The sequence below is a fragment of the Algibacillus agarilyticus genome (assembly GCF_003286125.1).
Lineage (GTDB): Bacteria > Pseudomonadota > Gammaproteobacteria > Enterobacterales > Alteromonadaceae > Algibacillus > Algibacillus agarilyticus.
In genome coordinates this window covers 1-57,671 of sequence record NZ_QMED01000018.1, presented here as the reverse complement: position 1 = coordinate 57,671, position 57,671 = coordinate 1, and the positions used below count along the sequence as shown (strand labels likewise).

Below are 57,671 nucleotides of genomic sequence, written 5' to 3'. Positions count from 1 at the left end.
CTATTATGTCTACACAAAATTTATCTCTAATTAAATTAGAAAACTGGGGAGCGATCCAGCTCTCAGGTACGGATAGTAAAACCTATTTGAATAGCCAAGTGACAGCTCACATTAGTGGGTTAGCCGATAACACCGCCACTTTTGGTGCACATTGCGATGCTAAAGGAAAAAGCTGGAGTCATTTTTATTTTGTGCCTACAGGCTCAACGTTTCAATTATTTCAACGTAAAAACACGCTGGCAAAATCATTAGCTGAATTAAGTAAATATGCCGTATTTTCAAAAACGGATATCACCGACAGCAGCGACAACTTAACATGGTATGCATTACTTGGTGAGCAATCAGCAGAGCAACACCGTGTTATCGGTATCGAAAACACTTATCAGGTCAGTGTGAGTAATACATTAACCTTAATTGCCTGTGAAGGTGATTTACCCAAAGAGCTCGCTAATTTAAATCAAGCCGATGAAGCCTTATTTGAAAAAGCGCTAGTCGAGCAAGGTATCGTATTTATGCATGATGTACATCAAAGTGAATACGTACCTCAAATGCTAAACTTACAAGCAATAAACGGTATTAGCTTTACTAAAGGCTGTTACATGGGCCAAGAAACCGTCGCTCGAATGCGCTACCTAGGCAAAAATAAACGAGCAGCATTTCCATTTAGTGGTCAAGCAAACGAGCTAAAAATAAACGATACATTAGAAATTCAAAATGGTGAAAACTGGCGTCGAGCGGGAACAATTGTTACCCTAGTCAAAGTTGAGCAAACCTATTATGGTATTGCCGTTTGTGCAGCCGATATTGATATTGCACAAACCTTAAGAGCGAAACAAGACGAACAAAGTACATTTACATTATCACCATTACCTTACTCACTAGAATACAAGGCTACAAAATGAAAATAGCAAACGACACTGTTGTTACCATGCATTATTTAGTAAAAGACAGCGAAGGAACCGACATTGATAGTTCATTTGATGGCGAGCCATTAAATTTTTTACAAGGAAAAGGTTTCTTAATTAAAGGCCTTGAAGACCAATTGAACGATCACCAAGCAGGTGATAAATTTTCTTGTAAAGTTGATGCTGAAAACGCTTATGGTCAACGCCATGATGGTTTTGTACAAGAAGTGCCTTTAACAATGTTTGAAGGCTTCGAAGACCAACTACATGTAGGCATGCAATTACGCGCAGGCACCGAAGGTGGCGAACAAACGGTAATTGTTGTTGATATTGCCGACGATACCGTAACGGTTGATGGCAACCACCCACTTGCCGGTCTTGATTTAGAGTTTGATGTTGAAATCATTGACGTGCGTGCCGCAACAGCAGAAGAAATATCTCATGGCCACGTTCATAGCGCCGGTGGTTGTGGTCATAACCACTAACCTGCCGTTGCTATAAACTAAAAAAAGCTGGCTTTAATCGCCAGCTTTTTTGTGTCTGAATTTCAATATACTAGGGCCTGTTTATCTTTGTCGTATAGATTTCGTTAAATCCAAAGGGCTTTGGATTGAACCCAAAGGGCAGCGCATTTGCACTATTTCTATTACGTTATCGCTCTGCCTTGTAGAAATCGTGCAAATACGGCTGCAAAAGCATACACAAAAGATAAACACGCCCTAGGTTAAGCTCGCCGTTGTATCAAATAGGTCGCGAGTACAACAAAAAGAATACTCGGCATAATAGCGCCTATCATGGCCGGTAAATCATAAAGCAGTGCCACTGGGCCAAAAATACGGTTAGCAATATGAAAACCAAAGCCGATAACAACCCCCATTAAAATGCGCGCCCCCATCGACGTGCTTCTTAAAGGACCAAATATAAACGACAACGCCATCAACATCATAACGGCAACGGTAATGGGCTGAAACACTTTACGCCAAAATGCCAATTGATAACGGCTATCATCCTGCTCGTTAGCACTTAAATAATCTAAATAACTTAATAGTTTGCTAATTGACAATGCTTCAGGTGAAACCGAAACGATATCAAGCTTATCAGGCGTTAAAGACGACATCCAAGACGCCTTGTCAGATTCAAAGCGGCTAATTTTATTATCGCCAATAACGGTCTCAACAAAGCCATTAACATGCCATTGCTTATTTACGTATTTAGCTTCGTCGATATGGCTGACTTCCGTTAATTTGAGTTGTTTATCAAACTCAAATACCGTTACACCTTTAAGATGAAACTGATTGGTGGCATTTTTAATATGAATAAAACGATCGCCATCTTTGGCCCACATCCCTTCATCTCCCATGTTTAACGCATGGCCCGATATTGCGGTGTGGCGCAGTTGTTTCGCTTTAGTCTCAAATTGTGGAGCAACCCACTCGCCCAGCACTAAAACACAAACAACTAACAAAGTTGACGTTTTCATAGCGGATTTAACGATGTCTAAGCGCGACAGGCCAGCAGCCATCATCACAATCAGCTCACTATTAGATGCTAAAGCACCTAAACCAAGCAACCCACCTAATAAAGCCGCCATCGGGAAAAACACTTCAATATCTCGTGGTATGGTATATAAAACATAAAAGGCGGCATCGACCATATCGTACGACCCCCGACCAATACTTTTTAACTGCTCAACAAAGCGAATTAACCCACTCAAACTCGTTAATACAAGTAAAGAAGCAAATGTCGATTGAATGATGGCTCGACCTATATGCATGTCAATTATTTTAATCATGCTTTGCTCCGACTCCATTTTAATAATGCCTTTAATCGTCTGCCTGATGTGCGCTCACCTGCAAACAAATACAAACCGTAAATAAGCGCCACAGTATGGATCCACCATAAACCAATCGTCGGCGGTATTTTCCCATCACCTAAAGCGGATTTACCGGCCATTAAGAGTAAATAATAAAAAATATAAATTAAAAAGGCAGGTGCCATTTTAGCAAATTTGCTTTGTCTGGGGCCTGTTCTCGCCAACGGCACCGCAACTAAAGCCACTAATAAAACAGTTAATGGCAATGCGATCCGCCACTGTAATTCAGCAATGGCTTCTAAATCATCGCTTTTCATTAAATCAGCCGTTGAAACCGCAGCTAACTTTCGCCTTCGCTCTTCAACTTCTTGCTCTTTAATTTTCACTGAGTAAGTGTCAAAGCCTAAAATTTGATAATCTAATTCGTTTTGCTCCCCTTCATAACGTCGGCCGTTCGTTAACACTAAACTTTGCTCTTCAAAACGCTCTTCGATCACTTTACCGGTTTCAGCATAAACAACATTAAAGCGTTGCTTGGCATCTTCTGACTTTGGTAATTGCGCAACAAAAACTTTATTAAATTCGCTTTTATTTTCGCCATTATTATGAACAAATAACACCGCTTTATTATTAGAGGTTTGTTGAAACTGTCCGGGTATTAAGGTTGAAATACCAATATCAGCTCTTAATTCATCACGAATGGTTTCACGTTTTTCATAAGCAGCAGGTCCCCACCAAAGTGTATTAATGGCGGTTAAAACACATATAAACAGAGCGGCAGCTAAAGTCACTCGTGTCACATACCATTCACTCACACCACACGCTTTTAAAACTGACATTTCGTTATCAGCGTAAAAACGACCATGCGCTAAAAAAATACCGATAAACATACTTAACGGTAAAATCAACCCAGCTAATGGCGGTATATTCAGTAACATCATCCAAGCGACTAAATCGGTGGGTAATTTACCTTCCATTGCGTCATCTAATACTCGAACAAGCGCATTAGAACTAAAAATCAATAACATGATGAAGAAAACGGCGAACTGAGACTTCAATGTTTCAGTAAAAAGATAACGAAAAATAATCAAATGAAAACTCGCAAATTAGGCATTTTGCTGCAATAAAGTAAAATTTTAAGTAAACTCAGTATTTTTACAAGAAAATAAGACAAAAACTTAGTTAAAAAGGCATAATTAGGTAACATTTTTATTCGCCTGATCTAAACTAGGTTTATTGCCTAAGTTATTATGGCATTATCGCACGATAAGCCGAAGCTTAAAGCACAATCGAACAATAATTGAATATAATAATCGATAACAATTTAGTATCGCTAAATACGTAAATTGTAAAAACACTTGATATTAGGAGCCACAATGGAATTTAGCGTTAAAAGCGGTAGTCCAGAAAAACAGCGAAGCGCTTGCATTGTAGTTGGTGTGTTTGAGCCAAGACGCCTTACCTCAATTGCGGAACAACTCGACAAAATAAGTGAAGGTTACATTAGTAACTTACTTCGCAGAGGTGACTTAGAAGGCAAATCAGGGCAGATGCTCTTGTTACATCATGTTCCGAATGTATTAAGCGAACGTGTTTTATTAGTCGGTTGCGGTAAAGAACGCGAGTTAGACGAAAGACAATATAAACAAATTATCGCAAAAACAATTAATACCTTAAACGAAACGGGCTCAATGGAAGCCGTTTGCTTTTTATCTGAGTTGCACGTTAAAGGCCGCGATAACTACTGGAAAGTGCGCCATGCAGTAGAAGCAACGCAAGATTGTTTATACACGTTTAATCAATTAAAAAGTAAACGTGAAGAACCACGTCGTCCATTACGTAAAATCGTATTTAATGTGCCTACCCGTCGTGAATTACCCATTGGCGAAAAAGCTATCGCAGACGGTTTAGCCGTTGCAGAAGGTAGCAAACTATGTAAAGACGTCGCCAATATGCCACCTAACATCTGTAATCCAGTGTATTTAGGTGAGCAAGCTCAAATACTGGCTAAAGATTACGACAACGTAGACGTTGAGCTCATTAACGAAGCTCAAATGGCAGAACTTGGCATGAACTCCTATTTAGCAGTAGGTCGAGGTTCAGTGAATGAATCCATCATGTCGGTCATCAATTACAAAGGCACAACGGATGCTCAAGCCCCGATTGTGTTGGTGGGTAAAGGGTTAACCTTTGATTCAGGTGGTATTTCAATTAAGCCAGGCGCAGGCATGGATGAAATGAAATATGACATGGGTGGAGCCGCCGGTGTGATAGGCATCATGAAAACGCTCGCTGAATTACAATTACCAATAAACGTCATTGGCATATTAGTGGGCTGTGAAAACATGCCAGATGCAAATGCTTATCGCCCAGGTGATATATTAACCACCATGTCGGGTCAAACAGTCGAAGTACTCAATACCGATGCTGAAGGCAGACTCGTATTATGTGACGCATTAACCTACGTAGAACGTTATAACCCCGCTTTAGTTATCGATATGGCCACATTAACTGGCGCTTGTGTTATTGCGTTAGGCGCTCATGCTACCGGGGTTTTCAGTAATCATAACCCGCTTGCACATGACTTGTTAAACGCATCTGAGCAATCAGGTGATAGAGCGTGGCGCTTACCATTATGGGACGAATATCAAGAACAACTTGAAAGCCCATTTGCCGATATGGCCAATATTGGCGGACGTCCAGCGGGTTCAATAACCGCAGCGTGCTTCCTTTCTCGATTTACTAAAAAGTATAATTGGGCCCATATGGATATCGCAGGCACAGCATGGCGTTCAGGTAAAAACAAAGGTTCAACCGGTCGTCCAGTACCCATGATGAGTCAGTTCTTAATGAACTACGCACAAGAGCAAACACCTGAATAATGTCACAAATTTTATTCTACTTATTGCCCGAAACCGATAAAGCGCCAGCCACAACCGTGCCGGCGCACATCGACTTTGCTTGTCGTTTAGCCGCAAAGCTCTACCGTCAAAAAAGTAAAATTTTTATTTACACCGACAACCAGCAAGATGCAGAACTTGTCGATGAACACTTATGGCAATTTGAACCCGAAAGTTTTGTCGCTCATAACTTACAAGGTGAAGGCCCTAAGTTTGGTACACCGGTTGAAATAGGTTTTAAGCCACCCACAAGCGGTCGCCCTATTCTTATCAATTTAAGCCAAAACATGCCTGACTTTATCAGGCGTTTTAATCAAACTTTCGATTTTGTTCCCGCTGATGAAACATTAAAACAGCAAGCACGCGAAAGATATAAACAATACCGTGCCGCGGGTCATCAGTTATCAACTGAACCTGCAGCCTAATCAAAAAGAAACTTAGATACGACGATGGAAAAAACATTTAATCCGCAAGCTATTGAGCAAGAACTTTACCAATCATGGGAAACCAAAGGTTACTTTAAGCCATCAGGCCAAGGCACACCTTACTCAATCATGATACCACCACCAAATGTAACGGGCAGCCTGCACATGGGTCACGCATTTCAAGATACCATTATGGATACCTTGACGCGCTATAAACGCATGCAAGGTAACAATACCTTGTGGCAAGTCGGCACCGACCACGCCGGTATTGCAACACAAATGGTTGTGGAACGTAAATTGGCAGCAGAAGAAGGCAAAACGCGCCACGATTTAGGCCGTGATGCTTTTATCGATCGTATCTGGGATTGGAAAAAAGAATCAGGTGGCACCATCACCAAGCAATTACGTCGCTTAGGTGCATCGGTTGATTGGGACCGTGAACGTTTCACCATGGACGATGGTTTATCTGAAGCCGTAAAAGAAGTCTTTGTACGCTTACATAAAGAAGACCTTATTTACCGAGGTAAACGCCTTGTAAACTGGGATCCAAAATTACACACCGCCATTTCAGATCTTGAAGTAGAAAACAAAGACAAAAAAGGCTTCATGTGGAATTTCCGTTACCCATTAGCAGATGGCGTTAAAACAAAAGACGGCAAAGACTATATTGTTGTGGCTACCACCCGTCCTGAAACCATGTTAGGTGATACCGGTGTTGCGGTTAACCCAGAAGATGAACGCTACATTGATCTCATTGGCAAAGATATCATTCTACCTATCGTAGGTCGTCGCATTGCTATTGTTGCAGATGAACATGCTGACATGGAAAAAGGCACCGGTTGTGTAAAAATCACACCGGCGCATGATTTTAACGATAACGAAGTCGGTAAACGTCATCAGCTAGACATGATCAACATCTTTGATAAAGATGCAGCCATATTAACCCAAGGTGAAACATACAGCTTTAACGGTAAAGAGATCGCCTTCGACGCACCTATCCCAGAACGTTTTCATGGCCTTGATCGTTTTGCAGCCCGTAAGTTAGTTGTCAGCGAGTTTGACGATTTAGGTTTATTAGAAGAAATTGAAGATCACAGCTTAACCGTCCCTTATGGCGATCGTTCGGGTGTTGTAATTGAACCACTATTAACAGACCAATGGTACGTAAGAACAGCACCATTAGCCGAGCCGGCTAAAAAAGCCGTGGCCGATGGTGAAATTCAGTTTGTACCAAAACAATACGAAAACATGTACAACGCTTGGATGAACGATATTCAAGATTGGTGTATTTCACGCCAGTTATGGTGGGGCCATCGCATTCCGGCTTGGTACGACAACGAAGGCAACGTATATGTGGGTCGCGACGAAGCCGAAGTAAGAGCAGAGAACAACCTAGCAGCCGATTTAGAACTCAAGCAAGATGAAGACGTACTTGATACGTGGTTTTCATCAGCCCTTTGGACATTCTCTACCCAAGGCTGGCCAGAAAACACCGACGATTTAAAAACCTTCCATCCGTCAGAAGTACTCGTTACCGGCTTTGATATAATTTTCTTCTGGGTTGCGCGCATGATCATGATGACCATGCACTTCATTAAAGATGAAGACGGCAAGCCACAAGTGCCATTCAAAACCGTTTATGTGACAGGCTTAATTCGCGATGAAAATGGCGATAAAATGTCTAAATCAAAAGGTAACGTGCTTGACCCAATCGACATGATTGACGGTATTGATTTAGAAAGCTTAGTAACCAAGCGTACTAGCAACTTAATGCAAGAAAAAGTCGCTAAAAAAATCGAGAAAACCACGCGTAAAACCTTTGAAAAAGGGATAGAAGCTCACGGAACCGATGCATTGCGTTTTACCTTAGCGGCAATGGCCTCAACCGGTCGTGATATCAACTGGGACATGAACCGTTTAGAAGGTTACCGCAACTTCTGTAACAAGTTATGGAACGCCAGCCGTTACGTACTTATGAACACAGAAGAACATGATTGTGGTTTTAATACCGACGGCCATACACCAGAGATGAGCTTCTCATTAGCTGATCGTTGGATCTTAGGCCAGTTCCAACATACGGTTAAAACCTTTAGCGAGCATGTCGACAATTATCGTTTTGATTTAGCCGCGAATACCGCTTACGAATTCACCTGGAATCAATTCTGCGATTGGTATTTAGAATTAACAAAACCCGTATTATTTAAAGGTGACGAAGCACAACAACGTGCAACCCGTCATACATTAGTGACCGTGTTAGAAGGCTTATTACGCTTAATGCACCCACTCATGCCTTATATCACTGAAACAATCTGGCAAAGCGTTGCGCCACTGGCGGCAATTGATACCACTAAAGCCGACAGCATTATGTTGCAAGCATTCCCAGAGTTTGATGCAAGTAAAGTTGATGAATTAGCCATGGCCGATTTAGATTGGGTTAAGCAATTTATCGTGGGTATTCGTAATATACGAGGTGAGATGGACATCTCGCCAAACAAACCTTTAAACGCCTTTATCAAAAATGCCGAGCCAGAAGACGCGCGTCGTCTAACCGCTAACCAGCAATTTTTGCAAGGTCTTGCTAAGCTTGAATCAATAAACGTGTTAACGGCTAGCGACGAAGCGCCTGTTTCAGCCACCGCCATGGTCGGTAATATGGAAATATTGATCCCGATGGCCGGTTTAATCGATGTCGAAGCTGAACTTGCTCGTTTAAACAAAAATATCGAAAAAATAAACAAAGATTTACAACGCGTGCAAGGCAAACTTTCAAACGACAGTTTTGTTAGCAAAGCACCACCGGCTGTAATCGAAAAAGAGCAAGCTAAGTTAGCTGAAATGGAAGCCGCATTAGCTAAATTAGCTGAGCAAAAAGCGACCATCAACGCACTATAACTCGATAAGTCATTATCGTTGTTTTACCCAAATGACTTGGGGATAAAATAAAAGCCCAATAATGTAAGCATTATTGGGCTTTTTAATATACCCAAAAACGCTTAACCAAAAAGAACATATGTATCAACTCAGGCCTTATCAACAAGATTCAGTTAACGCGACCTTAAAACATTTTCGTAAAACCAATGACTCTGCTGTGATCGTACTCCCCACAGGAGCCGGTAAAAGTTTAGTTATTGCCGAGTTAGCAAAATTAGCCAAACGAAAAATACTGGTGTTAACCCATGTCAAAGAACTCGTTGAACAAAATCATCAAAAATACGAAAGTTATGGCTTAACAGCGGGTATTTTTTCAGCGGGCTTAAAACGTAAGCAAACCCAACATCAAGTGACATTTGCGAGTATTCAATCGGTTCGCCCAAATTTAGAGCAATTTAATACCGAATACAGTTTAATTATTATAGATGAATGCCACCGAGTCTCGCTAAACCAAGAAACGACAAAAGGCAGTGCACAATCAGCATCAGAAGAAACCACAGATAAAGCCGAAAAGACAAAAGAAGGTATAGAAAAAAAAGAACAACATACCAGTCAATACGAGCAAGTCATTAATCACTTAAAACAACATAACCCCGATTTAAAAGTGCTTGGGTTAACCGCAACCCCCTATCGTTTAGATACCGGCTGGATCTATCAATATCATTACTATGGTTTCACGCGTACCGAGCAAACAGTCCAGTTTGCGCACTGTATATATGAGCTGCCTTTGCGTTACATGATCAAGAATAAATATTTAACCCCGCCTAACATCATTAAAGCAGCAATAGAACAGTACGACTTTTCGAGTTTAATTCCTGGAAACAATGGCGAGTTTATCCCAAAAGAAGTCAACGAATTACTGGGAAAATATCCACGCGTAACGGAAGCTATTTGCGAACAAATAGTCCAATTAAGCCAACATAAAAAAGGCATCATGGTGTTTGCGGCTAGTGTTAAACACGCACAAGAAATCGCACGCTATATCAAAAATTTTGCACCCAACGAGCAAACCGAAATCGTAACAGGCGCCACGCCCAATCATCAACGCGATGCCATAATCCAAGCTTATAAAGCGCAAAAAATAAAATACTTGGTTAACGTATCGGTGTTAACAACCGGATTTGATGCCCCCCATGTTGATTTTATTGCCATATTGCGCCCCACTCAGTCGGTGAGCTTGTATCAGCAAATAGTCGGCCGAGGTTTACGGTTAGCCCCAGGTAAAAAAGAATGTTTAGTGGCTGATTATGCTGGTAACGATTTTGATTTACATTACCCTGAAGTCGGTAGTCCCAAACCTAACTCAACCAGTGTACCGGTTATGGTACCTTGCCCTAGGTGCAACTTTGCCAATACCTTTTGGGGACAAGTTGATGGTGATGGCGATGTTATTGAACATTACGGTCGACGCTGCCAAGGATTAATAGATGCAGAGCCCAGTCAGCCCGCACAACAATGCGAATTTCGGTTTGTCTTTAAAGAGTGCCCTAATTGCCATCAAGAAAACGATATAGCCGCGCGTTACTGTCATCAGTGCGACCATGTATTAGTTGACCCCGATGACTTAATAAAACAAGCCCTCAAATTAAAAGATTTAATGGTTATTCGTTGTGCCGCCATGCAGTTTGAAAATGTTAATAACAAACTAAAAATACGCTACTACGACGAAGACGGATTAGAACTCAGTGAACAATTTGATTTACAATACAAACGCAGTCAAAACCAATTTAATCAACTGTTTGGTAAACGCTACAAACAAGGGCGTGAACCCCCTACATTTACTCAAGTAGACAAAGTTGTCACCAATCAAGTGCATTTTAGCCATCCAGATTTTGTAATTGCCAAAAAGCAAAAACATTACTGGCAAATAAAAGAACGCATTTTTGATTACCAAGGCAACCATCGTAAAGCCAACGCGCTTTAAGATACGTATCAATAAATACAACGAAAGCAATAAGCATATGATCAGCAACAAAATTTTTATTATTGGCTTACCCCGCACAGCAACCACAAGCGTTTGTGTCGCTTTGCTTGAACTCGGCTTTAAAACCGCTCACACCGCTTACACAAAAAAAGCCATGCTCAATGCCCAAGTTATTGCCGACACGCCCATTTTTGCAGATTATCAGCAACTCGATAAACACTACCCAAACGCACGGTTTATTAACCTCACACGTGATTTAACGCATTGGCTACCGTCTATTCAACAACTACTAACGCGCATGCATACCAATGTAACGCGTGATGATGGCGGCTTTAACCCAATAATCAAACGCTGTTACCAACGTGTTTTTTCGCCTTTCACGCTCGACAACATAAACAATACACAATTTTTAACTCAGTGTTACGAGCAACATCAACAAGGCATACAGGCGTATTTTTCACACCGACCAAACGACCTACTCAATCTTGATGTGAGTCAGCCCGAAGCTTACGCCAAGCTACTCGCCTTTTTAAAAATAACGCAAAACATGCCCCACTCTGGCTTTAGCGTGATCAACAAAGGCGGCAAAGTCACCGCATGGAATAAAATAAAACACCCCAACAAAATTGAATCAACTAATAACGGTAAAATCGATCTCGAAAAATAGCGCTTGAAAATAAAATGCCCATAACACTTTTTACTCAAGGCGTTCAAAGGTAAAATTAGCGCAGACTTACTAAAAATTTGAAATAACAATGTTTGAACTAAAATATAAAACACCCTTCTCATGGACCGAAACCGTCTTAGCTGACTTCAACAGTTTTTTGCAAGATCACGCCGCAGCTGAAAAAAAAGCATCGGGTATGGCAACCGCAATGCTATCGCACTACCCAGACCGAAAAAAATTAGTTAGAGCCATGGCCGATCTCGCCATTGAAGAACTAATTCATTTCAAAGAAGTATTAAAATTAATTGAAGCCAGAGACATCACCCTAGGTGACGATAAAAAAGACGCTTACATAAACCAAATACGTAAATTATTCCGCAATGGCAAAGATGTCTTTTTTCTTGACCGCTTATTAGTGGCAGGTGTAATTGAAGCCCGAGGTCACGAACGTTTTGCCTTAGTTGCCGAAGCGCTAGAAGCCGGTCAAGACAAAGATTTTTATGCCGCCATTGCCGAATCAGAAGAGAAACACAAAAATTTATTTGTTGAATTAGCCTATGAATATTTCGATAAAGAAACCGTCGATATTCGCTTAGAAGAAATATTAATTGCCGAAGCAGAAATTTGTAAAAACTTACCCGATCGCGCAGCGCTTCATTAAAAACAAAAGTAAAAACAAAAAACGACTAACTTAACAACTCACTGTTAAGTTAGTCGCCCAGCCAATCATTTTATATCAGCATACCAAATCGTTTTATATTTTTTGAACACTGCATGACTTCACCGTCACTATTAAGCCAGCCTTACTTTTTGATAAACCGCCACTAAAGAATATATCGAAGCCGAACTAATCACTCTGCACACCACAATTCAATATGCTTAAATTCGATGGCTTATATTCACATGCTTAAATTCAAAATATGGTGTGCAACAGCTAAAACAATATAGTCAAATTGACTTTAAAGCACAAATTAACTACTCTGTGAATTCACAAAATAAGGCAAAGCCACATGAATACACACAAAACTTCGTCCCCTATCATTTTTAAAAACACGCAAAAAATGACTAAAAAACTGATTCAAAAAACAAACTCAAAACCGAGCCAAATAAGCAACCGTTTGATGCGCTTTACAAAGCAAACACTAAAAGCACTGATCACCCTAAGTGCATTACTCTTTAATCAAGCTTATGCCACACAAAACCCGCAATGTGACTCTGGTCAAACACCAATATCAGCAAACGCTCAAGCAACATTAATAACGGCTGATTTATTGTTTTTAGAAGGGCCAACATGGTCTCATCGCCAGCAAGCGTTTTATTTTTCTGAAATGAATTTTGGCAGCCCTCAAGCAACAGGTCCAGCGGCCAATATTTATAAACTCCAACTACCCAATACCCTTTCAACCTTTATCAAACACAGTGGTAGTAATGGCTTATTAGCCCAAGGTAACAACTTATATGCCCTCACCCACAGCACACGTTCGGTGACTAAAATAAACCTCACCACAAAAGAAAAAACAGTACTAATTGACCGCTATCAAGGTCAATATTTTAACTCACCCAACGATATCGCTTTGCATTCCAATGGCACAATCTATTTTACCGATCCCGATTGGCAACTTGGTGAACGTACTAAAGAGCTTGATTTCACCGGCGTATTTAGCCTAACCCCACAAGGTAAAATCAGCTTAATCGATAAAACACGCGCCAAGCCCAACGGTATCGTGCTCTCACCAGACGAAAGTAAATTATACGTTGGTGATCACACCAATGAAGTAGGCGTATACAGCGTAAGCAAAGGTGGACAAGTCGGTACTCGCACACCGTTCATCAGTGTGGCCTCACCCGATGGCATCACCGTAGATTGTGCCGGCAACCTATACATAGCCAGTCACAACGAAGGCAATATCTATGTATATTCACCCCATGCTAAATTGCTCAATAAAATGTACATCACCCCCAAAATAACCAATATGGAGTTTGGAGGGCCTAACATGAAAACACTCCTTATTACCTCAGGCACCGGGCTTTATACCCTGCAAACTAATTTGCCAGGTAAATCACAAAACGAAAAGTTTATGTAGAGCATGAATTAACAACTCATTGATATTATTTATTATTACTCATGAACAGTGAATGTGTAGCTGATTGGTTGGTAGGGTGCCGTGAGCTTGCGAACCCCACCGTTCTGTTTTTTTGTTTGCTAAATACATTCCGATTATCGGGAACCGCCTTTTCGAATTTTAGTGGCTAATAAGTCAAAGTGATGCGTCTTATATTAATGCGTGTCTTTTATGATTTTATTAGTTAAATTTCTAAATTGGCTACTTATTAATAACCCTGCGCTTGTAGAATTGCTTCTTAGCGAAGATATACCAAAAAATGACTAGGCTTAGAATAATGAAAGGCAACAAGCCATAAGATATACCAATGAAGAACATTGGGCTGGCAATAACGCCAGCCCAAATAAGACGTTGTTTTTTAGTATAGTGAATAGGTTCGTATTCACCAGACCTATGCCTTTTATGTTGAACGAAAAGAGCCAATATTATTAAAACTAAAATAACTAACTGTGTAATACTAATCATTTCCATGCTCTATCCTTTGATACCTATAAATTTATAAGTACGCCCATACAATGTCCTTTACCATATACTACTTTATTAACCTAAAGATATAAACGTTAGCTTCACTGGATAAGCGGTTAAAATTTGTATGGAACAGTCATCAATTAAACATATAATATCAATGAAATAAAAGACTTACTTTCGCCTATCGTGCATAATTTCCGTCTATCTAAAACCTATTCTGGTGGAAAAAAGGTTGATAGCGGCGTACTTATTACTTATGGTGATTTTGAACGATTGGATTAGATGATTAGATATATTTTAGTGTTTGTATTTGTGGCTAGTTTATCCATACTGCTCATTGGTAAAATGGTAACTGATGAGCGGCAAGAGGAATGCTTAAATTATAAAACGTCATTTTTCACGTTGATAAATTATGCTCTAGTGTTCTATCCGGATTCAGAAGGGGTATTAAATTTTGATGAACTTCCTGATAATCACCAAGAAAAAATAATTGCATATGGACAAGATAACTTTTCTGACGCTTGGGGAAGTAGATATTTGTACCAAGAGAATTTAAACCTTGTTTATTCAGTTGGTAAAAATAAAACTGATGAATCTGGCCTTGGTGATGATATAACTTTAGCCGATAGAAACAAAGGCGTTTATTGTAAGGATTAATCTATCGAGGTCAACTAGTAAGGCGTAACTTCGGGGTCAGGTCTTGATATTTGCATGAGGTTTATATTTTGACGTAAGGCGGTTTAACGAGGTCCGAGTAAGCTGCCATAATGAACTCTAAACGAAGGTACCTATTTTTACCTTTTACCTGGCTTTCTCGGGTAAATACCTGTGTTGGGTTTATGCTAATACCCTATCACCCGGCTTAGACGGCTTACGTGGCTTACGCGCCAACGGCGCTAAACCGGTCTACTTTAATACTATGAAACCTCTTAATCTTGAGGTGTATAAAGAAATATGATGAAAAACAAATTACCAAGCTTTTTAATACCTGTGTGTCGGTGTTTAGCACCCTGGTAAACCGTAAAGCACAGGCCCCAATAAACCGTTGTTATCGACTTAATTATCGACCGGCCCTATTTACTCGTTGCAGCTGTTGCAGTCGTTAATTACGATGAGCAACTGTAATGACTAACTCCCCCGATGCCAAAAAAGGCTTGTGGGCGCAGTTGATAATATTTATTTTCAATTTCTTGGCTTTGTTCTTCATACGGGTTATTTAATACCTGCTGTAGTTCTTTTATCAGTTCGTAGTTACCTTGTGCCGCTTGTTGATAGGCTGGCACCACTAGCCATTCTCGCCAAGTATATTTGGGATTAACTTGTTTCATTTGTTCACTGATTTTTGCCCTATTGCTATCAGCATTAACCAAGGTGCGCCACGTATTTAACCATGTTTGCCATTGTTGTTTTAGTTCGTCAGAAGTCGCTAAATAGAAACTCTTTTCAAGATCGGAAACATGCTGCGGCACATGCGAAAGCTCACGAAAGAACATAGTAAAATCAACCTTGGTATTTGCCATAAGCTGTAAAAGGTCAATTAACAGATCAGAATTATATGCGCTTAAGCCTAATTTCGCAGCCCACATTTTTTCTAATTGATGTTGCATAACCGGTTTGAAACTATCTCGGATATCGGCCAATTTTTCTAGCGCATCTGATTGCGATGGCAACAAATGTTCTAAGCTGGCGCAGAACATTTTAAAGTTAGCTTCTGCCGCAAAAGGTTGGTTAAGAAATGAGAAGTGACGTCCACCACCGGTCCAAGGCTGAAACATGGGCTCGAATAATTCACAAAAACCAAATGGCCCATAATCAAGCGTATAACCGCCTGCAGCACAGTTATCACTATTAAAGTTACCTTGGCAAAACCCGACACGCAGCCAATGTGCAACCATGGATGTTAAGCGTTCACGAAACTCAGCCGCCAACAGCAGTATTTTTTCGGCCATAGGCAATTGTGGATCAATTTGTGGGTATTCACGTAAAATTAAGTGTTCAACGATGAGTTGCAGTTCGTCTAGGGCTTTTTCATGCTCTTCGGTACGTGCACGACGAGCAAATAATTCAAGTTGGCCAACACGTAAAAAAGAAGGTGCAACCCGAGTAGAAATAGCCACAGGGTTTGAAACCATTGTTTCAGGGTCGTGCGAACGCGAATCTTCATAATACCAAGGGCGATCAACTTGTTCTGTTTTAGAAACATACAAGCTCAGCGAGCGCGAGGTTGCAATACCTAACGCATGCATATGCTCTTGAGCCAAAAATTCACGCACACTCGAACGCAATACAGCGCGGCCATCACCACCACGACAATAAGGTGTACGCCCTGCTCCCTTCAGTTGCATTTCCCATCGCTTATTATTACTAACCAACTCCAAAACCGAGATTGCACGGCCATCACCATAACCATTACCCGTTCTAAACGGGCATTGTTGGGTATATTCAGTGCCATAAATAGACAAAGCATACCCCGTTGCCCAGCCCATTTGACGCATAGGACTTGGCAGTGCAGAAACATCACCCGAAAACAGCTGTATAAAATGGGGATCTAGCGCTAATTTGTCATCAAAACCGAGTTCATCAAATAACACATAGCTGTGACTAATATACTCAGGCTCTGCCAAAGGCGTAGGTAACACAGGCACATAATGGCCTGAAAAGACTTCTCTTGGCTGGTGATCTTGGCCAGTTTTAGTGGCATCGGGATCAGCCGTTAAAGTATCAAGTAACGAATAATCAGTGAGTTTTGCTAGCGCTGCGATGTTGCTTATTTTATCGTTCATGGCCTTGGTATCGTTTTATTTAAATAATCTAAATATGGGGTATCTCTTAACCCGAATAGAGATTAATCACAAATGAATAAAGATAGTGAACGCTATTTACCAACGATTTACAACACTCGATGGGTGTGGATATTTTAGCTAACGACAAGTATTAACGTGTCCATATCCAATATTTTATACCGTTATCACAGATCGTAGACCATAGATCACGATTAATTTGGCATACGCCAATGTTGAATACCGCGAGGTAACACCAGAAATCGCCTCCCGAAAAATAAAGATTGAGTAATCGTTATAATCTATTTAAAATTAAATGTAACCGGTTACTTTTTTATTTAAAAGATGAAAAAGGGACATCCATCAGTAATTGGCAAAGTAATAAGGCACAGCATAAGCCACAATTGAGCGTTAGGGCTTTTAATGCTCCTGCGTCATAAAGTAGAGGTTATAATGGAAAAAAGAAGACTTATTTTAAAAGCAATCGCAGCCACTTTATTAAGCAGCCAAGTAAAACACGTTTGGGCGAGTGATAACAAATTAATCAATCAACCTAAATTAGCAACAACTCAACGCTATGATATTTCACTCTCGCAGTGGTCATTTCACCGCCAAATTTTGGGTAACAGCAAAGTTGATTACCCACTATTTATTAAAACATTGCATTCATCTCCCGATGACCTATTAACCGGCCCCCTCGACACCCGAGATATTGTTGTAAAAGCATATGAACTTAAGGTTGGTATCGTTGATTTAGTGAATATTTTATTTTTTGCTCATGCACAAAATACTCAATGGTTAAGAAATTTTAAGGCGAGAGCCCAAGAGCATAATGTAAGCTTTGCAGTACTCATGTATGATGAAACCGGCTCAATTGGGGCAAGTTCAAAAACGCAGCGAAAACAAGCCATTGAACAACATAAACCGTGGTTAGAAGCCGCCGCAGAATTGGGTTGCAAACAACTCAGAGTCAATGCATATGGCGACGGCACCTACCTGCAACAACTCAATAACTGTGCTGAATCATTAATCACATTAGCCGATTTAGCTAAACAGCATGATCTTGAATTATTAGTCGAAAACCACGGCAATGCATCAAATATTGGCGCTTGGCTTGCGATGCTAATGGAACATACTAATCATGAAAATCTAGGGCTATTTACTGACTTCGATAATTTTTTTATGGGCGGTTGGAATATTAACCCCGAACGCCGATACGATCGTTTCCAAGGGTTAATCGATTTAGCGCCTTACACGCGAGGCGTCAGTGCAAAGTCTCATCATTTCACCTCTGATGGTTTAGAAACAACCATTGATTATCAAGCTTGCTTAAACATATTAACGGCGGCTGGTTTCAACGGTATTGTCAGTGCTGAATTTGAAGGAAACCACTATTCTGAGTTCAAAGGCAGTCAAGCGACCATTGAGTTATTAAAGCGTTATCAAACAACCTAAAAATAAATAATGTATTTTTAAATCAGCGTATCCAGGCTTCGTTTTGATGTAAAACCGCGGTTTTTTAGATTTAGCGAGCTTTTCCCTAATTAAATAATCTACGTAAGTTTTTCAAGCCATCACAACAGCGTTATTACCAAAAATTCAACAATATAAAGCGATACGTCAACAGTTAATGCAATAAATGGATCATGTCAGAATAGGAATTAATCGCGCGTTTTCATCCGCGACCTACCAACAACTCGCGGCACAATTAGGTCTATTAGAGGTTGAATGCGCCACACTTGAAGCGCAAGCCTATCGCAAAATAAGAGCCTCTATGGATCAGCAACAAATAGCCAAGATGATGGCAATACGAGCCGATTATATTATTGACACAAAAAACACAGAAAGCTTATCGGGTATAGCTCGCGGGGCTCAACTATATAAATTTTGTGCCGGTTGCCACGAAACACCAAACCTAGCGCCCAGTTTAACCGGTATACTCAATCGCCCCATAGGTTCAATGCAGTTTAACTACTCTAGCGCCCTTAAAAGCCAGCAACATAATAGATGGGATAATAAAACGCTAGACACTTTTATTGCAGGCCCTGATAAAGCTATACCCGGTAATAAAATGGGCTTTTCAGGTTTACTTAACGCGAGTGATCGACAAGATTTAATTCAATATATAACAACACCCTTAACATTGAATGACCAAGAGTCCAAACAACAAAGTGACTAATAACAAGACAGTTAACACCATATGGTCTTACTTTTTATTTATTTATCAATCAAAAAGACAGCTTCATTGGTAACAACCTTATCGTCGTTGCATCGTTTTTTTTAATATTTTTTTTTAAAGTTTAAAAAAATATTTTACTAATTAGTTTTATTTTTCGCAATTAAGTTAACGTAACAAAAAGATCAAAATTAAAAACTAAAACAACAACTTAACTTTAATTTAATTGCGCTTTATCCATACGATCACATTAAAACTTACCAATAAAGATCATATTTTATTACCAATATCAAAACACACTATTTCCAAATCAAAATATTTGTATTACAATTAATTCATAAATTTCAATGCGAGATACTTTATCGAGCAGACGATATTTAATTACAATGAGCCAAAAGGTGAACGGCCTTGCTTGTTAAATTATCGCTAACGCGTTTTAAGAGAAAACAGTCTCTTACCTTATTCGCCCTAAATTAGTGTCAATTTTGCAACTTAATACTTGTTCGTTTTATTAATGCCTTTGGTGTAACTATTAGTTAACTAACTCAATGAGAATATAATTATGTCTAAAAAAATTGCATTAATTACAGGCGCAACTGGCGGTATCGGTTTTCAAGTAGCTAAGCGTCTTGGTCAAGATGGCTACACAGTTGTACTTAATGGTATTGAAGACGACAAAGGCGCAGAGCGCGTTGCTGAATTAAAAGCAGACGGTATCGAAGCTGAATACTATGGTTTTGACGTAACTAACGATGTGGCAGTAACTGAAAACGTGAACGCTATCGGCGAAAAATATGGCCAAATTGATGTAGTTATTAACAATGCGGGTGGCCTTGGTGGTCGTAGCCCAATTGAAACAATGACAACTGAGTTTTACCGTTTTGTAATGGCATTAAACTTAGACAGCGCATTCTTCGTATCACGTGCAGCTATTCCTTTCATGAAGAAAACTGAAGGTGGTTCAATCATCAACTACACTTCAAACGCAGCTTGGAACGCTGGTGGCCCAGGCGCTGGTATCTACGGTACATCTAAAGGTGCAGTTCACACATTAACACGTGCTTTAGCTAAAGAATTAGCACCAGCAGGTATCCGTGTAAACGCCGTATCACCTGGTACTATCGATACACCTTTCCACGCACAAATTAAAGCAACTAAACCTGAAGTATTCGCAACATGGAAAGACAGCATCATGCTTGGTCGTTTAGGCGAGCCAGAAGAAGTTGCAGGCGTGATCTCTTTCTTAGTCAGCAAAGATGCATCATTCATCACTGCTGAAACGGTTCAAATTGGTGGTGGCCAAGCGTTAGGTATCTAATACCTGTTGCCGTTAAAGCTAACACCGTTAGCTTTACAGTTGAATAAGAAAAAACCATATAAGCAATTATGTGGTTTTTTTGTTCCTACCAATGCAAAAAATCTATCATACAAGCGCAAATAATTTGTGTATGACATGACGCAGGCTAAAACCTTGCTATTATTAAATAATGATTAAATTTTAATAAAAGATAGGCATGGATTTAGTAAATAAATTTTTAGCGCTGCAACAATCTTTAACTCGCTTAGGCTTTCAAGATGGTCAGTTAGAGCAAGACGTAAACGCTAAAACACAAAAAATAATTAAATCCTGCTGCGAACGGCTCAATGTGTCACGCGTGAGCATTTGGCTATTCAGCGACGATCAAAAAAGCATTGTCTGTAGCAACCTATACATACTCGCCGAGAAAAAATTTGAAACGGGTATCGTTATTCATGAAGAAACGTGTCCTCACTATTTTGCATCACTTAGACAAAACCGAGTTATTAATGCCGACAATGCCAGAACAGATGATCGGACAAAAGAATTTTTAGATGGTTATTTAAAACCGTTAAATATCATGTCGATGCTCGATGTGCCGATTTTTAACGAAAAAGGTATGTTTGGGCTTATCTGTATTGAGCAAGCAGAAAAACAGCGCAATTGGGATATGGCCGAAATATCATATTCAGTATCGGTTGCCGACACCATCTCGTTAGTTTATGCGCAATCTAATTGGTTTATTGAAAAACAAAAACTCAGTTACCTCGAAAAAATAGACCCACTCACCAATTTAGAAAACAGACTGTTCTTTCAAAAAAGAATCAATCAAACTATCGATACCGCGATAAAAAACATACCTTGTGCCGTCTTGCTCGTAGGCATGGACAACTTCACACAAATTAATGATAGGTTTGGCTACCACTTTGCGAATCAAGTATTGCGCGAAATATCGCTACGCTTAGATAATATCGATCTCGATTTAAAATACCAACTCGCCCGTGTTGAAGGAGACGTGTTTGCATTTTGGTTACCACAAGTGATAAATGACAAACTCATTGATGAGTTAGTTAGTAAAATCAAATTACAATTTGTAGAAGAAATTAAAACACCATTAGATGAAACCATTGCCACCTCTGCCTCAATAGGCGTTTTTTTAGGCCCAATAAAAGATCTCGTCGATAACGACCCCATTCGCAAAGCCGAACTGGCCATGCAAAAAGCCAAAAATGAACAACAAGGCAGTGATTGTTACTTCGATCCTGAATGGCTAACCAACCATTTAGAAGCCGTAACTTTAGAACGTGAATTTATTGAAGCGTTAAATAAAAACCAAATTATTGCGTTTTATCAACCCATTGTTAAACCCGATTATCCAACTGTCGGTATTTCATTAGAAGCCCTCGTACGCTGGGAACACCCTGAAAAAGGTATTATTACACCTTACCTTATTTTACCTATCGCGAAACGGCTTGGTTTAATGAAAGAGCTCGGCGATATCATACTTGAACAAGCATGCCGCGATATTCGATATTTTCTTGATTCTGGCATTGTTATTAATAAAGTGTCGGTTAATATTTCATCAGAACAGCTCTTTTCACCCAACCTAGTCGCGCAAATAAAGCGCTATGTTGCACAATACCAAATTGCCTTTTCAGCCCTTGAATTTGAAATAGTTGAAGAGCTTATCGCCGGTGATTCAGAAGCTCTGTCGCACCAATTAGAGCAACTGAGTAACTTAGGTATTAATTTATCAATTGATGATTTTGGTACGGGCTATTCTTCTTTATCGCGTTTAAAAAATTTAAAAGTATCAAAACTAAAAATTGATAAATCGTTTGTTGATGGCTTACCCAATAATGAAAGCGACATATGCATCGCGCAATCCATTATCGGGTTAGCAAAAGGCATGAAGCTAGAAATCGTTGCTGAAGGTGTCGAAAGTAAAATACAAGCGCATTGGTTACTCGCAAACGGTTGCGATTTTATTCAAGGCTACTTAGTTTCAAAGCCCATAAAAGCCGAACAAATAACCGACTTTTTAAAAAATGAAAATGCACTCGACAAATTGTGAGCAACAATAAAACCTTATAAGTGGCGGCCATATTTCAAACCATTGCGTTAACTTAAATCAATAGCCTACGGTAACCCATAAACTTATTATTTATCACTTTACGAACATTCATCAATGACATGCATTAATTTAGGTATTGATATTAGTGGCTTTTATTCGTTTACACTATTTGTGTAGCTGATTTGCAGGGTGCCGTGAGCTTGCGAACCGCACTGTTTCTGGTTTATGTTGCGCTAAATTATTATTCTTTTATGGGCGATTTAATTTTTGGTTGGTAGGTTTAAAACGGTTACTTGAGTGTGTTGCGATTCGTTTCACTCATGGCAACCTACAAGCTAAAAAGAGCTGAACACTTATTTTTTCTATAAAAAACCAAAAAGGGAGCACGTGGCTCATCTGGTATATTGGGAGCCCCAATAAAAAACGTTTTTGTTTGATTCTGCTCACCTTAACTTTAGTGAAATATTATTCAGCTAGTGCAAATTCGTGCTGTTTATTTTCTTTTTACATTTATACATTCTTTGATCAGCTAACGATAAACATTCTGATTGATTTGAAGTTTCAAACGTTGTCGCCATGCCAAAGCTAAGCCCAGCCGATTCCCAACCTTTTTGCTGTAGCTCTTGTTCGGTTTTTTTTATCAATCTAGTTAATTGCTTTAAGAGTGGCTCAACTTGCTCTTTTCGCTCCACACTTACCACTAAAATAAACTCATCGCCACCACAGCGAAATACGTCCCCTAGCCCCTGCATTGCCTTTTTAATGGTCGTAGCGACATCAATTAAATACTTATCACCAATATCATGACCACATTTATCATTAATTTTTTTAAAGTTATCAAGGTCAATAAAGGTGATGCAGTAATGCCCAGATAAATGACTAAGCATTTCGTTTTGTGCAAGCCGATTTCCAACTTGGGTTAATGGGTCGATACGTGATGTATTATAAATTCGATTTAATTCTTTTTGCTGTATTTGCAACCACTCAGTCAATGAAAGAAGAATACAAAAGCAGTCAATCGTTAATGCGATTAATACAATGAGTTCAGGGCGTAAACTCAGGTCTAATTTATACGTATGAGATAAAACATATACCGCTAAAGCCAACCCATATAAGAAATTGCCGGTAAGATAATATTTCGCTCTAAAATCTTTTTTTCTGAGCATGAAAATACCGATCCCTATGCATAACGGGATCCAAGCGATGGCGATGATATGTGATACTAAGTAGCCCTGAATAAAAGGCAGAAAAAGTATGAGCACTCCCGCGAACAAGCTCACGATGGTCATTAAATTAAGTATTTTATTTATTTTTGTGTGATCTTGCTGACAATTAAATAGCAATTTAGTGAACTGACTCGCAGCCGCGATAGCAAAAGGAAATAAAAAGATACCGCCATAAACAGGGTTAAATAGCTGAACTTGAAATAAATACCCTAAGCTACCAGAAGCAGCAAACCAACCTAACCCATGTAAACCTATATACCCTGTACAAGCTAATACGGCTAACGATTTAAGCCTTAAGTAAATAAAAGCCGCTATTAAAGCGAGTGTCATCATAACTGTATAAGAAATAGTGGTAATACTATTAATTAAAAACTGTTTATTATAGAAGGCTTTTTTTCGGTAAATATTGATATCAGCCGGTATTGCGAAGACTTTTGCCTGCACATAAATCCAAAGCGTACCGCTTTCTTGCTCGCTTAACGAAAGTGAAAATGTTTGCGAGTGGGTTATTTTGGGGTTGTCACGATTAAGATAACCAAATTGTTCTAACTGAATAGGTTTACCTTGATTAGGTTGCCAATAAGCCGTTCCTAGATCTAAGTAATTCATATTAATATTTACAAACCAGGTGTTTTTATCGTTATTTATATTAGTTAAATTAATTTTTGCGATAAAAGCCCCACTTTTTCCTAATGTGGTAGTAACGCGATCAGCATTTTTAAATAGTTGGTTTAATTGTGAAAAGCGAGGCGGTGTTTCTAAAGGTTGCGTATTAAACCAAAGGTTGTGTTCAGCCAGTTTAATTTTATTCGTGTTATCAAGTTTGACATAAGGTTGTGCCGACACAGAAATAGAAAGCACAGAACATATCAAGAGCAAAAATAAGGTAGCCATTTTTATATAAGCGATCGGGTACGTTAAACTACCAATATATTTTTTATAATCACACATAGGCTTCCCTCCTATTGCTGGATAAAGCGCTTACCTTACTTTATCTACTGTTTTCTAAAAGTAAAAAAAAGACAAACCGAAGTTTGTCTTTAGCATAACGCTTGAATATTAATTATCAACTATACCTATTCAGAATAACTCTCTGTTGTAGGGCAGCTACAAATTAAATTACGGTCGCCGTATACATCGTCGATGCGGTTTACGGTTGGCCAAAATTTGTTACTTGCAGCTGCTGCACTTGGAAACACCGCTAATTCGCGTGAATAAGCGCGGTTCCAGTTGGCATCAACTAAATCAGCCATGGTGTGTGGTGCATTGTGTAATGGGTTGTCTTCTACTGTCCATTCACCTTTTTCAACTTTCGTGATTTCGGCTCTGATCGCTAACATGGCATCAATAAAACGGTCAATCTCAACCAGCGGCTCTGATTCAGTTGGCTCTACCATTAAGGTACCCGCAACTGGAAATGACATGGTTGGTGCATGGAATCCGTAATCCATTAAACGTTTGGCCACATCCATTTCGGTTATGCCTGAAGCTTCTTTTAATGGGCGTAAATCAATAATGCATTCGTGCGCAACTTTGCTGTTACGGCCGCGATATAAAATCGGGAAGTCGTCAGCTAAGCGTTTTGCCATGTAGTTGGCACTTAATATGGCTACTTGTGTGGCTTTACGTAAACCTTCGCTGCCCATTAATGCCACATAAGTGTAGCTAATAGGGAGTATAGCGGCGCTACCCCAAGGTGCGGCCGACACCGAGCCGTTGTCGGCACCTGTGCCCGCAATATTGATCACCGGGTGGTTAGGTAAAAACGGCGCTAAGTGTGATTTAACACCGATAGGGCCCATACCTGGGCCACCGCCACCGTGTGGAATACAAAAGGTTTTGTGTAAGTTTAAGTGTGATACATCTGAGCCGATGAAACCCGGTGACGTTACGCCAACTTGTGCATTCATGTTGGCACCATCCATGTAAACTTGGCCACCGTGTTCGTGGATTAGGTCACAAATATCGCGTATGGTTTCTTCGTATACGCCATGGGTTGATGGATACGTGATCATGATGCATGATAAATTTTCTGACACTTGCTCGGCTTTTTCGCGTAAGTCGTCCATATCGACATTACCGTTTGCATCACACTTTGTGACAACCACTTTCATGCCTGCCATTTGAGCTGAAGCGGGGTTAGTGCCGTGTGCTGAACTTGGGATCAAGCAGATGTTACGGTGATGGTCGCCGCGACTTTGATGATATTTTTGGATCGCAATTAAGCCAGCGTACTCACCTTGTGCGCCTGAGTTTGGCTGCATGCTGAGTGCATCGTAACCGGTAATGTTAATTAACCAATCTGATAATTCGCTGATCATACCTTGGTAGCCTTGCGCTTGTTCAACCGGTGTAAACGGATGCAAGTTAGCAAATTCTGGCCATGTCACCGGGATCATTTCAGCGGTGGCATTTAGCTTCATGGTGCATGAGCCTAATGAAATCATTGAATGATTTAGGGCTAAATCTTTGGCTTCTAACGATTTAAGGTAGCGTAACATTTCAGTTTCTGAATGATGCGTATTAAACACTTCGTTAGTTAAATAAGCAGAGGTGCGCTGTAAGTCAGCCGGTATTGATTGGCTGCCTTGCGTAGCTATGTCAGCATCTAAGCTATCAATGATTAAGCCATGATCTGCACCTAATATAACATCGAACAATTTAGCGATGTCTTGCGCTGTAATCGTTTCGTCAATGGCGATTGAAAGTTGGTTTTCAAGATCAGTTCTGAAGTTAATCTCAGCCGCTAAACCACGTGCGATAATCGCATCTTTTTGGCTACCCACATTGAGTGTAATGGTGTCAAACCAAGTGTCGTTAGCTAAAGACACACCGCTCTTTTCACTTTGGCTTTGGATGCCTTTTGCTAATATATCGGTTAAGCGATTTATACGTTGCGCTATTTTTTTAAGCCCTTCTGGCCCATGATATATCGCGTAAAACACGGCCATGTTGGCGAGTAATACTTGTGCTGTACAGATGTTTGAGTTGGCTTTTTCGCGACGTATATGTTGTTCACGCGTTTGTAATGCCATACGCAATGCTTCGTTGCCTCGGCTATCAACCGATACACCAATAATACGGCCAGGTAACGAACGCTTGTATTTATCTTTAGTGGCGAAGAACGCGGCGTGTGGTCCGCCGTATCCCATCGGTACACCAAAACGCTGAGCTGAACCTAAAGCGACATCGGCTCCAAGTTCGCCCGGCGATTTTAATAAGGTTAATGCGAGTAAATCGGAAGCAACACAGGCAATGCCTTTTTTGCTTTGCACATCGGCAATTAATTCGCTGATGTCGCTCACTGCACCGGTTGTATTAGGGTATTGAAATAAAGCACCAAATACGTTGTAGTTAACTACATTTTCGGCAGCTTCTATAACAATTTCAAAGCCAAACATTTCAGCGCGGGTTTTAACTAAATCAATGGTTTGTGGGTGTACATCATCAGCAATAAAGAAGGTGTCGCATTTTTTATTTTTGCTTACACGTTTAGCTAACGCCATGGCTTCAGCTGCCGCAGTACCTTCATCCAGCATTGAGGCGTTGGCCATTTCCATGCCGGTTAGGTCGATAATCATTTGCTGATACGTTAACAATGAACGTAAACGACCTTGTGCGATTTCAGGTTGGTAAGGCGTATAAGCCGTGTACCAACCTGGGTTTTCGAGCACGTTACGCAAAATAACATTCGGCACATGCGTGTTGTAATAACCCATACCGATGTATGAGGTGAACATTTGATTTTGCTTGGCAAGGGCTTTTAGTTTGCTCAGCACGTCAACTTCTGTTTGGCTTTCGCCTACATTGATTGGGTCTTTTAGCAAAATATTACCAGGGACCGTTTGCTCAATTAATTCATCGAGTGTCGTTAAGCCTAATGTAGCCAACATATGTTGCTGCTCGGCTTCATCGGGCCCGATGTGGCGTTGGATAAATTCATTGCGGTTTTCAAGCTGTTGCAAAGACAATTGTTCAGTCATGTCTGCGATGTTTCCTAATATTCAATAATAAAAAAACCTCGAGGTAACGGGTTGTCGTTCGCATCGAGGTTTGTGATTAGCGTTTTGTGGCTAATGTTTATTCGTCTTCGTCGATCGAACCAGCGTAACCTTCAGCGTCAAGTAAAGATTCTAGCTCGGTGATATCGTCTAATTTGATTTTGAATAACCAACCGTCGCCAAAAGCGTCTGAGTTGATGAGTTCGGGTGCATCTTCTAATTCTTCATTGATTTCGATCACTTCACCAGTAACGGGTGCGTATACATCAGAAGCCGCTTTAACTGATTCAACAACTGCAGCATCATCGCCTGTTGCTAATGCATCACCTTCGTCAGGTAAATCAACGTGAACTAAGTCACCTAATAAATCTTGCGCATGCTCAGTAATACCCACGGTTACAATGCCATCGCCATCGTGACGAACCCATTCGTGTGTACTCGTGTATTTTAATTCTGCAGGGATATTGCTCATTATAAGTTCCTTAAATCAATTAAATTTTGCTTCAAATGCGTTTGCTTTATTTATAGTCAAAGCAAACGTATTTGGAAATATTTTTATGGTCGATTATCTTGTGTGTTTTATGGTGGCTTTGCCAACCCCAACTAAAAATGGTTAATTTTTATACTACAATACCGATTTGCCATTACGGACAAATGAAGGTTTTACGACTTTTACGGTGACTTGTTTTTTACGCATTTCAACGTCAACCGTTGCCCCTACATTGTTAGGGACACGCGCCATGGCAATGCTAAAGCCTAACGTAGGTGAAAAAGTACCAGAGGTGATCACGCCTTCACCGGCCTCACTAATGACTTTTAAGCCAGCGCGTAATACGCCCTTCTCTTCCATCACTAAACCAACAATCTTGCTGTTATTGGTTTCGCGTGCAGTTTCTAATGCAGTACGCCCAACAAATTGACGTTCACTTGGTTCCCAGGCAATTGTCCACCCCATGTTTGCTGCTAAGGGTGAAATGGTTTCATCCATATCTTGGCCGTATAGATTCATACCGGCTTCTAGGCGTAAAGTATCGCGCGCGCCTAAACCACAAGGCACAACACCTAAATCAAGTAGTGATTGCCAAAATGCAGGTGCTTGTTTATTTTTAAGCAGTATTTCGTAACCGGCTTCGCCCGTATAACCTGTGGTTGCAATAAACAACTCACCCGCTTGATAACCAAAAAATGGTTTCATATCGGCAACGATATCTTGTTGTTCTGAGTTTAATAATTTACCAACCGTCGCTTTAGCGGCAGGGCCTTGCACGGCTATCATGGCTAGGTCGTCACGTTCAGTTAATTCAACATCAAACCCGTTAGTTTGAGCATTTAACCATGCTAAATCTTTTTCGCGAGTTGCAGAGTTAACCACTAAACGGTAATCATCTTCGGCGAAGTAATAAACGATAAGATCATCAATTACCCCACCCGCTTCGTTTAACATACCGCTGTATAAGGCTTTACCTTTGGTTGTTAATTTAGCAACATCGTTGGCTAATAGGTTTTGTAGGTAAGCTTTGGCTTGTGGCCCTTTTGCATCAACTACTGTCATGTGTGATACATCAAACATGCCTGCATTTTGTCTTACCGCATGATGCTCTTCAATTTGTGAGCTGTAGCGTATTGGCATTTCCCAACCATGAAAATCAACCATTTTAGCTGATGATTCAAGATGTTTGGCATGTAAGACTGTTTGATTAGACATGTAAAACCTATTAACGAAAAAATAAACGAAATTTTGGACGCGGATTATAACGGAAGTTAACGCGCTAAAACAGCAATCAGCGTATTTTTAGTGCTGTATTTTTTTGTTTTAATGGTATGGGATGCGTTTGCTTTGAAATGTAAAAAGCCTGCTGGTTTATTTGCAGGCTTTATCTTTATGATTTAATTACGCTTTAAGCCCAGCAAGCATTTTGCTCACCGGCGAAAAATAACGCTCTAAGTCAATTCTGATTGGCATAAAGTAGATATGCGATCCCGTTTTCGCACTGTGATCAATGACTTGTTTGGTAAAATTAATGTTCCAATCGTAGCTGGCATCAAAATCAGAGGGGAATACGGCATGGTTCATTCTTTCCCAATAGGCTTGTGATTTCTCAGTGACGACAGGGCTGATACCCCAAAATGTTTTTTCTGCGGGTAAAAAGTCGGAGTAAACCTCAAGCAATCGAATATCGAAAAAAGGTTGCGATAAAATGTAGTCACAGCCAGCATCAAATTTTTTGAATATATATTCTTTTTCTTGCTTGATGCTTGAGCGATAAGGGTCAAATCCACAGTAGATTTCAATATCAGGAAAGTCATTACGGATATCTTTTATTAAATCGATAACTTGTGTGTCGTATACACGGTGCGACATATCAGGTGGAGGATCGCCCGATACGATCAAGACCTTGTCTAATTCGTAGGCATGTATTAATTTTTGAAAACGTTTTTCAGGTCGATTAAAGTCAATTGCCCGAAAGTGTGGAATAAAATCGTGTTGTTGGCGGTCTATAAAGTTAGCACCTTCCCAACTACGGATCGGCAAACGTAATAAGTCGGGCACATTAATGGTGTTAATTTGTGGCAAATGCTGTTTTACAAATTCGATTTGTTCTTGGGTTGCCTCTGCTGTTCTGGGCACCACTTCAAATGATATTTTCACGGGAGTACAACCTATGATGTTTTATCTTCGCTTTTATAAGCGAAATATATTGTTATGTATTGCTTAATTATATCGATTTAATTGCATAAGGCTAAACAATAATCTTCAACATGCTGTTGAAGAGTTTTAAAATTGTTTTTCGTTTTGCTTAGTTGCTATAAACAGCCCCTGACTGATAAACTTAGCGAAACCGCTACAGGATGTACACTATTTATTATGACTTCTCAAACCTCGATTGTTGGTAGAGGCTTTATTCGACGCCTTTATGGTCCTCGCATTGTGGGTTGTGGCTTAGGTGCCATTGCCGTTGCAGCCGTATTTGATACGCTGGGTGTGCCATGGTACTGGTGGCTATTGCTTTTTATTCATGGCTTTGTTTGGCCTCACTTTGCTTATTTTAGAGCACGTAATAGTTTTACCCCTTATGATGCAGAGTTAAACAATTTATTAATCGATTCATTTTTATGTGCTTTTTGGATCCCGGTTATGCAGTTTAATCTATTGCCTAGTGTTTTGATTGTGGCTTGGATGTGCTTTGACAATTTAGCAGCGGCCGGTGTCAAGTTTGCCCTACGCGGTTTAGTCGCATTAGCTATCGGTTTGATCTTTAGTGCTGGAATAGTCGGTTTAACGTATTCAATTGAAACTACGGTGTATCAAATATACGCTGCGTTACCAGTGCTTATTGTTTATCCGTTGTCGCTTGGTTACATCACCTTTTATTTATCTAAACGCATTTACCGACAAAAACTGTTATTAGAAAAAAATTGCCAAACTGATGATTTAACTAAGCTGCATAATCGTCGTTATTGGGAATCGTTAGTTTCCGCTGAACATATAAAATGCGAACGTCATCAATATAAAGCCAGTTTAATGATTATTAATATTGATAACTTTAAAACGATAAACGAGTTATTTGGTCATCAAGCGGCCGACAAAGCGTTGCAATCGGTAGCCAGTTTATTAAAAGATAATAACCGTAAATGCGATATTTTAGGCCGTTATGCGGGTGATGAGTTTGCTATTTTGCTCACAGAGACAACTCAAGAGCAAGCTCAAGTGGTCGCAGAAAAATTGCATGAAAAGTTTAATAGAATGGTTGTCCCGTCTATTGAAGAGCATACGATGGCAGTAGCCATAGGCATTGCCGAATTTTCGAATCAATATTTAGAATATCAACAATGGCTTAATCAAGCCGATCAAGCCTTGCTACAAGCAAAGCAGTTAGGTAAAAACCAAACGGCTATTGTTTAAATTACCAAAGTCACTATTTCAAACCGATTAAAGTGACTTTGGCCTCCCCTTATTCAATCTAATTTATGCGGTTAAAATGCGTTTAAAAAAGGCAACCGACATACCATAAACTTTTAGCGCAATTTCGGGGTCGTACCGATCACCCTCATCTCGCATAAAAGCATGCTGAGCATTAAACTCGTGCCAGGTAAAGTTAACCTCTGAATCGATGAGTTTATGGTGTATTTTGAACCTGCCTTCATTTGGTACATGTGGGTCTTGCTTACCCCATATCATCATTAACTCGCCTTTTATATCGGGCGTGCGTTCAAAACTATTATTGCCTTCGGCGGCAGGTAACGTATCTGAATGAATATCAGTGGCGTATAAACAACAAGCGGCTTCAATTTTAGGGTTTAAGGCTGCTCGATAGGCTAAGTGTCCACCTATACATACCCCCATCGCCCCAACTCGACCGTTGCAATATGTTTGCTGAGTGACAAAATCAATCATCGCTTGTGTATCGGTATCATGAGCTTCAAGTGGTTTTGCCCATTTGTCTTCATTGCCTTTGTCTTTACCGGCATCATCATAACCCAATACAGTACCTATTGGATTTAACTCATGAAACACTTCAGGCACTAAAACAACAAAACCATGCCCTGCCATAATGGCAGCGGTGCGTGCAATAGGCGCAGTTTGTTGAAAAATTTCTGAATAAAAAATAATAGCTGGGTACTGACCTGCGTTGACAGGACGATATACATAAGTGCGCATAACCCCAGTTGGAGTATTTAAATCAATGGTTTCATTTGTGATTATCATATTTATCTTTATAAGTTGTTATTAATAGAGTGTGTTGATTAACGTTCTAATACAAACGTTTTTAAGTTAAGCAGATCTTTAATTGGCATCGGTCGAGCAACTAAATAACCTTGGATATAATCACACGCTTGCTGTTGTAAAAATAAGAAATGCTCAGGCGTTTCAACCCCTTCAGCCACGGTCTGCAAACCGAGTTTATGGGCCATTGCAATGATTGCTGATGATATTTCAACGTCATTTTTGTCATCAGGGATCCCCATAATAAACGAGCGATCAATTTTAACCGTATGTATAGGAAACTGTTTTAAATACGCTAACGATGAATACCCGGTACCAAAATCATCAATACTCAGTTTACAACCGATATCACGTAACGCGCCCATTATTTCGATGGCTTTATGAATATCTTCCATAACGAGTGATTCAGTTAGCTCAAACTCAATTTGCTGTGGCTGTATGTTATAACGATTTAATGCATTATGAATATCATCCACTAAGTGCGTGGAGAAGAACTGTCGAGCCGATAAGTTAATCGCAATACCTTCTATGCCTATTTCAGCAAATTCAGCCTCATATTGTTGTAATGTTGCACATACTTGCTCAATCACCCATTGGCCTATCGTTATTATTAGCCCACTTTCTTCAGCGATAGGTATAAATTTATCAGGCGGGATGAAACCTTCTTCGTCATCTATCCAACGTAATAATGCTTCACCCCAAACAAATTTATTTTTTGCGAGATCAAATTGCGGCTGCACATAAATAGCTAAACTTTCATTTTCGATAGCCGAACGTAATTTACGCTCTAATCTAACGACTTCTTTTAATTCTTGATCTAAATCAGATGAAAAATAAGCAACTTGGTTACGACCATTATCTTTAGCTTTATAGAGCGCGATATCAGCATTTTTAACCAGCGTGTCCGATATACTGGCATCTTCAGGATAAACAGCAACACCAATCGAAGCCGATACTTCAAAATTCTGACTATAAACTGAAATAGGCTTTTGAATCGCTTGAAATATGCGATCAACCACTAATTCAATACTGGCTTTTTCATTGGCATTTTGCAGTAAAATCATAAATTCATCGCCGCCCATACGCGAAACAACATCTTCTTCAAATACCGCATCTCTAAGACATTTAGCCAACTTAACCAATAATTCATCACCCGCATCGTGCCCCAGTGAATCATTCACTTTTTTAAAGTGATCTAAATCCAGCATTAATACCGCAATAGACTGCTTTTGCTTACGGGCTTGTTCAAGCGAAAAGTGCAAATGGTCTTTAAAAAAGCGACGATTAGGTAATTGAGTTAATGGATCATAAAACGCGAGCTTTTCTAATTCATTTTGCGCATTTTTTAACTCGGTCGCATCCACAACAGAACCGATAATACTCGTCACTTCGCCCGTTTGCGATTGCAATTGCGGGGCAAAATATTCAATTAGATTGAGTTCGCGCCCTGTTTTAGGATCGATATACGGGTATTCAAGCATTTGCGATTCTTTGCTCGAAAGCACTTTTTGTAAACATCGGTGATATAGGTTTTGATGCGATTCAGGAATATTTTCGCAATATTGTTCTGTCGTGGTAAAACGATCAATACCGGTAATTTTTCGCCACTTTGTGTTGGTAAAAATATGACCATTAACCCGATCAAAAGCATAAATACCAATGGGCGCATTTTGTGCTAACACTTTAAAACGTGATTGAGAGGCTAAAAGCGCTCTATTCTCTTTCGCTAAACTATCTAGCATTTGATTAAACGCGCTCACAAGCAAACCTATTTCATCATCATTACGTTTTGTCGCACGTAATGATGAAAAAGGATTACTAATAATAGCGGACGCTGTTACATGCAAATCATGCAGCGGTTTTAAGACCGTTTTTAACATACGCGATGCTAATAATAAGGCCAACAATATCGCGATAACCATAACAACGGTATTAGTGACTAGCAAATACGCTTGAACATTTTCTACGTAATTTAAATTAGAGCGTAAACTAAGGTAGCCAACGGTTTCATCGGCATCAAGTATAGGTAAAAACAATTCAACATTATCATCGACAAATGCGCTTTGAGGCGCTTTAACATCTAATGCTTTAAACGTTAATTCACAGGAGTCAATTAAGCCATTTTGAATATATTGGCTAAAAAACACACCCGAACTGTCATAAAGGCAAAGCGTTTCAATTGAATGGTGAAACAGCCCTACGGCTAAATTGATGTCAGCGGCTTGATTATCATAAAAAATAAGAGAGGCAATTGAACGATTAGCAATAATTTGACTTATAACCGTTAAATCGTTAACTAAACGCTTTTTTGCAAGGCTATGCTCAACCAGGTTAACACTGACACTAATAATGGCTAATGCTAATGCACTTGCCGCAATCACAACACGGGTGATCTTAAACTGAAAGCGATTAAAACGCTTTACGCTAGATAACGGCATTAGTAAATCCTACTGGCAAGTTCTAACAGCGCAGAACCAAACGAAATTTGGTTTTGTTTTGCTTGCTCACTGAAAATTTCGAAACTAATGCGGTTGTTTCGTTTGACTAAATTGATTGCAATGCCACTTTTTACTTCGCAGTTATCACACACAATCAACGAATGTTCAGGTAGAGGTTGAGAGAATTCATTTTGACCTAGAATAATAACGTTGCAGGCTGTTTTTTGAGGTTCTACTATTTTAATTTTTTTGCCTTTAACTGCCACTTTTTTACTCGCTCGAGTGAGCACATCTTCAGACATCGGCCCCCCCATAAAGCATAGGTTTATTGCATTATGTTGGGTGTCTATTTCGTTCCATTGCGTATAGCGTAATATCCCCAATACAACAGCGGCTCTTAGCGTTGCTTCATCAGGGCTTTTTGCACAAACAGGCGCAGACAGCAAAACTGAAAACAGTGTCGCTAGAAGCGTATATATTAAAGCGCGTTGAGCGGGGCTTACCATATCCATTAGCAGCTTACCTATCCAGTAAAGTCGAACACTTACTAAACAAAGCTCATCATTCCCGTTATTTAATTAATTATTATTGATTAATATAGTGATCTTACTTTATTAATATGATTTTTTTATGATTTATCAATATTAACATACCTTTTTTGAAGACAAAAAGCACCACTGTATGTATATAACGATATACAAAAAAATCCTGCATAAATAAAACTTAAAGCATTACGCTAAATTAATAGCATAATTTGCACAAACTTAAAACGCAGAAAACAAAAACCCCGCATTAAAGCGGGGTTTCTGTCTTGAATCAGGTTGCTAGTTAAATTTACGCTTCAGGGATAACGTTTAATTTAACAATAGCATTTACTTCGCTGTGTACATTCACAGTGATCTCAAATTCACCTACTTCACGGATTGCGCCGTTTGGTAAACGAACTTCAGATTTAACGATTGCAACACCAGCTTCTGAAACTGCATCAGCAATATCGCGAGTACCGATAGAACCGAAAAGCTTGCCTTCATCACCAGCTTTAGTAGCAATAGTAACTGTACCAACTGCAGCAATAGCATCAGCACGAGCTTGAGCGGCTGCTAGGTTAGCAGCTAGCTTAGCTTCTAATTCTGAACGTTGAGCTTCAAAATGCTCAACATTAGCTTTAGTGGCTGGAACAGCTTTGCTTTGTGGAAATAAAAAGTTACGTGCGTAACCTGCTTTAACGCTTACTTGATCGCCTAAACCACCTAAGTTTGCGATTTTGTCTAAAAGAATGATATTCATTTTGACTTTACCTTATTAAACTATTGGGGAACGATATTAAGCGTGTAAATCAGTGTATGGTAACAATGACAAGTAACGAGCACGTTTGATTGCGCGAGCTAATTGACGTTGATACTTAGCATTTGTACCCGTAATACGGCTAGGTACAATCTTACCACTTTCAGTTACATAATTTTTTAATGTAGCGATATCTTTATAATCGATTTCGCTTACGCCGTCTGCCGTGAAACGACAAAACTTGCGACGTCTGAAAAAACGAGCCATTGGCTTCTCCTAATCAGTAATATTTATCTGTCGAGCGTGTAATACCAGTTGGGCTAAGCCGTTACGACCTTCAACTCTTACGAGAAACCCTGTTACTTGTACACGACACCCAGACTTTAAAAATTCAGTTTGCGATTTAAACTCACCGCCACTCGCTACCACTTTTATTCGACACCAAACGCGTCGTGGTAACCCAGCTTCATACTGTTCAGATTCGTGTTCTAACACAAACTGACAATGCACTACACCTGCGGGGCTTTTCGAAATTGCAGGGTCTTTAGGTAAAAATCCTGAAATGACGAGAGTGTTATCATTCACATTTATTCAGCAGTAGCGCTTGCTGCAGAATCATCACCTTTAGGTGCTGCTTCTTTTGCCGGAGCTGAATCTTCTCTACGGGTACGAACTGGCTCTTCTTTCTTCACTAAAGGTGAAGCTTCAGTAACAGCCGCTTTAGTACGAACAATTAAGTTACGTAATACAGCATCGTTAAAACGGAAAGCAGTTTCTAATTCGTCGAGAGCTTCAGAAGGCGCTTCTACGTTTAATAAAACATAGTGTGCTTTATGTAACTTTTCGATTGGATAAGCTAATTGGCGACGACCCCAGTCTTCAAGACGGTGAATTTGGCCACCAGCATTATTGATAACGTCGCTATAACGCTCAATCATGCCTGGAACTTGTTCACTCTGATCAGGGTGAACCATAAATACGATTTCGTAATGACGCATTATTGCTCCTTACGGTTAATGAGCCCCGAGAACAGCTCAGCTAAACTGCCTATGGAGGCAAGGAACGGATTGATAGCTGATAAGGGCGCGGATTCTACAGCATGAACACACATTGTGCAATGCTGCTTTAGAAAAGAAAGTGTAGTTTTTCAATTAATTACTGGGCGGGAATAAAAAAACAGATTTAAGCGGCCAAAATAATTTATAGATTAATGCGCAAACCTAACATTAAACCTTCTTTGAGTTGCTCATTGGCCGCTTGAGTTGAATTGTTTTCGTCGACTTTAGCTTCTACATAGCCACCAATATTGGGTGTCCATGAATACCAAGCGCCTAAAGAGACGGCTTGCCCTTCGGTAGTTTCATTTATATCGATAGTTTCATCATCAGCAACTTGATACTTGCTATATACCGTTAGCTTATCATCGATGCCGTAACTCAGTTGTAATGCTAAGGCTTTGCCATCAATTGTATTATAGTGCATATCTAGCTCTGTTACGGCTAGATGACTAACCGCTAACCCAGCATGAAAACCAGCTTGACTGAATTGACCATAGTCAGCCCCCACTGCAAAGCGGCTCTCTTCATACAGCGTTTCATCACCTGTATTTTTATCTTGCACTGAAAGCTGATAAAAAGAAGCATTAACGCTGGCCGTATTGTTCCAAGTGTAATGAACTTTAACACCATCAATATCGATACGCGCTTGACTTGTTTGAGTCGCTTCGGTTAATGCCGATTGAACATTGATAGATTTATTGCGTTGCCAACGCGAAATATTTAAAGGTTTTAGTAACGTAGGATGATCAGTATCACGAGACAAGTCCGCGTTCGATTGATAACTCACTACTTTCAAGGTAGAAAAAGACGACACAGACTCATGAGATGGAATCGATGTATATAACAATGAACTTGAAGACTCATTTTCGTTCTGGGCAAAAACAGAACTCATGAGCAAGCTCAAACCAACGGTTTGGGCTATTTTGTGATTAGTCGTCAACATCTCTTAACCTTAGTTAAGTCGGCATTTTGATCATATGGTTTAAAATGACGCGCTTTTATTGTTTTTATCAGTAATTTTTTATATACGCTTAGGTCAATTAAGCGCTGTTTTTATACTGAGTTTAATATTAGTTATAGTCGACGATACTGCATTAAACTAGGGTTAAATCACATTTTTGATAAATTATAGTCAAAGCGATCGGGGTTTAGGGGCAGGTTTCTAGTTCCAGACGAAACCGAAGTACTGACATCCATGTAAGCAAAGCAGTCAAAGCTACCGCGTCCTGCTCTCGCCATGCAGGCAAGCTTCGAGACGCCATGAGCATATGCTCTACTATGTGATTGGGGCCGCCTAAATGGATTTAGGTGTTAGAACGACGCAGGAGCCAAAGTCGAGAGTAAGCGCTGACAATGAACCATAAAACCTGAGCGAAAAGATTATAGTTAGCAAGTCGTTGAAATGTAAATAAGTGTGCTCACTTGCCATCTATATTGCGACCTAACATAAGAAAAAAGCGCTAAAAAGTGCTTTAATAAGAAAAGTAATTCTAGGGCGTGTTTATCTTTGTCGTATCGATTTTGTTCAATTCCAAAGCGTTTTGATCGCGGCATTGGCTTGATGGCATAGTGGTTCTACGTCAAAAGCCAATAACAAAGAGCAAAACGTTTTGGATTGAACCCAAAGGGCAGCGCATTTGCACTCTTTCTACTATGTTGCCCCACATGGATGTGGGGTAAGGTGACTTTGCAGGAGCATAAAGTCTTTATCGCGCTTTTATGTAGAATAACGACACCGCAATCGCTCTGCCTTGTATAAATCGTGCAAATACGGCTGCAAAAGCATACACAAAAGATAAACACGCCCTAGCGAATCAATCATTACCTCGTTGCCTGACAACCTCAAATAAACAAACCCCTGTTGCAACGCTGACATTTAAACTTGAAACACTGCCCGCCATTGGAATAGAGATAAGCTCATCACATGTTTCACGTGTTAAACGACGCATGCCTTTTCCTTCTGCTCCCATGACTAATGCCATAGGGCCAACCAACTTAGCTTGGTGCAACGTTTGTGTGGCTTCGCCTGCGGTTCCAATTACCCATACACCTTGCTCTTGAATATGACGGAGTGTTCTGGCTAAATTAGTCACTTGTATAAAAGGCACTTTTTCTGCGGCACCACAAGCAACTTTACGGGCGGTAGACGTTAAACCACCTGAATTATCTTTAGGTACAATGACCGCATGCGCACCTGCCGCATCAGCGGTTCGCAAACAAGCACCAATATTATGCGGATCAGTCACACCATCAAGAACCAGCAGAAACGTTTGCTGACCTTTTTCATTTAAAATAACATCCAAATCATTTTCAGTTAAAACTGGCGCCATTTTAACTCGAGCTACAATCCCTTGGTGGCGACCACCTGATGCTTTATCGTCTAATGATTTGCGATTTGCAATTTGTATGGAGATCCCATTACTTTGTGCTAATCGTAAAATTTGGTTTAATCTTTCATCATCTCGACCCTTTAAGGCAAATATTTCTAAAAAACGCTCAGGTTCTTGGCTGATAACGGCTTCTACAGCATGAATGCCATATATTGTTTCGGTTTTACTCAAGGCGTTTTATCTCCGCTTTTTCTTTCTGCTGGGGCTACTTGGGCTCGTTGTTGCTTCGCTCGAGGCCACTCTTGATTTGGGTCTACCTTTACCTGCTGCTCGCCCTTTGGGCTTACCTGACGAGAGTGGTGACTTTTTATTTTTGGCAGCATTTGAATTGTCTTTGTCCATCAACTCTTGTGTTTTACTGCCACCTTTACGTTTTGGTTTACCTTTATGCTTATGTTTATGCTTGCCTTTAGGTTTTTCATTACGGGGCTGTCGGTCTTTATGTTTTTTGGTCTCTGGCTTGCTTGTAGATGACTCGGTACGTTTATTTTCGACTTTATCTAAAATCGCATCTTTAGGGGCTATTTTAAAATCAATTTTTTTATCTTCTAGATTAACACCAGCAACAATAATGCTCACTTCATCACCCAGTTTATACACTTTGCGTGTGCGTTCACCTTTTAAGCGCTGCTTAGCGTTATCAAACACGTAATAGTCTTTACCAAGCGAAGCAATATGCACTAAACCTTCAATATATAAATCATGGACTCGAACAAAAAAACCAAAACCCGTAACGGCTGAAATAACCCCCGCATAAGTACTGCCAACATGATCTTGCATAAATTCGCATTTCAACCAGTTTGCTACATCACGAGTCGCTTCATCAGCTCGTCGTTCAGTCATTGATGTATGCTCGCCGAGTTTGTCTATCGCGTCTGTTGTATAGCTATGTTCGCCATCATTGCGTTGTGTTTTTTTCTGTTTGACTAAAACAGACTTTATTGCACGATGTAAAATCAAGTCAGGGTAACGACGTATGGGTGAAGTAAAATGAGAATAACCATTAAGTGCTAAGCCAAAGTGGCCTTGGTTATCGCCACTATAAACGGCTTGCTGCATTGACCGAAGCATCATCGTTTGAATTAATTCTTGATCAGGTCGGCCTTGAATACGCTCAATTAATTCTTTATAAACATGCGGTGTAATATTATTTTTATCAAACGACATGGTTAAACCCAGCTCGCCGATAAAACCAATAAATTTGGTTAATCGCTCACCTTCAGGCGCTTCATGAATACGGAATAACGCTTGAGCTTTATGCTTTTCGACAAAACGTGCAGCTGACACATTCGCTAAAATCATGCATTCTTCGATAAGCTTATGTGCATCATTACGTGTAATTAGCTCAATAGTTTCGATTTTACGTTCTGAATTAAAAACAAATCTAGGTTCAGGTGTTTCGAACTCTATTGCACCGCGTTCTGAGCGTTTAGTCTTTAATGCATTATACATTGCATGCAATGTTTCTAAATGCGGAACAAATGTCGAATAACGTTCACGTAAAGGCTCATCACCCTCTAGTATTTTACCAACTTTGGTATACGTAAAACGCGCATGCGAATTCATAACAGCAGGATAAAACTCGTAACCCGATAAATTCCCCGCTTCACTGACGGTCATCTCACAGACCATACATAATCGGTCTACGTTAGGGTTTAATGAGCATAAACCATTTGAAAGCTTTTCTGGCAACATCGGTACGACTTGCTCAGGAAAATAAACCGATGTTCCTCGATCTTGCGCTTCATCGTCTAAAGCGGTTCCAGGACGAACATAATGACTGACATCAGCAATGGCAACCCATAAACGCCAACCACCGGATTTTTTACGTTCACAGTAAACGGCATCATCAAAATCACGTGCATCTTCACCATCTATGGTGACTAAAGGTAATGCACGTAAATCACGACGAGTCACTTTGGATTCTTCTAAAACTTCATCTGCAATTTTATCTATTTCACGATCAACTTTGCTTGACCAATGATGAGGAATATCATAATTGCGTAAGGCAACATCAATTTCCATGCCCGGAGCCATATGATCACCGAGAATTTCTTTGATCTTACCAAGAGGGCTAAAACGCTTTGATGGACGTTTAATTAACTCGACCACAACCATTTGACCATGACGAGCACCTTTAATATTTCCCTGCTCAATAATAATTTCATGTTGAATACGGCTATCATCGGGAACAACAAAAGCCAGTCTATTTTCAATAAAAAAGCGGCCAACTAAAGGCTCTTTTCTACCCTGAATTGTTTTAACTATTTTAGCTTCTTGGCGACCTTTTTTATCCACACTGCCAGCCTTAGCTAAGACTAAATCACCATGCATACATGACTGCATTTGGTGATTAAGCAAGAATAAGTCTTTTCCTGAACCGCCCGTATTAAGAAAACCAAAGCCTTCGCGATGACCAATCACTCGACCGGTCACTAAGCCTAATTTATCTGGGGTTGTGTATTCATTCGACTTATCTAATAAAACTCGACCTTCATCTTGCAATGAAATTAAACAAGCGGTTAGCTCGCGCTGAGCGTCTTTATCAGAAATTGAAAATTGCTGGCATAAATGTTGAAAATCAACAGGCGCTAAGCTCTCGTCTAGATAGCTAGCTACTTTTTCAGCAAGTAATGGATGAAATTTATTTTTTGTATCTTTGGCTGATGGGCGCATAAATAGCTTCATGTAAATTAATTAACCACAGTATACCCGACTAAGACAAAAAAGTAGCGATATACCCACATTCCTTTTATTTATAAAAAAAGAACTAATTAACAATAATTGAGCATTTTTTAAAATCTATCAGCAAAAATACACTTTTCCACTAAGCTTAAATTTATACGATGTGAACTTAACATTTCTTTGACATTTAGTGCTTAATATAACGTCGTCAATATATTAAAAACAACGCGTTTTACAGAACCTTTAGCAGAAAAAACAAGGTACTTAGTATGTTAAAAGCCACGTTTACAAGCATCGTTATATTACTCAGCTTAGCAAGTTGTAGCAGCACCCAAGTAGAAAAAATCATTGTTAGCAGTAACTATGAACGCGATTTTATCTATCCTAAAAACACCCAAAGCCTTGTATTTATTAATCAACAAACATACGAACAGCCTTTATACGGCAGCAGTTTGCGTTATGAAAATCGATATTTTGATCAAGATGAAGTTTCTGTTTATACGTACCCTATCAGGCATTTTTATTGGCAAAATAATAACCATCTGCTTGAAAGCGAAATGAACAATATCTTTATGGAAATAGATAATGCCGTCGACCAAGGTATTTATCACAAAAGAATTGGCAAAGATGTGGAAACTTTTGAAGTTAGCGAAACGGGCAAAATGTTTAATGGGTTAAGAGCAACAACAAAAATCGTATTAGCGTCGGGGGCTGAATATAACTCGTATTCTTATTTATTCATGCAAAAAGATAAATTCATTAAATTTAGGATCAGCCAACCCAATGCAGGTAATTTCATTCAAGCTCCGGATAACATTATCGAGGAGTTACTCCCTCAGATATCGGTTCCGGGTGAATCAAGTTATATGGCGCAATTGCGTTTATTACATAAACAAGAATATGAACAAACAATGAGTAAAAATTAGGGCGTGTTTATCTTTTGTGTATGCTTTTGCAGCCGTATTTGCACGATTTGTACAAGGCAGAGCGATTGCGGTGTCGTTATTCTACATAAAAGCGCGATAAAGACTTTATGCTCNTGTATGCTTTTGCAGCCGTATTTGCACGATTTGTACAAGGCAGAGCGATTGCGGTGTCGTTATTCTACATAAAAGCGCGATAAAGACTTTATGCTCCTGCAAAGTCACCTTACACCACATCCATGTGGGGCAACGTAGTAGAAAGAGTGCAAATGCGCTGCCCTTTGGGTTCAATCCAAAACGTTTTGCTCTTTGTTATTGGCTTTTGACGTAGAACCACTATGCCATCAAGCCAATGCCGCGATCAAAACGCTTTGGAATTGAACAAAATCGATACGACAAAGGTAAACACGCCCTAAAATAACGATGATTATAGTCAAAGCGATCGGGTTTTAGGGGAAGCCGTCAAGCTTCGAGACCTCATGAGCATATGCTCTACTATGTGATTGGGGCGAGTAAGCGCTGACAATGAACCATAAAACCTGAGCGAGAAGACTATAAATTAATCGTTCACTTAGCTTTATGCATTTAACTATTAGTTTGCCATTGAGCAAGAATGCTCATGAGTTTAGGCAGTGCTATTTCACTACTTTTAGCAAGCTCTCTTTGCTCTGCCAGTACGTCACTCAAAATAGATTCTGTTGTCAACGGATTGGCTAAAACGACTCTAAATACCGTGATTGCTTGACCACCATAAACACTCGGATTAATACGAGTACGCGATACAAAAGATTTACCCGTTTCACGTTGACGCTTTTGAACGTACTTGGTTAAATCATCTAAACATTCATTAATTTGCTCAATTAATATCGGATCTTGACATTGCAATAAGGCTTTTAATGGCGCAGGAACATATCGATAGGTCAATAAGCAAAGTTCAGGCGCTGAAACTAATTCGAAATCAGTTTGAGATTGAATTAAAGAGGCAAAATATTGGGCTTGGGCAATGCTGCGATCAATTAATAATTCATACCCTTTACGCCCTAGAATATGCATACTGGCATAAACTAACAAAGCCATACCGGGTCTAGATCCCTCTAGTGTATGACTACCGAGATCTTTTGAACCTTTACGTAAAACATACTCGGCATGATGTTCAATATTACTGCTGATCTCAGGGTCTTTAAATAAAACAATGCCAGCTCCCATCGGTACGTACATTTGTTTGTGCGCGTCAATAGTAACAGAATCAGCTCGTTCAACACCTTTAAGCAAAGCCGAGTACTGTTTAGAAAACAACGTAGCCCCGCCCCAAGCGGCATCAACATGAAAATGACACTGTAATTCATCAGCTAAATCGGCCATTGCGGCTAATGGGTCTATATTACCCGTTTCTGTTGTGCCAGCAACTCCAACGATAGCCATAATAGCGATGCCTTGATCTTTTAAGGCTTTGGCTTGTTGGCGCATCGCATTTACATCAACACGATTATTTTCATCGGTTGTAATAGAGATAACATCGTCGCGACCAATACCGAGTAAATCAGCTGATTTAGCTAAAGAATAATGCCCACGCTCAGAAACTAAGACTACAGCCCCTTTATAGCCATAATGCATTAATGCTCGATATAAACCCGCTTTAGCAATGCCAGCAAAATCAGCTGTTGCTTTAAATAAATTATTACGTGCAACCCAAAGCGCCGTAATATTTGCAATGGTACCACCCGAGCAAAATGCACCTAAAGAACAACGCTCAGAATGCATATATTCATCATAAAATGTGTCAGTATTGGCATAAACTAGATTATGCATCATCCCTAGCACTTGCCTTTCTAAAGGCGTAAAGGCTTTTGACGTTTCAATTTTGACTAAGTTTTGATTTAACGCGATCATAATTTTAGACAATGGCAGCATAAAATAAGGTAAGGCCGATGTCATATGACCAATAAAACTGGGCGATGCGGTATGCACGGATTGCGCAACCAATTTGTCTAATAAAAATGCGGTATGATCAGATACAAAATGTGGGTTCTCAGGTACATCAGCATTAGAGAAATCTTTTTCAATTTCACCTAGCAATTGTTCTTTAGCGACGACATGCTCGTTTAAAAAGCCAATGATGTTTTGTGAGATCTCTTTCTCAATGCGTCCTAATGTTGAATCAGGTGCTTCAGGAACGGTAAAGATCCTTAACATTGATTCTTCATTTGCAGTTGCCTGCTTATGTTTTGTTTGTCTCACGTTTTTCAAATACCGGCCTAGCTCAATGCGCCAACGATATGCGTCGTTGATAAATGGTTAGCAACATGGGTGATTTTAAATTATACATAAACAATATAAATCGTTTATGCTCAACCATTCAAAATGGGTTAGCGTATAGTTTAAACGCAATCTAAAGAATTTTCCTATTATACTCAAATTACTTCAAGCTGTATTTCAACGTGTTATGAGGTATAAAGGTGCAAAACTTATATATCGCGGCTTACTTCTATATAATAAAGCATTTAAGACTGCCTATAATCTAGCAAGTCTATTTTTATGCAAATCACTGAATTCAATTTGCAATATAATTAATGATGATTATACTGTATAAAAAAACAGTCAAATTTTAAAGGTAATCACTATGGGTGTTAGAGCACTTTGGCAATGCGACCGGGACGGAAAAATGTTTACAAGTAAAAAAGATGCCGATGCATACGATAAAATGTTAGAGCTTGCAGAAGCGATCTCAACTATTTTAGAACAAAATATAGATGACTTAAGCGATAAACAAGCTGAGAATGTAGGCCGTGTTATTGCTGAAAATAAAGACATATTTGCGAATGCATTCAAAGGTAAAGTGGATGACTTACAGCAAATCATTAAGCCCGAAGAAGACACCGAAAATAATGTTGCACAATTAAACGCAGCAAAATAGTGGCTAAGTAAATCAACTTAGTGACAACGTCAAACACCAGAAGCAAGCTATCAATGATTAAAGAAGTACAGTGTGACTTCTTTAATCAACTCATTTGTATTTTTAATCATGCTGTTTGAGAAGTTTAATTTTACTAAATAATAACCTAACCACCTGAAAATTTAACTTTATAGCCTAAAGCCTCAAGCTCAGCCTTAATAACATCACGTTTGTCACCCTGCACTTCAATGACCCCATCTTTAACCGAACCGCCCGTGCCACACTTTTTTTTCAACTTTTGAGCAACGGCTTTTAATTCCGCTCCCGTCAGTGGTATCCCCGTAATAGTGATAACCCCTTTACCTTTTCTTCCTTTAGTTTCGCGTCTTACACGGACAAAACCATCGGTAAAAGTTTGAGCTTTCTGTTCTTTTTCTGGTGTTTTAATGCGACCACTATCGGTCGAATAGACTAAATTTAAATCTTTAAAATCCATAGCGTTATATCTTTTAAATTATTGTTGTTGTCTTTACTGGTGAATGATACGGGGGCGAATAGCGTTTGTTATGTTTTACCACGAGTTTAACGGCGTTGATCTGGTGGAACATAGCCTGGAATTTTAGCAATATCAATATCATCGACTTGTGATGAATCTAAAAATTTATCTGCAAATTCAAGATAAATTTTATTATCAACAAAAATATCAAATAAGTCTGGGTCAATATGGTTATCCTTGCGCATAAAACCTAAAATTTTCAAACATTCTGATAATTTTTTCGCCGGTTTATACGGTCTATCAGATGCAGTTAATGCTTCAAAAATATCCGCTATAGCCATCATACGAGCCGGTACTGACATTTGCTCACGAGTGAGCCCTTTAGGGTAGCCCGTGCCATCCATTTTTTCATGGTGGCCGCCTGCATATTCTGGCACATTACGTAAATGGCGAGGAAATGGTAACGCTTCGAGCATGTCAATTGTAATATCAATATGTCGATTGATGATCGTGCGCTCTTCATTATTCAAAGTCCCACGCGCAATGGCTAAATTTTGGATCTCATCTTCTTCAAGCAATGGTTGCTTGCGGTGACGTATATCTAAACAGTAACTTTCACCAATGTCTTTAACACGCTGCTGGTCAGCCGGGTTCATAAACTCGCCACCGATGTTAGCACGCGCAAGAAATGCCATTTGTTCTTCTAATTCGTGCTGAGCTTCTTTACATTCTGCCATTAAATTAGCTTCAGCTTCGGTATCACCACGCTTAATAGCCGCGATGGCTTTTTGCATATAAGCTATTTCAACATCTCGTTTAGCAATTTCAAAACGCGCTTCAACCAATTCAATACGATCAAAAATAGTTTCCAGCTTCGTTGCTTTGTCCATTACATATTCAGGCGTTGCGATTTTACCGCAGTCGTGTAGCCATGCCGCAATATTTAATGCATATAAATCTTCATCTGACATCGAAAAATGAGATAACGGACCCGAAGTGGTGCGATCCACGGCTTGCGCTAACATCATGGTTATTTCAGGCACGCGGCGACAATGACCACCTGTATAAGGTGATTTTTCATCGATAGATTTTGCCAGTAACTTAGTAAATGATTGAAACAAGGTTTCCATATCATCAATCAATTGGCGATTCGTTAACGCGACTGCAGCCTGCGAAGCTAACGCAACGACAATGCGCTCAATATCTTTGGAATATGGAATTATTTCAGCAGGTGTTTTGGTAATATCTTGGGCATTAATGAGTTGTAATACCCCGTTTAACTCGCCTTCATGGTTTTTCATGGGAACGGTTAAAACAGAACGAGTTCGGTAACCAATCTTCGCATCCATTGCCCGCGCGGCTGTCATGTCAAAACCATCAAAAGGTTCATAAGCATCTGGAATATTAACCACTTGATCGGTGTTAGCCGCATAAGCCACTAGGGCCGTTACATTCGCTTTGCCATCTTTAAACAACGGAATGGCATCAAAAGGGATGGCAACATCACTTGTACCACCCATATACATATTAAGCGTATCATTGATCAAGGTTTCGAACTTTAATGACTTGTCTGGGGTGACTGAATATATCGTACCACCATCGGCATGCGTTAATTCTTTGGCGGCTAATAATATTTGCTCAAGTAATTTAGTTGTGTCTTTTTCTGAAGACAGCGCTTGACCCACCTCGATCATACGCTCTATTTGCGTGAGGCGAATATCAGCAATATTCTGACTATTATTTACAGAAGCAGATAAACTCATTTTGTATTCAACTCTTTTTTGCTATTTGCTCGTATGAGTAAAAGATCCATCCCAGTCATCTTGTTTGGGCTCGTTTTTTAATTGATTAATTCTATCTAAATAAATGCTATAGACCATTCGTTCTGGATTGAGCGCATGCAGATCATTGAACGCTTGTTCAGCTTCTGGCCACAATTGAGATAAGTATAGAGTATATGCCGCATTATACTGATCAAGCTCAGCTCTGTCTTGCTCGTTTAAAGCCCCTTTTTCACAAATAGGCTCAAATGTCGCAACAGCCGTTGTTTTTCCTTTTACGATCACTCTATCAATAGGTCTAAACTCAAAGTCATCAATAGCTTGTGCCATTGTATATTCACTAACCAAAAGCTCGATACCATAAGCCTTCGTTAAGCTTTCTAAACGGCTGCCTAAATTCACCGAGTCACCTAAAACCGTGTAAGCACGCCTAAATTCTGATCCCATGTCACCGACGTTCATGTCACCCGTATTAATGCCGATCCCGACTTTAATTGCCGGTAGCCCATCAAGTACAAATTGCTCTCTAAGTTGCGCGGTAATTTCCAACATTGAAAAAGCGGCTTTAATTGAATTAGTTGCATGTTTTTCATCATCTAACGGTGCGCCCCAGAATGCCATCACCATATCACCAACATACTTATCAATCGTGCCTTGGTAATCCAATATCGTTTTAGTGATAGGGGAAAAGTATCGATTAAGCAATAACTTCAAATCATTAGCCGATAAACCTTCAGAAATCGTGGTAAAACTGCGTATATCGGAAAACAACACCGACATATTTTTACGATCACCCGCTAAAGACACTGAATTAGGATCATTCAACATTTTATCAATGTGTGCAGGCGGTACATATTGGTCAAACATACCTTTGATAACTTTTTTCTGGCTATTTTCGGCAAAGAAGCCAAACGCGATATTAATCACAGTCAAAAATAAACATAATAAAATAGGCGTCGTTAAAGGCATCGAAATTTTTTCGTTAGCCCATAAATAGGTATTAAAACCGATCGTGGTTGCCAATAGTAGCATTCCCCAAAAGGCCATTTGCCCCGGTCCCATTTTAGGGAAATAAAATGCCATCACCACACCAAAGAGTACAAGATAAAGAACAGTGTAATAATCAGCTAAGTCATGACGATAAGAAAATACATCTGGGTGTAGAAGTCCTTCAAGTATATTGGCATGTACTTCAACTCCAGGGTATTGAATACCAACCGGCGTTTCACGTAAATCAGCAAGGCCAACTGAAGAAGTCCCCACAAACACAATTGAATCCATTAAACTATCTGGCTCTATTGTACCGGCAAGTACATCGGCAGCAGAAATATATGGAAAACTATTGCGCCCCCCCCGATAAGGGACTAATACTCGACCATTTTCATCTGTTTTTACTAATTGATCATTAAGTAAAACCCCTAATACATTAAACTGATCGTTACCATCAGTAATGACATCAACCTTAATCTCGTCGGCTAATGAATATAAACGAGCAGCTTCAAGTGCAAGCGATGGATATATCGTACCTTCATATTGGATCAATAATGCCGCTCGACGAATAGAGCCGTCATCATCGGGTACCGCATTAAAAAAGCCTTTGCCAATAGCCGCTTCGTGCAGCACATCAATATTACCGATATAACTGCCAAATGGCAGAGCCTTTATTCTAGGAATAGGCACATCTTGATCAATACGAATAACATTATCAGGAACAATCCCTCGGCTAGTCACACTGTCTTTTTCAAATACAATACCCAACACCACATCACCATTTTCTAATGATTGTGACATGCGTAAATCGCCATCAATATCTTCTTTATACTGTGTTAACGCCTGAATATTATGATTATCAGTGCCTAGTTCTTGAGTTAGCTCATCAATTGGGTTTCTTTCAGGCTCTGAAAACACGACATCGAATGCAATTACGATCACCCCAGCATCAAGTAATTTATCAATAAGTTCTGCTACTTTTCGTCGGCTCCAAGGCCAACGACCATGTTCGGCTAAGCTTTTTTCGTCAATATCAATGATCGATATATTGGTATCGTTATAAACAGGTCGATGCTCCAATGTGGTCTTCAGCCGAAGATCATAGAACATACCATCCAGTCTTTTTAATTGATGGGTGGCAACATCGCCAAATTGTGAAAGTTGTAATAATACAAGTACAAACAAAACCGTTGTACTTGCTATTTTAGCTAATTGAATAAACGAAGGTCTAAAACGACTAAACACAGGCGTGTCTATAAAAAGAAGAAAAGGTAAAAATATTAATTTTTGTCATCAGCGGCATGTGAACACTCCATTATTTGAACACTATAATATGACCACTTGCCCTTCATGAGCGGCCATAATATCGACAGGGCTTTTCAGTTGATCAAGCCTTTCTTTAACATGCATCATTAATTCATCAAGCGCATCATCCGTTCTGGTATGATCATGGCTATAAAAAGCACAACGCTTAACGCCAGAAGAAGTCGCCAATTCAACGGCTTGTTCTAATAAACTATGACCCCAACCATGCTTTAAAGGCATGTCTTTATCAGTATATTGCGCATCATGGATCAGCAAGTCTGCATTTTTAATAAATGATTGCCATTCTGAAAATTCAGTCTCGATACGATACGGAGGAAACAACTCATTATCAGTGACATAAGCAAGCTTAGTACCGCCATCATTGATTAAATATGAAGAGCCGCCACCAGGGTGATTCATCTTGCGGCGTGTAATGGTCGCAGAACCAATCTTCCAAGAAAGAATAGATTCGTCTTTCTCCAATATTTTAATGTCTGCAAGTAATTCATTTTTAGAAATAGGAAACCATGAACCAGACATCTGATTCAAAATAGCTTCGGGTTCAAATGGGGTTGTTAAGCCTGGCGTAATGAATATTTTACGGCGAGGTTGAAATGCAGGTAAGAAAAAAGGAAAACCCTGAATATGATCCCAATGATTATGTGACAAAAGTAGATGAATATCATCACTATGCCGGGCTAATATATTACCCAACTTTTTTATGCCCGTGCCCGAGTCTAAAATTAAATGAGTACCATCAGATAATTTTACATGAACGCAAGCGGTATTACCGCCATAACGAGAAAACTCTGCACCCGGTGCAGGGGTTGACCCCCTAACACCATAAAATGTAACTTGCATCCATCACCCTTTCCAAAATTATTGATAGTCAATACCATTTAATAGTAGCACAACCTTTAAGAGGCATTAACAAATGAAGCTGATACATCAATCACAAAAACACGTGAATTTCCTTGTGCATCAATCACCGTAATGTCTATATCACAATATTCTTGGTAAGCCGAGTCATTAGTTAAGGTTAAACTTGAACTCGCCCCCGTTGTCGTTGAGTATGTGACCACTGTACCTGCACAACCGCTATCACTCCATGTTACAGCTGAACTATCACCATCAATATCAACGACATTAAGCTCAAGCATGACACTTGTTGTTTCATCATCTAATATGACAGACGTTCCCTCACCTTCAAGTACATGAGGATAATATTGACGGTCGATATCATACTTAACTGCAAATATATCATCAACACCACCACCTGTAGGTACGGCTGCCCCCGCAAGTGTTAACGTTAAATCATCAGCGTATTTAACCCCAAAGCCATTATAATATACAGAGGCATCAGCTCGTTTTAAATAACCAACCGTATTGAACGTTGTATCTAATTCAACAGTCTCTAACAAAATTCTAGCGGCTATTAGTTCGACTCCATTTGAACCATTTAAGTAGCCAGTAACCATCAAACGTTCTTTATCGATAATTTGCATGGCATTAAAACGAACATCAAATTCGGATTCAGCAAAATCAAAATTATTAGCAAGTAACTGTGCACCCAAATTTGAATATTTAACAACAGTACCATATACATATGTGCCATCGTCAAATACACCCGCAGCATATAAATTGCCACTTTCATCAAATTCGATATCTAAGAATTCATCGTAAAATCCAGCTGATGTATAGGTTTGGTAGCCAGCAGTTCCCCAAGTTAAATCTAAATAACCACTTTCTGTTTCAGATGGGTCAACTTTAGCCACAAAAGCATCGTTCACCGCCCCAAGATATTGACCTGCAATATACACATTATCTGCAGCATCAAAGGCAATATCATTAACCGCTAACGGTAATGAAAATAGAACATCATTACCTGCACCAAATATATTTCGAACAGTACCCGTGCTGTCGTAAGCAGCAAGGTAAGAGTTATTCGATTCACCATTGTAGCCCGTGATATAGATATTATCGTTACTATCTATTCCAATCACGCCGCCCATATCAATGCCTGTTTGGTTATACACAACACGCCCACTGGAACCAAATGCGGTATCAAGTGAACCATCCACATTATATTTTGATAACACTAGGTTGGCAGGACTGTAATCAACCACACTTAATAATAAGGTTTTGCCATCGGCTAAATATTTAATATCAAAAGTCGTATGAGTAGAGCCAGCCGTGTAGTCATCTTGCACTAAGCCCGTGCTGTTAAAGGCCGTATTATTAGCCCCCGTGTTCGTTATCGCGGCAATACCAAAATCAACGCCGCTTTCGGTTCCAATACCAACGCCTAAATACACATCATTATTACTTGAAAATGCCACACTGGTTGTACTTGTCGAATAAGCAGGCTCCAAGCGCCATTCACCACTTGTGCCAAAACTAGCATCAAGCGTTGGAGTTTCTTTTTCAATTATATCGTCAATTGTGATGGTGACATTGGCAGTATCTGATTTGCTGATAAGCGAATCATCAACAGCGCTAACAACGAGGTTATAAGTATCTTTAACTTCATAATCAAGCTGCGTGCTATCGGCAACCGTAATAGCGCCGGTTATCGCATTAATAGCAAATGCGCTCTCTTCATTACCTGACGTAATAGAATAAGTCAGTGTATTAGCGTCAGACGCAATAAATGTCGCTATTGCCGTATTATTAGCAGCGGCTTCATAAATGTTATAACTGGCGTCGTTGGCAATCGGTAAATCATTAAATGCCAGTACCTCTAAATTAATCGTGATGGTATCTTCTCCACCGTTACCGTCACTAATTTTAACCACTAAGCTATCACTGCCTTCGAAACTAGCACTTGGCGTATATTGAACATCAGTTGAGTTGCCTGACGAACCACTTGGAAAGATAGCCGAACCATTAGTTGGTGCAGTCATTATGCTCCAAGTTAATACATCTGAAGAATCAACATCCGTCGCATTTAATGAGACTGTAATATCCGTGTCGACCTCTAAGTTATCGCTAATTGAATTCCCTTCACTTATCACAGGCACATCATTAACATTTGTAACGGTAACATTAATAGTCACGGTATCTGAATTAGTACCATCACTAACGGTTACTATCACTGTATCGACGCCATAAAAATTGCCATCCGGTACATAACTTAAAGTCGCTGTATCACCATTATCGGTTAATACGGCTGTGCCATCCGATGCATCGGTTGATATTGTCCACGTTAAATCGTCACCTTCACCATCATAAGCGCTTAAGTTTATGATTTGTGCAGTTGTATCTTCCACATGAGATGCGGCAACCGTTACTCCTTCTAAAACAACAGGGGCAAAAGATGTCGTCGAGCTATATTTAGAAATAACAATTGATTCAGCATCGCCGGCATTTACAGGTATGTATGATGAGAACCAAATGCTCATTTCACCTTTATCGTAGGTTGCTTCAATATTAAGAGCAGCTTCACTCTGAGCTAAATCCTGAGTGAAAACGCCATTAGTCGCAAATGAACTATTATAGGCACCAGAAGGCATGTCGATTAATGAAATAATATTATCTTGTATAGATAACTCTCCATCAATCGCAGTACCGAGTAAAACAAGGTCGCCATTAACTTCCGTTACATCAGAAATAACATCGCCATAGCTCGTGAGGTCTATGTCTAAAATCCCTTCATCCCAATTTGTGTATCCTGTACTGGAATCAAATAAGAGACCATCTTCATCCATCCCCACTAGAACACTTAATCCATTATCAAATGCACTAATGACAATTGATGAATCCGACATAACAACCATGCTATGAAGTACGTCAACTGCATTATTTGTTTCACCAGTAGCAGAAGCGGGTTCCACGTCAACTTCAAGGTAACCATTGTAGGTGCCTTCGCCAATATCAGTTCCAAAGTTACTGCTATTTAACTCACCCGATGTATTAAATTTAAAGAGTGTTAAACGATTTGTATCACCACTTGTCATCACAACTATCTCGTTCGAGACAGGGTCAACAGCAATCGAATACAGCCGTGTTAAGTACATTTCTTCAGAATTCAAATTAGTTGTTTGACTTGTTTCACTCGATCCTGACGTAGCGATCCGTTCAAAAACAAGTTCGTTATTTGAACTATCATAGCCAACAAAAACAATCTTACCGTTATTATCCACCACAATATCAGCGCCATCTAACGGACCACTTGGACTATAAGAGTAGCTGAAGGTCAGGTCTAACGTACCTGAGCTATCATATTTAGTAATGTAATAGTAACTAGAGAGATCTTCATAATATAAAATGTATTGTGTGCCGTCTGCTGCAACAGCTGACGCTTGTAAATCCACTTCATATATAGGGGTTGTTGTGCCGTTATATTGATAACTCGTATTAACTTGGCCAGAATCTGCGTCTAATTTTAATAGAGCAGCCGTACTTGACTCATTAAAATCTAAACCATCTGCCGCAATATAAACATTATTGGCATCATCAAGGTGTATTAAGTTACGCACAAGCCCTTGGTCATAAAAACCTTCGTCTTCGGTATTTCGACTAAGCGGTACACGTCGATAGCCATTATCCGTATTATCAAATGCGGTTGAAAAATTCACATTTAATGGATTAGTCGCCGCTGCTATATTAGCAAGAGTGAACTTCGCTATAGCGCCAACGGTTCGTTCACTTGTACCCTCTAGATCCCAATCTTCGTTAGCTGTTCCTATCGCTACAATATTATTATCGCTGGTAACAAGCATCTTATTCATTTTGTCATCAAGAGGATATAAATCATCTGATAATGAAATTTCGGTCTCATCTGCCAATACCATGGCAGTTCCCGCTAGGTTAACCTTGACCGGCTGGAAGTCAGCATAAGTAGCGAGCGCTTTTTGATAATTAGTAACCAGTTCACCAGAGCTCAATACAACACTGGTTGCTTCTGCTGCATTGCTACCATCATAGAATGTATTATAACCCGACGATGCACTGCCAAAGGTCGTATCTAAAATACCCGCATTAGTAAATCTCGCAATCAAAGGTTCTTGGTAGTTATTTTGATTTGTATGCCCAACGATAACTAACTGCTCTTCTGTGCCGTTGTCATAAATAACAGCATCATTAAACACGTCTGTACTTGTTGGTAACGCAGTAACACAAAATACAACACTACCAGAGGCATACGTATCACCGTTACAACTTTGAGAACCGCTATCACCATATGAAGCATCATAATCACCGTTATTATCAAACCTAACGATACGACCAACTGTAGTTGAGCCGCCTACAGAATAACCGCCTACTAAGACGGTATCAGTATCAGGCTCTTCAACAATAAAATTAACATACTGATTAGAACCAACAGAATCAGTGCTAGCGTCATATAAAGAAATAGTTGGCGTGCCATTACCATCTGTCGGATACGATAATAGCGCTATACGTCGGTAGCCAATAGAATCAACACTAGCCGCCATTAAGACATCATCTACAATAGTATCGCTATTTGTATCTCGAACAATTAAGCCATCAGGGTAAACATCATAACCAAAACTGTATATTGAATAACCACTCGCACCATCACCAAAGGCAGTATCTAAGTATCCAGAGCTAGCATCTAATTTCATAACAATAGGGCTTTCATAACCACCCGAAGTGGTTTGTCCCGCTATATAGATGTCATCATTAAAGACCGCAATACCTGTAGCGGTTGTATCCGTCGTTATTTCATCAAAGTAGAAATAACCATTATCAGCAAAGGTCGGATCAAGTTCACCATTAGCGGTAAATCTAACCGCAGTGATACTTTGAACAGAACCATCAGTTCTATTACCTACAGCGACTAATTTACCGTCTGATTGCTCAACCCCCCCTATAAATTCAGAATCTCTCATCGCTATATGTGAGCTGACTTTAGAGTGGCCATTATTACCAAATGCACTATCTGCAACTAAATTGTAGTTTTCTGTCACATCTAATACAGAAACAGTGACCGTTGCATTAGCCGCTAGCAGATCAGCATCTTCGGTATCAGAGCGATCACGGACTTGTATGGTTAATGCATGAATTGTTGCTGTTTCATAATCTAATTGCGTTCTATCTTTGACTGTAATTTGACCCGCAGCATCGATAGCAAATAAATTATCTTTATCTCCACTCACAATAGAGAAATAAACTGAATCGCCCACATCAATATCACTACCACTCACACTACCCACGACATAATTGTTTTCAGCAGACTCTGGTAGATCAAAGCTTTCATCACTTGTTGAAGGTGCATCGTTCGTATTAGCGACACTTAATGTATATGATTGCGCACTATTAAGAGCACCATCACTAACCAATAAACTAATACTATTATCACCAACAAAATCATTGGTTGGAGTCCCCGTTAATGTAGCAGAACCATCGCCATTATCGGTAAATCCAGTTAACCAACTTGGTAGTGTAGGCGCAGTAATCGTTAAGGTAGAGCCTTCAATATCTGCAGCGGTTATGTTGTATGTATAAACACTATCTTCATTGATCGTTGTGATCTCTGTACTGGTAAAATACGGTGTATCATCAACGGGGTCTATCGTCACATTAACAGTAAAGGTGTCACTAATCGCGCCATCCGTTACATTTATGGTGAACGAATCAGAACCATTAAAATGTAAGCTTGGTACATAAGTAAATACCGCTGGAGTCGTTCCAGTACCAGACACCGTTAACGTACCGTTTGATGCATCCGTTGTGACGCCCCAAGTTAAGGTATCAGCTGTATCTTCATCAACAGCCGTTAAAGCACTCGTTAATGCAAAAGCAGTAGGCGAAGCATCTTCACTCATCGTTACGTTATCTAATACCGCATCAACAGCACCTAATAGAATCTGAGGGCCTTCATTAATATCTGTCAGGTTGATCGTGAAGTTTTCAGCAAACGTTGCACTGCCCGAATCCGTCACCGTTACCGTAATGTCATAGCTCGGTTTCGCTTCAAAGTCTAAATCGGTTGCCGCTACAATTTGTAAGTCGTTACCATTCACACTGAA

At 39.7% G+C, this 57,671-nt stretch carries 42 protein-coding genes; 17 read left to right on the top strand and 25 right to left on the bottom strand.

Annotated elements, in window-relative coordinates; all coding sequences use genetic code 11:
* The first annotated feature begins 5 nt into the window (after positions 1-5).
* Positions 6-902, top strand: coding sequence for a CAF17-like 4Fe-4S cluster assembly/insertion protein YgfZ (gene ygfZ / locus DPX34_RS14160; RefSeq protein WP_111979105.1), 897 nt, complete (start codon positions 6-8; stop codon positions 900-902).
* Positions 899-1,390: an FKBP-type peptidyl-prolyl cis-trans isomerase gene (locus DPX34_RS14155; protein ID WP_111979104.1), complete on the top strand. Its 492-nt coding sequence runs from the start codon at positions 899-901 to the stop codon at positions 1,388-1,390. The genes ygfZ and DPX34_RS14155 overlap by 4 nt, the downstream gene beginning before the upstream one ends.
* Before the next feature lie 239 nt (positions 1,391-1,629).
* On the opposite strand, the gene lptG is transcribed toward DPX34_RS14155, so the two are convergent.
* Together lptG and lptF are read right to left on the bottom strand one after the other, a co-directional pair.
* Positions 1,630-2,694 carry an LPS export ABC transporter permease LptG gene (lptG, locus tag DPX34_RS14150; RefSeq protein WP_111979150.1) on the bottom strand — a complete coding sequence of 355 codons (1,065 nt, stop codon included), beginning with the start codon at positions 2,692-2,694 and terminating at the stop codon, positions 1,630-1,632.
* A complete protein-coding gene (gene lptF, locus DPX34_RS14145; RefSeq protein WP_111979103.1) occupies positions 2,694-3,809 on the bottom strand; it encodes an LPS export ABC transporter permease LptF in 1,116 nt (371 codons plus the stop codon). The genes lptG and lptF overlap by 1 nt, the downstream gene beginning before the upstream one ends.
* 285 nt (positions 3,810-4,094) lie before the next feature.
* On the opposite strand from lptF, the gene pepA reads away from it, so the two are divergent.
* The 7 genes from pepA to DPX34_RS14110 all read left to right on the top strand — a co-directional run bounded on the left by pepA (position 4,095) and on the right by DPX34_RS14110 (position 13,649).
* Positions 4,095-5,600: a leucyl aminopeptidase gene (gene pepA, locus DPX34_RS14140; RefSeq protein WP_111979102.1), complete on the top strand. Its 1,506-nt coding sequence runs from the start codon at positions 4,095-4,097 to the stop codon at positions 5,598-5,600.
* The gene (locus DPX34_RS14135; protein ID WP_111979101.1) at positions 5,600-6,043 is read left to right on the top strand and encodes a DNA polymerase III subunit chi; all 444 of its coding nucleotides are present in this window, start codon (positions 5,600-5,602) and stop codon (positions 6,041-6,043) included. The genes pepA and DPX34_RS14135 overlap by 1 nt, the downstream gene beginning before the upstream one ends.
* A gap of 24 nt (positions 6,044-6,067) precedes the next feature.
* Positions 6,068-8,935, top strand: coding sequence for a valine--tRNA ligase (locus DPX34_RS14130; RefSeq protein WP_111979100.1), 2,868 nt, complete (start codon positions 6,068-6,070; stop codon positions 8,933-8,935).
* Between the two features lie 118 nt (positions 8,936-9,053).
* The gene (locus DPX34_RS14125) at positions 9,054-10,898 is read left to right on the top strand and encodes a DEAD/DEAH box helicase (protein ID WP_111979149.1); all 1,845 of its coding nucleotides are present in this window, start codon (positions 9,054-9,056) and stop codon (positions 10,896-10,898) included.
* Between the two features lie 37 nt (positions 10,899-10,935).
* Entirely contained in the window at positions 10,936-11,565 is a 630-nt protein-coding gene (locus tag DPX34_RS14120; RefSeq protein ID WP_198673711.1) for a sulfotransferase family protein, read from the top strand.
* A gap of 88 nt (positions 11,566-11,653) precedes the next feature.
* On the top strand, positions 11,654-12,226 hold the full coding sequence (locus DPX34_RS14115) for a MiaE family protein (RefSeq protein WP_111979099.1): 573 nt from the start codon (positions 11,654-11,656) through the stop codon (positions 12,224-12,226).
* Between the two features lie 349 nt (positions 12,227-12,575).
* Entirely contained in the window at positions 12,576-13,649 is a 1,074-nt protein-coding gene (locus DPX34_RS14110) for an SMP-30/gluconolactonase/LRE family protein (RefSeq protein WP_232824747.1), read from the top strand.
* 240 nt (positions 13,650-13,889) lie between these two features.
* Here DPX34_RS14110 and DPX34_RS14105 read toward each other — a convergent pair whose 3' ends face one another.
* Positions 13,890-14,159: a hypothetical protein gene (locus tag DPX34_RS14105; protein WP_111979098.1), complete on the bottom strand. Its 270-nt coding sequence runs from the start codon at positions 14,157-14,159 to the stop codon at positions 13,890-13,892.
* A 279-nt stretch (positions 14,160-14,438) separates the two neighbouring features.
* Between DPX34_RS14105 and DPX34_RS14100 the strand changes: the two genes are divergently transcribed.
* Positions 14,439-14,813 (top strand): hypothetical protein, encoded by a 375-nt coding sequence (locus tag DPX34_RS14100; RefSeq protein ID WP_111979097.1) that lies wholly within the window; start codon positions 14,439-14,441, stop codon positions 14,811-14,813.
* Between the two features lie 449 nt (positions 14,814-15,262).
* On the opposite strand, the gene DPX34_RS14095 is transcribed toward DPX34_RS14100, so the two are convergent.
* Positions 15,263-16,939, bottom strand: coding sequence for a protein adenylyltransferase SelO (locus DPX34_RS14095; RefSeq protein WP_111979096.1), 1,677 nt, complete (start codon positions 16,937-16,939; stop codon positions 15,263-15,265).
* 450 nt (positions 16,940-17,389) lie between these two features.
* On the opposite strand from DPX34_RS14095, the gene DPX34_RS14090 reads away from it, so the two are divergent.
* The 4 genes from DPX34_RS14090 (at position 17,390) to DPX34_RS14075 (ending at position 22,483) form a co-directional block, all read left to right on the top strand.
* Positions 17,390-18,391: a sugar phosphate isomerase/epimerase family protein gene (locus DPX34_RS14090; protein WP_157964739.1), complete on the top strand. Its 1,002-nt coding sequence runs from the start codon at positions 17,390-17,392 to the stop codon at positions 18,389-18,391.
* Positions 18,392-18,575: 184 nt separating this feature from the next.
* Positions 18,576-19,115 (top strand): c-type cytochrome, encoded by a 540-nt coding sequence (locus DPX34_RS14085; protein ID WP_111979094.1) that lies wholly within the window; start codon positions 18,576-18,578, stop codon positions 19,113-19,115.
* A 559-nt stretch (positions 19,116-19,674) separates the two neighbouring features.
* On the top strand, positions 19,675-20,430 hold the full coding sequence (locus DPX34_RS14080) for an SDR family NAD(P)-dependent oxidoreductase (protein WP_111979093.1): 756 nt from the start codon (positions 19,675-19,677) through the stop codon (positions 20,428-20,430).
* Positions 20,431-20,626: 196 nt separating this feature from the next.
* Positions 20,627-22,483: a sensor domain-containing phosphodiesterase gene (locus DPX34_RS14075; protein ID WP_111979092.1), complete on the top strand. Its 1,857-nt coding sequence runs from the start codon at positions 20,627-20,629 to the stop codon at positions 22,481-22,483.
* Between the two features lie 473 nt (positions 22,484-22,956).
* Here DPX34_RS14075 and DPX34_RS14070 read toward each other — a convergent pair whose 3' ends face one another.
* The 5 genes from DPX34_RS14070 to DPX34_RS14050 all read right to left on the bottom strand — a co-directional run bounded on the left by DPX34_RS14070 (position 22,957) and on the right by DPX34_RS14050 (position 30,360).
* The gene (locus tag DPX34_RS14070) at positions 22,957-24,660 is read right to left on the bottom strand and encodes a diguanylate cyclase (RefSeq protein ID WP_111979091.1); all 1,704 of its coding nucleotides are present in this window, start codon (positions 24,658-24,660) and stop codon (positions 22,957-22,959) included.
* Between the two features lie 125 nt (positions 24,661-24,785).
* Positions 24,786-27,692, bottom strand: coding sequence for an aminomethyl-transferring glycine dehydrogenase (gcvP, locus tag DPX34_RS14065; RefSeq protein WP_111979090.1), 2,907 nt, complete (start codon positions 27,690-27,692; stop codon positions 24,786-24,788).
* Between the two features lie 97 nt (positions 27,693-27,789).
* The gene (gene gcvH / locus DPX34_RS14060) at positions 27,790-28,182 is read right to left on the bottom strand and encodes a glycine cleavage system protein GcvH (protein WP_111979089.1); all 393 of its coding nucleotides are present in this window, start codon (positions 28,180-28,182) and stop codon (positions 27,790-27,792) included.
* A gap of 153 nt (positions 28,183-28,335) precedes the next feature.
* Positions 28,336-29,415 carry a glycine cleavage system aminomethyltransferase GcvT gene (gene gcvT / locus DPX34_RS14055; protein WP_111979088.1) on the bottom strand — a complete coding sequence of 360 codons (1,080 nt, stop codon included), beginning with the start codon at positions 29,413-29,415 and terminating at the stop codon, positions 28,336-28,338.
* A gap of 186 nt (positions 29,416-29,601) precedes the next feature.
* Positions 29,602-30,360: a methylenetetrahydrofolate reductase gene (locus DPX34_RS14050; protein WP_111979087.1), complete on the bottom strand. Its 759-nt coding sequence runs from the start codon at positions 30,358-30,360 to the stop codon at positions 29,602-29,604.
* Between the two features lie 216 nt (positions 30,361-30,576).
* Between DPX34_RS14050 and DPX34_RS14045 the strand changes: the two genes are divergently transcribed.
* Complete coding sequence (locus DPX34_RS14045; RefSeq protein WP_111979086.1) at positions 30,577-31,614, top strand: diguanylate cyclase; 1,038 nt, start codon at positions 30,577-30,579, stop codon at positions 31,612-31,614.
* A gap of 63 nt (positions 31,615-31,677) precedes the next feature.
* On the opposite strand, the gene DPX34_RS14040 is transcribed toward DPX34_RS14045, so the two are convergent.
* The 10 genes from DPX34_RS14040 to rnr form a co-directional block, all read right to left on the bottom strand.
* A complete protein-coding gene (locus DPX34_RS14040) occupies positions 31,678-32,418 on the bottom strand; it encodes a dienelactone hydrolase family protein (protein ID WP_111979085.1) in 741 nt (246 codons plus the stop codon).
* 38 nt (positions 32,419-32,456) lie between these two features.
* Positions 32,457-34,874 carry an EAL domain-containing protein gene (locus DPX34_RS14035; RefSeq protein WP_111979084.1) on the bottom strand — a complete coding sequence of 806 codons (2,418 nt, stop codon included), beginning with the start codon at positions 34,872-34,874 and terminating at the stop codon, positions 32,457-32,459.
* Positions 34,874-35,386: a YfiR family protein gene (locus DPX34_RS14030; RefSeq protein ID WP_111979083.1), complete on the bottom strand. Its 513-nt coding sequence runs from the start codon at positions 35,384-35,386 to the stop codon at positions 34,874-34,876. Before DPX34_RS14030 ends, DPX34_RS14035 begins: the two co-directional genes overlap by 1 nt.
* Positions 35,387-35,708: 322 nt before the next feature.
* Complete coding sequence (gene rplI / locus DPX34_RS14025) at positions 35,709-36,161, bottom strand: 50S ribosomal protein L9 (protein WP_111979082.1); 453 nt, start codon at positions 36,159-36,161, stop codon at positions 35,709-35,711.
* A 36-nt stretch (positions 36,162-36,197) separates the two neighbouring features.
* Positions 36,198-36,425, bottom strand: coding sequence for a 30S ribosomal protein S18 (rpsR, locus tag DPX34_RS14020; RefSeq protein ID WP_111979081.1), 228 nt, complete (start codon positions 36,423-36,425; stop codon positions 36,198-36,200).
* A gap of 9 nt (positions 36,426-36,434) precedes the next feature.
* A complete protein-coding gene (priB, locus tag DPX34_RS14015) occupies positions 36,435-36,743 on the bottom strand; it encodes a primosomal replication protein N (RefSeq protein ID WP_111979080.1) in 309 nt (102 codons plus the stop codon).
* A 2-nt stretch (positions 36,744-36,745) separates the two neighbouring features.
* Positions 36,746-37,156: a 30S ribosomal protein S6 gene (rpsF, locus tag DPX34_RS14010; protein WP_111979079.1), complete on the bottom strand. Its 411-nt coding sequence runs from the start codon at positions 37,154-37,156 to the stop codon at positions 36,746-36,748.
* 202 nt (positions 37,157-37,358) lie between these two features.
* A complete protein-coding gene (locus tag DPX34_RS14005; protein ID WP_111979078.1) occupies positions 37,359-38,159 on the bottom strand; it encodes a hypothetical protein in 801 nt (266 codons plus the stop codon).
* A gap of 871 nt (positions 38,160-39,030) precedes the next feature.
* Positions 39,031-39,777: a 23S rRNA (guanosine(2251)-2'-O)-methyltransferase RlmB gene (gene rlmB / locus DPX34_RS14000; protein WP_111979077.1), complete on the bottom strand. Its 747-nt coding sequence runs from the start codon at positions 39,775-39,777 to the stop codon at positions 39,031-39,033.
* Positions 39,778-39,783: 6 nt separating this feature from the next.
* A complete protein-coding gene (rnr, locus tag DPX34_RS13995; RefSeq protein WP_232824746.1) occupies positions 39,784-42,282 on the bottom strand; it encodes a ribonuclease R in 2,499 nt (832 codons plus the stop codon).
* Between the two features lie 278 nt (positions 42,283-42,560).
* On the opposite strand from rnr, the gene DPX34_RS13990 reads away from it, so the two are divergent.
* Entirely contained in the window at positions 42,561-43,217 is a 657-nt protein-coding gene (locus tag DPX34_RS13990; RefSeq protein ID WP_111979075.1) for a hypothetical protein, read from the top strand.
* Positions 43,218-43,799: 582 nt separating this feature from the next.
* On the opposite strand, the gene panP is transcribed toward DPX34_RS13990, so the two are convergent.
* Complete coding sequence (gene panP / locus DPX34_RS13985; RefSeq protein WP_111979146.1) at positions 43,800-45,452, bottom strand: pyridoxal-dependent aspartate 1-decarboxylase PanP; 1,653 nt, start codon at positions 45,450-45,452, stop codon at positions 43,800-43,802.
* Between the two features lie 382 nt (positions 45,453-45,834).
* On the opposite strand from panP, the gene DPX34_RS13980 reads away from it, so the two are divergent.
* The gene (locus tag DPX34_RS13980; RefSeq protein WP_111979074.1) at positions 45,835-46,128 is read left to right on the top strand and encodes a YebG family protein; all 294 of its coding nucleotides are present in this window, start codon (positions 45,835-45,837) and stop codon (positions 46,126-46,128) included.
* Between the two features lie 145 nt (positions 46,129-46,273).
* On the opposite strand, the gene yciH is transcribed toward DPX34_RS13980, so the two are convergent.
* The 5 genes from yciH to DPX34_RS13955 form a co-directional block, all read right to left on the bottom strand.
* Complete coding sequence (gene yciH / locus DPX34_RS13975; protein WP_111979073.1) at positions 46,274-46,603, bottom strand: stress response translation initiation inhibitor YciH; 330 nt, start codon at positions 46,601-46,603, stop codon at positions 46,274-46,276.
* Between the two features lie 86 nt (positions 46,604-46,689).
* Complete coding sequence (locus DPX34_RS13970; RefSeq protein WP_111979072.1) at positions 46,690-48,366, bottom strand: HD domain-containing phosphohydrolase; 1,677 nt, start codon at positions 48,364-48,366, stop codon at positions 46,690-46,692.
* A gap of 21 nt (positions 48,367-48,387) precedes the next feature.
* Positions 48,388-50,619: a CHASE2 domain-containing protein gene (locus DPX34_RS13965; RefSeq protein WP_111979071.1), complete on the bottom strand. Its 2,232-nt coding sequence runs from the start codon at positions 50,617-50,619 to the stop codon at positions 48,388-48,390.
* Between the two features lie 81 nt (positions 50,620-50,700).
* Positions 50,701-51,540 carry an MBL fold metallo-hydrolase gene (locus DPX34_RS13960; protein ID WP_111979070.1) on the bottom strand — a complete coding sequence of 280 codons (840 nt, stop codon included), beginning with the start codon at positions 51,538-51,540 and terminating at the stop codon, positions 50,701-50,703.
* 56 nt (positions 51,541-51,596) lie between these two features.
* A partial coding sequence (locus DPX34_RS13955) for a tandem-95 repeat protein (RefSeq protein WP_157964738.1) occupies positions 51,597-57,671 on the bottom strand: 6,075 nt, incomplete at its 5' end.

What these genes read in the sequence shown, in the direction of transcription:
- ygfZ (WP_111979105.1), top strand. Translation starts at nt 6, where the DNA reads ATGTCTACACAAAATTTATCTCTAATTAAATTAGAAAACTGGGGAGCG.
- DPX34_RS14155 (WP_111979104.1), top strand. Translation starts at nt 899, where the DNA reads ATGAAAATAGCAAACGACACTGTTGTTACCATGCATTATTTAGTAAAA.
- pepA (WP_111979102.1), top strand. Translation starts at nt 4,095, where the DNA reads ATGGAATTTAGCGTTAAAAGCGGTAGTCCAGAAAAACAGCGAAGCGCT.
- DPX34_RS14135 (WP_111979101.1), top strand. Translation starts at nt 5,600, where the DNA reads ATGTCACAAATTTTATTCTACTTATTGCCCGAAACCGATAAAGCGCCA.
- DPX34_RS14130 (WP_111979100.1), top strand. Translation starts at nt 6,068, where the DNA reads ATGGAAAAAACATTTAATCCGCAAGCTATTGAGCAAGAACTTTACCAA.
- DPX34_RS14125 (WP_111979149.1), top strand. Translation starts at nt 9,054, where the DNA reads ATGTATCAACTCAGGCCTTATCAACAAGATTCAGTTAACGCGACCTTA.
- DPX34_RS14120 (WP_198673711.1), top strand. Translation starts at nt 10,936, where the DNA reads ATGATCAGCAACAAAATTTTTATTATTGGCTTACCCCGCACAGCAACC.
- DPX34_RS14115 (WP_111979099.1), top strand. Translation starts at nt 11,654, where the DNA reads ATGTTTGAACTAAAATATAAAACACCCTTCTCATGGACCGAAACCGTC.
- DPX34_RS14110 (WP_232824747.1), top strand. Translation starts at nt 12,576, where the DNA reads ATGAATACACACAAAACTTCGTCCCCTATCATTTTTAAAAACACGCAA.
- DPX34_RS14105 (WP_111979098.1), bottom strand. Translation starts at nt 14,159, where the DNA reads ATGGAAATGATTAGTATTACACAGTTAGTTATTTTAGTTTTAATAATA.
- DPX34_RS14100 (WP_111979097.1), top strand. Translation starts at nt 14,439, where the DNA reads ATGATTAGATATATTTTAGTGTTTGTATTTGTGGCTAGTTTATCCATA.
- DPX34_RS14095 (WP_111979096.1), bottom strand. Translation starts at nt 16,939, where the DNA reads ATGAACGATAAAATAAGCAACATCGCAGCGCTAGCAAAACTCACTGAT.
- DPX34_RS14090 (WP_157964739.1), top strand. Translation starts at nt 17,390, where the DNA reads ATGGAAAAAAGAAGACTTATTTTAAAAGCAATCGCAGCCACTTTATTA.
- DPX34_RS14085 (WP_111979094.1), top strand. Translation starts at nt 18,576, where the DNA reads ATGGATCATGTCAGAATAGGAATTAATCGCGCGTTTTCATCCGCGACC.
- DPX34_RS14080 (WP_111979093.1), top strand. Translation starts at nt 19,675, where the DNA reads ATGTCTAAAAAAATTGCATTAATTACAGGCGCAACTGGCGGTATCGGT.
- DPX34_RS14075 (WP_111979092.1), top strand. Translation starts at nt 20,627, where the DNA reads ATGGATTTAGTAAATAAATTTTTAGCGCTGCAACAATCTTTAACTCGC.
- DPX34_RS14070 (WP_111979091.1), bottom strand. Translation starts at nt 24,660, where the DNA reads ATGTGTGATTATAAAAAATATATTGGTAGTTTAACGTACCCGATCGCT.
- gcvP (WP_111979090.1), bottom strand. Translation starts at nt 27,692, where the DNA reads ATGACTGAACAATTGTCTTTGCAACAGCTTGAAAACCGCAATGAATTT.
- gcvH (WP_111979089.1), bottom strand. Translation starts at nt 28,182, where the DNA reads ATGAGCAATATCCCTGCAGAATTAAAATACACGAGTACACACGAATGG.
- gcvT (WP_111979088.1), bottom strand. Translation starts at nt 29,415, where the DNA reads ATGTCTAATCAAACAGTCTTACATGCCAAACATCTTGAATCATCAGCT.
- DPX34_RS14045 (WP_111979086.1), top strand. Translation starts at nt 30,577, where the DNA reads ATGACTTCTCAAACCTCGATTGTTGGTAGAGGCTTTATTCGACGCCTT.
- DPX34_RS14040 (WP_111979085.1), bottom strand. Translation starts at nt 32,418, where the DNA reads ATGATAATCACAAATGAAACCATTGATTTAAATACTCCAACTGGGGTT.
- DPX34_RS14035 (WP_111979084.1), bottom strand. Translation starts at nt 34,874, where the DNA reads ATGCCGTTATCTAGCGTAAAGCGTTTTAATCGCTTTCAGTTTAAGATC.
- DPX34_RS14030 (WP_111979083.1), bottom strand. Translation starts at nt 35,386, where the DNA reads ATGGATATGGTAAGCCCCGCTCAACGCGCTTTAATATATACGCTTCTA.
- rplI (WP_111979082.1), bottom strand. Translation starts at nt 36,161, where the DNA reads ATGAATATCATTCTTTTAGACAAAATCGCAAACTTAGGTGGTTTAGGC.
- rpsR (WP_111979081.1), bottom strand. Translation starts at nt 36,425, where the DNA reads ATGGCTCGTTTTTTCAGACGTCGCAAGTTTTGTCGTTTCACGGCAGAC.
- rpsF (WP_111979079.1), bottom strand. Translation starts at nt 37,156, where the DNA reads ATGCGTCATTACGAAATCGTATTTATGGTTCACCCTGATCAGAGTGAA.
- DPX34_RS14005 (WP_111979078.1), bottom strand. Translation starts at nt 38,159, where the DNA reads ATGTTGACGACTAATCACAAAATAGCCCAAACCGTTGGTTTGAGCTTG.
- rnr (WP_232824746.1), bottom strand. Translation starts at nt 42,282, where the DNA reads ATGCGCCCATCAGCCAAAGATACAAAAAATAAATTTCATCCATTACTT.
- DPX34_RS13990 (WP_111979075.1), top strand. Translation starts at nt 42,561, where the DNA reads ATGTTAAAAGCCACGTTTACAAGCATCGTTATATTACTCAGCTTAGCA.
- DPX34_RS13980 (WP_111979074.1), top strand. Translation starts at nt 45,835, where the DNA reads ATGGGTGTTAGAGCACTTTGGCAATGCGACCGGGACGGAAAAATGTTT.
- yciH (WP_111979073.1), bottom strand. Translation starts at nt 46,603, where the DNA reads ATGGATTTTAAAGATTTAAATTTAGTCTATTCGACCGATAGTGGTCGC.
- DPX34_RS13970 (WP_111979072.1), bottom strand. Translation starts at nt 48,366, where the DNA reads ATGAGTTTATCTGCTTCTGTAAATAATAGTCAGAATATTGCTGATATT.
- DPX34_RS13960 (WP_111979070.1), bottom strand. Translation starts at nt 51,540, where the DNA reads ATGCAAGTTACATTTTATGGTGTTAGGGGGTCAACCCCTGCACCGGGT.